Origin of the sequence: Stenotrophomonas sp. GD03819 (assembly GCF_029841665.1) — a bacterium.
Classification (GTDB): Bacteria; Pseudomonadota; Gammaproteobacteria; order Xanthomonadales; family Xanthomonadaceae; genus Stenotrophomonas; species Stenotrophomonas geniculata.
In genome coordinates, this window is sequence record NZ_JAOCEW010000019.1 from 55882 (window position 1) to 104943 (window position 49062).

Consider the following 49062-nt stretch of genomic DNA (forward strand, 5'->3'; position numbering starts at 1 on the left):
GGGCTGGCCAGGATCTGGTCGCTGGGCCGCAGCTTTTCCGCGTCGGCCTGCTGTTCCCAGGCCAGGATCCGAACCTCGCCCTGCCAGCGGCGGGGACCGGGGTTGTACAGCCACAGCTCGCTGTGTCCCCCTTCGGCTGGCAGCTGCAGGGTGGTCGGCACCAGGTCCAGCGCCGACGCGGGCAGCGCCAGCAGCAGTACCAGCAGGCTGAGCAGGGTACGCATCAGTAGATGACGGTCACGGCGGGCGCCGCGTCGTCGCTGTCGGCCGGCGGCGCGAGATCGCGGATCTGTTGCGGAAGCTCGGGCGCGTCGCTGCGCTTGTGCGGTGCCGCGCATCGGGTGTTGCCGGCATCACCGCTGCAGCCCTCGACCACGGTCAGCCGGATCTGCAGGGGTGTGCTGCCGGGATCGGCCCACGCGGGCGTACTGGCGACCAGCATCGCCCCGATCAGAAGTGCGCGAACCACCTGCCATCCACCGTGCTGTAGGACCCGTTGCGCGGTATCGGCAGGTTGCGCCGGAACTGTAGAGCCGAGCCCATGCTCGGCTTGCCGGATGCCAGAAAATGAAGCCGAGCATGGGCTCGGCTCTACAGGGGACTCAATAGGTGATCGTCACCTGCACCAGATCGTTGTAGGTACCGGCCGCGGGCTGGCCGGTGACCGGCGGCACCCGGCCATAGATGGTCAGCTGCTGCGCGCTGCCACTTCCGGTGCCGCCAACGGTATCGACGTTGAGGGTACTACCCCAGCGCAGGCTGCGCGCGGCATCGCGGTACAGCTCATAGGGGAGGTAGTAGGTGCCGCTGCCAATGGTGGTGGCCATGCGCCGGGTGGTGGAGGCGCCGGGGTTGTTCTGGCCGTTGTTGAGGCTGATCTGGTAGGCAGTGTTCTTCAGGCAGGTCAGCGTGAGCGTGGCGGTCCGGTCGATGTTGGCGGGAATGCTGCCGGTGACGTTGCCGAAGTCCATGCTGGTGGTGACGTAGCTGCCGCATTGCGGCAGCACGTTGGCAGTGGCGGTGAAGCTGAAAGCCCCACTCGCGCTGTTGGTGCCGGTCGCGCCGCCGTTGCAGGTGGCCGGCACGGTGGCGGTGCCGAGCAGGACTTCGTTCCAGGCCCAGGTAAGCACCACGTTGGCGCCGCTGAAGGTGCTGCTGTAGGCACCCGAAGCGAGGATCTGGTTGGCAGGGATCTGCGCGAACAGCTGCACGGACTGCGCACCGCTGCCGCCGGTCAGCAGCGGCACGCTGTAGCTCATGGTCAGTTCCTGCGCGGGTGGCGTGCCGCGCGGCACCAGGCCGGTGGCCTGGCTGTAGCTGGCGGTGTTGTACAACTGGAAGTTCATGGTGTCGCTGGTGGAGGTGGACATCGTGCGGAAGGTGGAGCTGCTGCCGCCGCCACTGCCGGCGCCGATACCCACGCAGACGCGGACGCCGGTGGTGGCCAGCAGGCTCAGTGCGGCGGTGGTGCAGGTCACCGTGATGTTCAGCGTTGCCGCCGCAGGGCCGGGAGCGTTGCTGTTGATGTTGCCGAATGGCAGGGTCGGGTTCGCGATTGCCGTGCAGACCGCTGTCGCCTGGGCCGGCAGTGCCGCGAGCAGGCCGGCGACCAGCAGCACGCCGAGCAGCAGCACCCTCACGGCGCGACCTCCGGAATGCACTGCAGCGGTGCCGGCTTCGGCCGGGCGCCAGACGCCACCACCTTGGGCGGGTCGGGTACCTTCACCCGGCACTGGCCGCGGCTGGTGGTGATGTACAGCACGCTGCCGGCAGCGATGTCTTCCAGGTACAGCAGGCCGTCATAGCCCACCGTGGCCTGGCGTCCATCGGGCAGCTGCACTTCGCTGCCCACTTCCAGTGGCTGCCCGTCCATGCAATGAAGCGTCAGGCTCAGAGAGGGACGGGAGCGCAACTGGAACGTCACGTGGGTACCGGCGCGCTGGCGCGGCGTCACCCAGTCCTCGATGCGGTCGGCACGCATGTCCTCGGGCAGGTCCAGGGTGTCGATCGAGACCCGGTTGCGCTGCCAGGACAGCAGCGGGCTGACCAGCAACAGGCCACGATCATCGGTGACGCCGATCAGGCGGTTCTCCAGACGCACCGGCACGCCACCGACGCCGTTGGTGCTGATCACCGCGAACGCGTCCGAGACCTCGCGGGTGGCGAACGCGTGCCCGCTCATCCAGACCAGGCTGCCACTGGCGCTGCCGTAGGCATAGTTGAGCCCGCCCTGGCGCGAGGCGCCGAACGAGTAGCGGCCGATGTCATTGAGGATGCCGACTTCGGCCAGGCCGCCGTTGCCGTCTTCGCCGTGGCGCACCTGCGCGCGCCAGCCGATGCCGCCTGCACTGCCATCGCCGGGCACCGGCTGGGTGACGTCGGCCACCCAGGTCTGGCTGTCGCCGTTGCGCTGGCTGGACAGGCTGGCCTGGCGGTTGTTGCCCAGGCTGGCGGTCACCGACAGATAGATGCTGCGGTCATCACTCTGGTCCAGGTTCTGGTTCACCGACAGGTAGGCCGACCAGCGCTGGCTCCAGGTGCGCGACCAGAACAGGCTGGCATAGCGGTTGTCTTCGCCATCGGGGTAGCGCAGGCGCAGGTAGCTGGCGCTGAGCGTGCCCAGCCGCAGCAGATCGAGCCCGACCGTGGCCTGTTCGCTGATGCTCGGCGGCAGGTTGCCCTGCAGCGCGCCGAGGTCACGGTAGTCGCCGTAGCTGCGCACGCTGCGCAGGTTGACGTTGAGACGGCGGTTGTTCCAGCTGTAACCCAGTGCCCACTGCCCGCCCTGCAGGCCGTGATGGTTGCTGTGCGCGTAGGCCGCGTTGAACACGCCGGCGCCGCCCAGCAGCCACCAGCCGCCGATGCCGGCCTGGGCCAGGCCACCTCCGCCTTCGGCATGCGCTTCACCGGTGAAGGTATCGCTGATGCCGCCGCGCCAGCTGGCACTGGCCACGGTGCGATCGTCGTAGGCGAAGGAGCGCTGGCCGAAGTCCTGGCGCAGGTGGCCGACGCCGACCGACCAGTCGGACAGTCCCTTGGCCAGCAGTTGCTGGGTGCCATAGAAACTGAAATCCAGTGTCTGCATGCGGCCGAATGCGTCGGTGACCACGACCTGCGCGTTGCCGGTGCCGCTGATGCCTGGCTGCGCGGCCAGCTGGAACGGGCCGACCGGGACCTGGCCGCTGTACTGGCGCAGGCCGTCGACATACAGCTCGACGGTGGAGGGCACCACGGCCTGGCCGAGGAAGCTGGGCGTGGGAGTGAGCACGCGATACGGCTGCAGGCCGTAGTTGCGGCCGATCTGCAGGCCGCCCAGGCGCACCGGGCGGGTCCAGTCGACGAAGCCGCTGTAGAAATCGCCGACCTCCAGCGTCATCGCCTTGTCGGGGAAATCCAGGCTCCAGCGCGTGTCCAGGCGCACGCTCTCACCGCGCCAGCGACGATCGCCGGGCTGCTGGTAGCGTCGGCTGACCGCGGTGTTTTCGAAGGTACCGTTGCCGACGCCGAACAGGCGCAGTTCCGAGCTCAGGCTGAGGTTGCCGAGCGTATCCACCCGGCTGCCATACACGTCATAGTTGAGCAGCAGTCCGGGTGAGGCACTGCCTGCAGGGGCGCGCGTCTGCGGGCGGCTGAGCACGGTAGTCGGAAGGGTCAGCTGGTCCAGCGGCACATCCAGCGCCAGGGTCTGCAGGCGTGCGTCATAGCGCACCACCGCGCCGCTGATCTGGTCCAGGTACACCGGTGCATCGCCGTTGGCGTTGAAGCCGAGCTGGCGCAGCACGTCGGGGCTGGCCTGCAGGCGGCCACGGTTCTCGATGAAAGGCATCAGGCCGCGTGGGGTGCTGTTGAGCGCCACGTCCAGGTACAGCGTCTGGTTGGCGGTCAATGGTGTGGGCGGTGGCAGGATCGCATCGGCGGAGATGCCTGATACATCGGCGGCGGTGGTGGCCGCTGCACCGGACACATCGGCGGCTTGGATCGCCGCAGGAGCCAGGGCAGCAAGCAGCGCACCCATCAGCGCCTCAGCGAGCCGATGGAGGCGACAGCTGCGTCTGTTCCGACTCGCCATTGAGCTTGGCCGTGATCTGGTCGTTGTCGCGGTCGATCGCCGTGCGCTCGATCGGCCAGCGCATCACCTGCCCGGGCAGCACGTATCCCAGCAGTCCGGGATGCACGATGCGCGGGCGCGTGGCACTACCCAGCGCGAGATCGGCGATCTGCGCATAGCTGTTGCCCGCGTTGGCCACCTCGACGCCGTTGCGGCCATCGGGCAACTGCACCAGGCGGGCCTGCAGCTGCGGCGCAAGCTTGCCGGCGGCGGGCTGCACGAACACCGGTATCGAATAGCGCAGCACGAACTGCATCCCTTCGGCACGGGTGGCCAGATCGGGCACCTCGTCGACGATCAATCGGTAATGCTGCTGTGCAGGCGGTGGCGTCCTGTCCGGACGCATCACCCGGACCAGCTGCTGCTGTCCGGCAGCCAGTTCCTGCATCGGCGGGGTGACCACCAGCCCATCGGTGGGCAACAGTTGTTCCTGCCCGTCCTGCTGCACCCAGCGGAACACCCGCACCTGCAGCTTCACCGGCGAGGTGCCGCTGTTGGTCAGCCAAAGCTCGCCGGCGCGCTGGCGCGCTTCCAGCTGCAGGCTGGTCGGGGCGACCTGCAGGCTGGTGGCTTCGACCGGGGCGGCGAGTACCTGGCTCAGGACGAGCAGCGCCACGCCGGTGGCGCGCCACGGGCGGGGTCGGGCCATGCGGGCGTGCTCCATCAATAGGTGATCGTGGCGGTAACCGTATCCAGGTAGTTGCCGGTCGCCGGGTTGTTCGTACTGAGGTTCAGGATCTGGCCGTAGACGATGTAGGGCACGGCCAGCCCGGTGCCGATGCCAGCCTGGGTGTTGGTACCGGAGGTGGCACCCCAGACCAGGGTGTGTGCGGCGTCCTGGTAGAGCTGGTAGCCGACGTAGTTGTTGGCGGTCACCGCGGCGTTGGTGTTCTTCATCCGGCGGGTGGTGACGTCATTGGCGGTGCTGGCGTTGGCACCTGCATTCAGTGAAATCGTGTACGGGGTCAGTGCCGAGCACTGGGCGGTGACCGTGCCTTGGCCCAGGGTGGGGGTCGCCGTGGTCGAGGCGGCGGTGCCGAAGTCGACGTTGGTGGCCGCCGCGGCGGTGATGGTGCAGGCCTTGGTGACCACCAGGGTGACATTGAAGGTGGTGGTGTCTGCGGCCAGGGCCGGGCTGGACAGCAGAACCCCGGTCAAAGCCCAGGCAAGCGGGGAACGAAGCGCGGATCGCATGGACAACCTCCCTGACCCGAAGGTCCGTTGAACAAGGCGAAGGCGGCACGTTCGGCACCGCTTCGGCGACGGTGACCCCAGCTTAGGTGGCGTAAGTGTCTGTATTCCGTGATAAATGAGGAGGCGAAAGGGTGGCGGGGGTCACGCTTTCACTTTCCTTGCCGGAACCGTGCATGGCCCGGATCGCCAGTTGGGTGGCGTTCGTTCAGATTGTGGCCGGATCGGCGATAATGGCGGCCATGAGCGTGAATCTGAAAACCCCGCAGGAAATCGAGATGATGCGAATCGCTGGCCGCCTGGCCAGCGAAGTGCTCGACATCGTCACCCCCCACGTCAAGCCCGGTGTCACCACCGAGGAACTGGACCGCATCTGCCACGACCACATCGTGAACGTGCAGGGCGCCATTCCGGCCAACGTCGGCTACCGCGGCTTCCCGAAGACCGTGTGCACCTCGGTCAACAACGTCATCTGCCATGGCATCCCCAGCGAAGGGAAGGTGCTCAAGGATGGCGACATCATCAACATCGACGTCACCGTCATCAAGGATGGCTGGCACGGCGACACCAGCCGCATGTACTTCGTCGGCACGCCGTCGGTGATGGCCCGCCGCCTGGTGGAAACCACCTACGAAGCCATGTGGCGCGGCATCCGCGCGGTACGCCCGGGTGCCACGCTGGGCGACATCGGCCATGCCATCCAGAGCTATGCCGAAGGCGAGCGTTTCAGCGTGGTGCGCGAGTACTGCGGCCACGGCATCGGCAAGGTCTACCACGATGAGCCGCAGGTGGTGCATTACGGCCGCCCGGGCCAGGGCCTGGTGCTGCAGCCGGGCATGACCTTCACCATCGAGCCGATGATCAACGAGGGCACCCGCTACAACAAGGTGCTGCCGGATGGCTGGACCGTGGTGACCAAGGACCGCAAGCTGTCGGCACAGTGGGAGCACATGATCGCGGTCACCGAGACCGGCGTGGACGTGCTGACCCTGTCGCCGGGCGAGTCGCAGGTCTCCTGAGGATGCTGCCGGCGAGTTCGCTGCTGGACACGCCGGCCGCGTCGCTCAACGACCCGGACTGGGCTGCTGCCGCGCGCCAGGCGCTGCAGCAGGCCGACGCGCGCCTGTACCGCCGCTTCGACCAGGGCGACAACATCGAGCGCCTGCTGGCGCTGCGCGCGCGTGCCGCCGACCATCTGATCCGCCTGGCGTGGCAGCGTTGCCTGGCGGCCGATAGCGGGCTGTCGTTGTTCGCGGTGGGGGGCTATGGCCGCGGTGAACTGTTCCCGCGATCGGACATCGACCTGCTGGTGTTCGGTGATCCGCCGGCACAGTTGGCGCATGAATCCGCACTGGCACGCCTGTTCGCACTGCTGTGGGACTGCGGGCTCGCAGTCAGCCATGCGGTGCGTTCGGCGCCGCAGTGCCGTGAGGCGGCGGCGGACCAGACCGTGCTGACTGCACTGATCGAGGCGCGCCCGATCCTGGCCGATGATGCGGCACGCCGCGCGCTGCGCGAGGCCATCGACGATCGGGAACTGTGGCCGGCACGCGCGTTTTTCCTGGCCAAGCTGGAAGAGCTGCGCAACCGCCACCAGCGTTTTGGCGACACCGCCGACAACCTGGAGCCGGACCTGAAGGATGGCCCCGGTGGCCTGCGCGATCTCAACACGCTGGGCTGGATGGCACTGCGTGCCTTCGGCGTGCGTGACCTGGAGGCGCTGGTCGGGCTCGGCCATCTGGGCGCCGACGAAGCGGCAGCACTGAAGCGCGAACGTGCGGTGCTGGCGCGGCTGCGTTTCGGCCTGCACCTGGTGGCGCGACGCCCCGAAGAGCGGTTGCGCTTCGATTACCAGAAGACCCTGGCTGCACGCCTGGGCTTTGAAGACGATGCCGAGAATCTCGGTGTCGAGAAGATGATGCAGGGCTTCTACCGCGCCGCGCTGGTGGTGCGCCGGATCAGCGACCGCCTGCTGCAGCGCTTCGAGGAGCAGTTCGACGGCGAGGCGCAGCCGGAGCCGTTGACCGTGGGCTTTTCCCTGCGCCGTGGCTACCTGGCGGCCAACGAAGCCGACTGGCCGCGCGGCGATATCGGCCAGGTGTTCGCACTGTTTGCCAGCTGGGCCAACAATCCGCAGGTGCGCGGCCTGCATTCGCTGACCGCGCGGGCGCTGGCTGAAGCGCTGCCGCTGTTGCCGGCCTACGACCAGGCCGACGCCGATGCGCGCGAGCAGTTCCTGGCGTTGCTGCGCGGCCAGCGCCCGGTCGATACGCTCTCGCGCATGGCACGGCTGGGCGTGCTTGGCCAGTGGATTCCCGCCTTCGCCCAGGTCAGTGGGCGCATGCAGTTCGACCTGTTCCATGTCTACACCGTCGACCAGCACACGCTGATGGTCCTGCGCAACATCGGCCTGTTCGCCAGCAGCCGTGCCGACGAGCGCTTCTCGATCGCGCATGAAGTGTGGCCACGCCTGCGCAAGCCGGAGCTGCTGCTGCTGGCCGGCCTGTTCCATGACATCGCCAAGGGCCGTGGCGGCGACCATTCGGAGCTGGGCGCGGTCGATGCGCGCGCGTTCTGCCAGGCGCATGCGCTGAGCATGTCCGACACCGAACTGGTGGCGTGGCTGGTCGAGCAGCACCTGCGCATGTCGGTGACCGCGCAGAAGCAGGACATCGCCGACCCGGAGGTGATCCATCGCTTCGCCACCCTGGTCGGCAGCCGCGACCGCCTGGACTACCTGTACCTGCTGACCTGCGCCGACATCGCCGGCACCAGCCCGAAGCTGTGGAATGCCTGGAAGGACCGCCTGCTGGCCGACCTGTACTTCGCCACCCGGCGCGCGCTGCGCGAGGGGCTGGAACACCCGGTGCCGGCAGCCGAGCGCGTGGCCGAGGCGCGTGACAGCGTGCGCGCGCTGGTGCGCGAGCGGGGTTACGACGATGCCACCATCGACCGCCAGTTCGCGGTGATGCCGGATGAGGGCTTCATCCGCCTGCGCCCGGAGCAGCTGGCCTGGCAGGCCGCCGCGCTGGTGCCGGTGAAGCAGGGCCAGGCGCTGGTGAAGGTACGCCGGATCAGCGTCGACGACCCCGCGCTGGAAGTATTCGTGCATTCGCCGGACCGCGACGGCCTGTTTGCCGCCATCGTGATGACGCTGGACCGCAAGGGCTACGGCATCCACCGCGCACGCGTGCTGGACGGCCCGGCCGATACCATCTTCGATACCTTCGAGGTGAACCCGGCCGATACCTTCGCCGATGGCAGCAGTGCCAATCTGGAAGCGGCGCTGCGCGACGCACTCAGTGGTGACCTGTCGCGCCTGCGGCCGTCACGCCGGGTGGTGCCACGGCAGCTGCGGCACTTCCGCTTTGCCCCGCGCATCGAATTCCGCGATGAGCCGGGTGCAACCCGTTTCGCCCTGGTCGCTCCCGACCGCCCCGGCCTGCTGGCCGATGTGGCGTTCGTGCTGCGCAACCAGGGCCTGCGCGTGCATGATGCGCGCATTGCCACGTTCGGCGAACGCGCCGAAGACACCTTCGTGATCAGTGACGAACACGACCTCCCCCTGACTGAACCTGCCCGGCAGCAGTTGCATGACGCGATGCTGGCCTGCCTGGACCCTGATCGAAACGCCGGAGACCCCGCCTGATGGCCACCAAGCCCGCCAAGAAGACCGCCGCGACCCCCAAGAGTGCAGCGGCCCGGAAACCTGCTGCCGCCGCACCGGCCGCGAAGAAGACCACTGCGCTGAAGAAGGCCGCTGCGGTGAAGGCCCCGGCGAAGAAAGCGGCTGCAGCGAAGAAGGCACCGGCCAGGAGCGCCGAAGCCGTCCGCGCCGAAACCATCGCCCGCAAGTCGCTGCGCAAGCCGTCGGCACCGGGTGTGGAAGAGCTGAAGTTTGGTATCGAGAGTGCCTTCGAGCGCCGTGCCACCTTGACCCTGCACGAGCTGGAAGGCTCGACCAAGCCGCTGGTCAACCGCGTGATCGACGGCCTGGAGAGCGGTGAGTTCCGCGTCGCCGAGCCGGATGGCCAGGGTGGCTGGAAGGTCAACGAGTGGCTGAAGAAGGCCGTGCTGCTGTATTTCCGCGTCAACGACATGGCGGTGGTCGATGCGCGCCCGGCGCCGTTCTGGGACAAGGTCGAATCGCGCTTCGCCGGTTATGACGAAGCGAAGTTCCGCCGCGGCGGCGTGCGCGTGGTGCCGGGCGCGATCGCCCGCCGCGGTACCTACTTCGGCAAGGACGTGGTGCTGATGCCGAGCTTCACCAACATCGGCGCCTACGTCGGCGAAGGCACCATGGTCGACACCTGGGCCACCGTCGGTTCGTGCGCGCAGATCGGCCAGCACTGCCACCTGTCCGGTGGCGCCGGCATCGGCGGCGTGCTGGAGCCGCTGCAGGCCAGCCCGACCATCATCGAGGACCACTGCTTCATCGGTGCCCGTTCGGAGGTGGTGGAAGGCGTGGTGGTCGGTCACCACAGCGTGATCGGCATGGGCGTGTTCCTCAGCCAGAGCACCCGCATCTACAACCGTGCCACCGGCGAAATCACCTACGGCTACATCCCGCCGTACAGCGTGGTGGTGTCCGGCTCGCTGCCGAGCAAGGACGGCACCCATTCGCTGTACTGCGCGGTGATCGTCAAGCAGGTTGATGCCAAGACCCGCAGCAAGACCAGCGTCAACGACCTGCTGCGCGGCCTGGCCGACTGAAGGTGGCTGCGCCGGAGGATCTGGCGCAGTCCGCGATCTACCGGCATCCGTCCGACACCCTGTTCGGGCGGATGCTGCCGCGCCTGCTGCACGCCCCGCGCTGGACCCGGCTGCGCCGCGCACTGTCGCGGCGCTGGCCGATGCCGGCGATGGTCAGCGATGTGCGCGATGTGGTCTACGTGAGCTGGTGGGTCGATGTGCGCCACGCACCATCGCCACCGCCGGGCCATCATTACGTGGTCCATGCCGGACGTACGCCTTACACCATCCTCAGCTACCGTCACGGCCACTTCGGGCCGGCGTTGGCCGGACCGCTGCGCTCCCTGATGCCGTCTCCAAGGCAGAGCAACTGGCGCTGGTACCTGCGTCGTGACGACGCTCCGGACGGGACACCGGTGGTGCTGTTCGACCGCAACGTGATGGACCAGCTGACCTTCGTCGCCGGCGCGCGTGCCTTCAGCGATGCCATGCAGCCGCATCTTTCCACCCGCTTCGAACATGCGGTGCGCACCGATGGCCGTGGGAATACCCGGATCGAAGGCGGGCAGGGCAGTGCGCCGGAGCTGTACCTGCAGTGGCAGGCTGCTGCGGGCTGGGAGGACGCGGCATGGACGGCGGCTTTCGGTGGCCATCAGGCCCTCCTGCGTTTCCTCACCTGCCAGGACGAGGCCATCGCCCGTACCTGCGACTGTCGCTGGGCCAGCACCCGTATCGCGTTGCCGGTCGAGATCGACCGCCTGCAGCCGCTGCAGCTTGAAGGCGAGCTGCAATGCCCGCGCCTGCAGGCGCTGGGTGTGAACCTGACCGAGGGGCTGGCCTTCCTGCTGCCACGGGTGCCGTTCCGGGTCGTGTCCGAGCGCCTGTTGTGAGATTCTGGCCCTCTGTTTTCCAGCATCACAGATGGCCATGAGCACCACTGTCTACGGTTTGAAGAACTGCGATACCTGCAAGAAGGCGACCAAGTGGCTGGACCGCTTCGGCGTGCCGTACACCTTCGTCGACTACCGCGACAACAAACCCAGTCCGGAAACCCTGCTGGCGTGGGCAGCGCAGCTGGGTGGCCTGGCGGCGATGGTGAACAAGTCGTCCACCACCTGGCGGCAGTTGCCGGATAACCGCAAGGCCGCCGATTCCGAGGCCGAATGGAAGCTGCTGCTGCGCGAGTACCCGCAGCTGATCAAGCGCCCGCTGGTGGTCACCGCCGACGGCACGGTCAGCCAGGGTTTCAGTGACAACGGCTTCAAGGCCCGCTTCGGCGTGGGTGACGCATGAGCGCGGTCCTCGACCTGACCTGCGAACTGATCGCACGACCCTCGGTGACGCCGGATGATGCTGGCTGCCAGGCACTGCTGGCGGCACGCCTGAAGCAGGCCGGGTTCCAGTGCGATCACCTGCGCCTGGGCGAGGTCGACAACCTGTGGGCGACCCACGGCCAGGGCGCGCCGGTACTGGTACTGCTGGGCCATACCGACGTGGTGCCGACGGGTCCGCGCGAGGCCTGGACCAGCGACCCGTTCACGCCGCAGATCCGCGATGGCGTGCTGTATGGCCGTGGCGCCGCCGACATGAAGGGCAGCGTGGCCGCGTTCGTGGTCGCCGCCGAGCAGTTCGTCGCCGCGCATCCCGATCACCCCGGTACGCTGGCGGTGCTGCTGACCAGCGACGAGGAGGGCGACGCCATCGATGGCGTGCGCCACGTCGCACGGTTGTTCGCCGAACGCGGCCAGCGCATCGACTGGTGCGTCACCGGTGAGCCGTCATCAACCGCGATCCTGGGCGACCTGCTGCGCGTGGGGCGTCGTGGCAGCCTGTCGGCCAAGCTGCGCGTGCAGGGCGTGCAGGGCCACGTGGCGTATCCGGAAAAGGCACGCAACCCGATTCACCAGGCGGCTCCGGCCCTGGCAGAACTGAGTGCACGGCGCTGGGACGAAGGCTACGAGAGCTTTCCGCCGACCAGCCTGCAGATCTCCAACATCCACGCCGGCACCGGTGCCAACAACGTGATTCCCGGCGAGCTCGAAGTGGATTTCAACATCCGCTACAACCCGCACTGGGATGCGCCGAAGCTGGAGGCGGAGATCACCGCACTGCTGGACCGGCATGGCCTGCAGTACAGGCTGAAGTGGCACCGCAGCGGTGAGCCGTTCTACACCCCGGAAGGCACGCTGCGCGCCACCGCCCGTGCAGTGCTGGCCGAGCACATCGGCCGTGCCCCGGAAGAAAGCACCGGCGGCGGCACGTCCGATGCTCGCTTCATCGCGCCGCTGGGTGCGCAGTGCATCGAAGTGGGGCCGGTGAACGCCAGCATCCATCAGGTGGACGAGAACGTGCGCGTGGACGAACTGGAAGCACTGCCCGGGCTGTACCAGCGGCTGGTGGAACGGCTGCTGGTGTGAGCCTGCGACGGTGGGTGCCGACCGTTGGTCGGCACGCCCCCCGCCGGAGCTACATCTCTGTAGAGCCGAGCCATGCTCGGCTGATGTCTACCGGCAGAAGCAGCCGAGCATGGCTCGGCTCCACTATTCCGAAAAGAGGAAGAACGGCGGCTCGACCGCTTTCTTCCAGTAACTCGGCGCCGCCATGTAGAAGCGCTGCGCCTCGGCCTTGGCAAACCAGCGCGCCGCCGCCTCGGTGTCCTTCTCCACCCCCGGCGCGCTGCGGCCCAGCAGCAGCCCGGCGAAGTACTGGCCGAACACATTGCCCTTCTCACCGGCGCGCTGGTACAGCTGCAGCGCACCTGCCGGATCGCGCGGCAGTCCCATGCCTTTCTCCAGCAGCGCGCCCAGGTCCACCTGCGCTTCGGCATCGCCACGTTCGGCGCAACGCTGGATCCGCGCAACCAGCGGATGCACGGTGTCGCCCTGTGCGGCTACCGCATCCGGCAGACGTGACGATGAATTCGGGTAGCGCTCGTAGATCATTCCGCGCAGGTCCCAGCGCAGCGCGTGTTGCGCGTCGCCACGCTGGCGATAGGCCTTGGCGAGCCCGTAGAACGCATAGGGATTGCCGTGGTTGGCGGCCGCCAGATAGGCGCGTTCGCCACGTCGCCAGGATGCGCGCAGCACCGGTGCCGGGTTGATGTGGGGGCTGTCGGCATGGCGCAGCGTGCCGGAGATCCAGATCCGGCCCAGTGCTTCTTCCGCCTTGGTGTTGTGGAAGGTCCAGGGGGTGACCGCTGCGGCACGCTCGTAGTAGGCGATGGCGCGCGGGTCGTTGAAGCGCTCGAAGGTTTGCGCGGTATCGAAGGCACCCTCGAAGCTGCCGTCGGTGCCGCGTTGTTCCAGGCTCTGCAGCTGAGCCGGCGGCAGGGGCGACGGTGGGGGCAGGGTCTGGCAGGCGGCCAGGGCCAGGCAGAGCAGGGCGGCCAGCGCCGCGTTGCGTCCAGTGCGGTGTTGCATTTCCATTACACGTTTCACGATAGGCCATTATGCGCCCCGGGGAGTGGTTGCCAACGCAACGGTTGCGCCGCGCCGGAAACCGGGGTAGGGTCGATGCCATGTCGATCCGCCTGGCCACCGCCGTCAATAACAACAACCGCAATAATCTGCGCGCGAATAATCGTGCGCGGCCGATGCGGGACTGCGCCCTGGGTAGATAGACAGCAACACACGCCCGGACACCAGAAAACCCGCATCAGCCGATGCGGGTTTTTTTGTGCCCGGGCGCCGCCCACCCGGGCCTGGATGGCCGGTCGAACACCTTCCCACCCGTGAAATTCCCCAACAGGAGCTCCCCCATGTGTTCGATCTTCGGAATCTTCGGCCTGCAGGCCGGTGACGATCTTCCGGCCCTGCGCCGCCATGCGCTGGAACTGTCGCAGCGCCAGCGCCACCGTGGCCCGGACTGGAGCGGCGTGTACCTCGACGAAGGCGCGCTGCTGGTCCACGAGCGGTTGGCCATCGTCGACCCGGCCGGTGGTTCGCAGCCGCTGCTGTCGGCCGATGGCCAGCTGGCGCTGGCGGTCAACGGCGAAATCTACAACCACCAGCAACTGAAGGCCGCACTGACTACCGCCTACGACTTCCAGACCGGTTCGGACTGTGAAGTGATCAACGCGCTGTACCGCCAGGGCGGATCGCCGGCGCAGTGGCTGGAGCAGCTCAACGGCATCTTCGCCTTCGCCCTGTGGGATCGTGCTGCCGGACGCGTGCTGGTGGCGCGGGATCCGGTTGGCGTGGTGTCGTTGTACTGGGGCCACGATGCCCAGGGGCGCCTGCGCGTGGCCTCGGAAATGAAGGCGCTGGTCGATACCTGTGCCGACGTCGCGCAGTTCCCGCCGGGCCACTATTTCGACAGTGCCCGTGGTGAGCTGGTGCGCTACTACCAGCAACCGTGGCGCGACTATGCCGACGTGCAGGGCCGCCAGGCCGATCTGGCCGAACTGCGCCAGGCGTTCGAGCATGCGGTGGAACGCCAGCTGATGAGCGATGTGCCGTATGGCGTGCTGCTGTCCGGTGGCCTGGATTCGTCGCTGGTGGCGGCAGTTGCCGCACGCTACGCGCGTCGCCGCATCGAGGATGGTGGGCAGACCGAAGCCTGGTGGCCGCGGCTGCATTCGTTCGCGATCGGTTTGAAGGGCTCGCCTGATCTGGCCGCCGCCGCGATCGCCGCCGAGGCACTCGGCACCGTGCACCACGGCTTCGAATACACCTTCGAGGAAGGCCTGGATGCACTGCCGGAAGTGATCCGCCACATCGAAACCTACGACGTCACCACCATCCGTGCATCGACGCCGATGTTCCTGCTGGCGCGACGGATCAAGGCGATGGGAGTGAAGATGGTGCTGTCCGGCGAGGGCAGCGACGAGATCTTCGGTGGCTACCTATACTTCCACAAGGCGCCGGACGCGCGTGAGTTCCACGATGAGCTGGTACGCAAGCTCGACGCCCTGCACAACTACGATTGCCTGCGTGCCAACAAGTCGATGATGGCCTGGGGCGTGGAGCCGCGCGTGCCGTTCCTGGATCGTGAGTTCCTCGACGTGGCGATGCGCTTCGATGCCGCGCACAAGATGGTCGGTGCCGGCTTTGGCGGCCGCCGCATCGAGAAGGCAGTGCTGCGCGAGGCGTTCGATGGCTACCTGCCGGACAGCATCCTGTGGCGCCAGAAGGAGCAGTTCAGCGATGGCGTCGGCTACGGCTGGATCGACGGGCTGAAGGCGCATGCCGAAGCGCAGGTGAGCGACCGTGTGCTGGCGGCCGCCGACAAGCGCTTCCCGCACAACCCGCCGCAGACCAAGGAGGCGTACTACTACCGCCACCTGTTCGAGCAGTTCTTCCCGAGCCGCGCGGCCGCCGAGACTGTGCCGGGCGGCAAATCGATTGCCTGCTCGTCGCCGGCGGCCATTGCCTGGGACGCCAGCTTTGCGGCGGCGGCCGACCCTTCCGGCCGCGCGATCGCCGGCGTGCACGAACAAGCCCTGGCGTAATGCTTCCGCCGGGCACGGCGCGGCGCTACCGAGCGATGGTAGCGCCGGGCCACGCCCGGCGAGCACAAGGAGGACTTAATCTCCTCCGTCCCCTTTTTGCGACGTATCATCGGCGCCCTGCACATTGGGGAATGTTCATGGACGTACCGCGCGGCAGCCAACGGCCGCCGATGAAGTGGGGATGGCGCTATCTGGCGTGGGCCGCGCTGCCCTTGCTTGCCGGTGTACTGCTGGCACGCTTCGCTGGCCCTGCTGCACCCGCTGCGGTTGCCCGCGCTACGGCTGTGGCCGAGGGCGGCTGGGCGCAGCATCTGGCCTCGCCGCTGGGCCTGTTCCTGCTGCAGTTGCTGGTGCTGTTGCTGGTGGCAAAGGGGGCGGGCGCACTGCTGAAGCGGCTGGGCCAGCCGGCGGTGATCGGCGAGATGGCGGCCGGCCTGATGATGGGCCCACTGGTGCTCGGCAGCCTGTTGCCGCAGCTGCATGGTGCCTTGTTCCCGGCCAGTTCGCTGGGGCCGCTGGGCATGCTCAGCCAGCTGGGCGTGCTGATGTTCCTGTTGGTGGCCGGTGCCGAGCTGGATCTGGCTGCGCTGCGCGGGCGACGGCGTTTTGCGTTCACGGTCAGCCACGCCGGCATCGCGGTGCCGTTCGTGCTCGGCATCGCGCTGGCGATCTGGCTGTACCCGCAGCACGGCCCCGAAGGTGTGGGCTTCACCGCGTTCGCGCTGTTCGTCGGCATCTCGATGAGCATCACCGCCTTCCCGGTGCTGCTGCGCATCCTCGCCGACCGTGGCATCACCCAGACATCGCTGGGCCAGACCGCCATCGCCTGCGCGGCATTGGGCGATGCCACCGCGTGGTGCCTGCTGGCGCTTATCGTTGCCGCGGCCCAGGCCAGTGGCTGGCTGCCGGCCAGCCTCAACCTGCTGTGCGTGGTTGCGTTCGTGGCGTTGATGCTGGGGCTGGTGAGGCCGTGGTTCGCTCGCCAGCAGATTGCGCCGGGCGGTGAGGGGCGCTGGCTGCTCGGCATCCTGCTGCTGTCGCTGGCCAGTGCCCTGGTCACCGAGATGCTCGGCATCCATGCGCTGTTCGGTGCCTTCGCTGCGGGCGTGGCGGTGTCGTCCAACGTGCAGCTGCGCGAGCTGCTGATGGCCCGCGTCGAACCGTTCGCAGTGACGCTGCTGCTGCCGCTGTTCTTCGCCATGACCGGCCTGCGCATGCGCGCCGATGCGCTGCAGGCCAGCGACATCGTGCTGTGCGCGGTGGTGATCGCGGTAGCCACGGCCGGCAAGCTGCTGGGCACCTTCAGTGCCGCACGCAGTGCGGGCATGCCCACGCGCGAGGCGTGGCGGTTGGGCGCGCTGATGAACACCCGGGGCCTGATGGAGCTGATCGTGCTCAACCTGGGCTACGAGCTGGGCCTGCTCGGCGACCGCCTGTTTGCAGTGCTGGTGATCATGGCGCTGGTGACCACGGCGATGACCGGGCCGCTGCTGAACCTGATCGAGCGGCGCAGGGGCTGACCCGGTAGCGCCGCGCCGACATTCTGTGGAGCCGAGCCCATGCTCGGCTCCGCGCCAGAAGCAGCCGAGCATGGGCTTGGCTCTACAGCGTGCAGCGCACCCTTGGGCATGTGGGTGCCGCCGTCAGCGCGCTGGCACCAGCGTCATCGTGTGCTGCGCCTTGCCGGGCAGGAACGGCGTCGGCCGCCCATGCACCCAGTCTTCGTGGCCGGCGCCCCAGTACGGCGACAGCGGGTGCCCGCTCTGGCCGCCGGGCATGTGCACGATGCCGTCGGCCTCGTGGCCGGGCGAGACCACCATGCGCTCGGAGGCGCCGAAGTTCGGCGTCTGCACCCGCGGCATATCACGGTCGCCGGGCAGCTGGTCGGCGGGCATGCACAGCCAGCGCTTGGCAACCTCGGGCAACGCCCGTGCGATCGGGTGGCAGAGCGCCGCGGTGTTGCGTTCGCCCCAGGTGCGCTTGGCCAGCGGGCCCTGCTTGGCCAGCTCGCTCTCGGTGCGGCGTGCGGCATCAAGCAGCAGCGTGTCCCAGCTGTCGTAGGCCGGTGGCAACAGGTTGGCGGGGCGTTGCTGCAGCATCGGCCAGGCCACACCTTCCAGCTGCGCCAGGCGCGGATCCAGATAGTCATCGCCCAGCTGCGCGTTGGCCGGGGCCAGCAGTGCATCGGACAAGGTATCCATCACCTGCGTGCGGAACGCGCGCACCACCCGGTAGCTGACCGAGCTGGCCGAGGCCCGGCCGCCCCACTGGTGGCTGACGGACTTCAACCGCTTCAGCGCAGGATCGCCACTGCCTTCGATGACGTCATGCAGCAGTGCCCACCAGCGCTGCAGGAACACGGCGCGGTCGTCGAGCTGGATCGCCAGCAGGTCGTGTTCGTCGAAGCGCTCCTGGATCGCCAGCAGGTCGCGGATCTGCCGCGCGCGCGCGCCAAGGTCATAGCCAGCGTTGCCGACGGTAGCCAGCGCCTCGCCGTCGAGGACGCGACCGTTGGCGGTCCACAGGCGATGGTTGGGGGGATCGATCAATGCCGGTGAGGCATCGCTGCGGATTGGCCATGGCGCGCAGTCCTGGTTGCTGGCGGCGGTGAAGCCGGCCGGTGCACAGCCCGGACCACGATCCGGTCGGGCGCCGATCAGCCGCCAGGCGATGCGTCCGCTGCGGTCGCCGACCACCAGGTTCTGCGCGGGGATGCCGGCGTGGTCGGCGAACTGCAGGGCACCGTCCAGGTCACCGGCACGGGCCAGGTCACCGAAGTCCAGGCGCACCGCGCCGGGCAGGTGGGCGACCCAGCGCAGCGCATCGCCACTGCCATCGGCATGGGTATGCAGGATCGGGCCCCAGGCGGTTTCGCGCACCGGGAACAGCACGTCGGCCTGGCCAGCCACGGCGATGCGTTCTTCATGCACGGTCACGGCGGCGTTGGCCGGTTCAGTGCGGTAATCGGCGGTATCGATGTAACTGTTGGTGAAGCCCCAGGCCACGTGCCCGTTGCTGCCGACGATCACCGCCGGCAGGCCGGGCAGCGAGAAGCCGGTGACGTCGACCTGGCCGCCCGCGGCCTGCGGGTCGGGATAGCGCAGGCGCACACGGAACCACAGGCCGGGCGCGCGCAGGCCCAGGTGCATGTCGTCGGCGACGATCGCGCGACCGTCGGCGGTGAGTGCACCGGCCACCGCGAAGTTGTTGCTGCCGATGACATCGGCCTCTTCCTGCCCGGTGCCTGGCGTCCCCTTCAACGTGCGCAGATCCAGCTGGCTGGCATCGGGGAGCGTGGCGTTGCCGGTCGGTTCGCCGAACAGCGGTGCATCCCATTCGGTGCCGTCGTGGGCGATCAGCGCGTACAGCGCGGGCGGCACCACTGCGCGGATGCGGCTGAGCGCAAGCTCGGTCTGGTTGTTCGGATCCTGCAGGTCGGCGTACATGGCCAGACCGGTCAGCACGCTGTCGCTGGCCTGCCACGGTTGCGGTGACTGCCGCAGCAGCAGATACGCCCACGGCCGCACGGAAAGGCCGGCCAGCCCTTCGTTGACACCGTCGACGTAGGCACGCACGGCCGCGCCGTTGTCGCCCAGCGCGGCCTGCAGGTTCGCCTCGGTGCGTGCACGCAGGCGATGCACGCGCATGCGTTTGTCGGCGTCGATGGCCTTCGGTCCGAACAGCGCCGACAGCTCACCGGCGGCGCTGCGGCGCATCAGGTCCATCTCGAAGTAACGTTCCTGCGCATGCACGCGGCCCAATGCGCGCATCGCGTCGGCCTGGCTGCCCGCAGTGATGGTGACCACGCCCAGCGCATCGCGCTCGATGGTGACCGGCTTGGCCAGCCCCGGCAGCGCATGCTCGCCGTCCAGATCGGCCAGGCTGCCGCGCAGCAGCAGCCACAGGACCAGTGCGGTGACCAGCACGATGGCGATCAACACGCCCAGCACCCAACGCCATGTACGTCGCATCGCACGTCCTTTCCGAACTCGTGGGCCGATTGTAGCCGCAGGCGCAACTGCGACTGATTCCGATTAGATCACCGTATTTTGAAATGCGGCACCCTATGTCACATCGATTCACAGGAGCCCCCCATGAAAGGCAACCCGGACGTCATCGCCTGCCTGAAGGAACTGCTGCGCGGCGAGCTTGCAGCCCGCGACCAGTACTTCATCCATTCCCGCCGCTACGAGGACCAGGGCCTGTTCGCGCTGTACGAACGCCTGAACCACGAGATGGAAGAGGAAACCCAGCACGCCGATGCGCTGCTGCGCCGGATCCTGTTCCTCGGCGGCGACCCGGACATGCGCCCGCATGCCACCGAGCCGGGCAAGACCGTGGAAGAGATGCTGCAGAAGGATCTCGACACTGAATACGCGGTTCGGAACAATCTCGCCGCCGGCATGAAGCTGTGCGAAGAGAACGGCGACTACGTGAGCCGCGACATCCTGCTGGCGCAGCTGAAGGACACTGAGGAAGACCACGCCTGGTGGCTGGAGCAGCAGCTGGGCCTGATCAAGCGCATCGGCCTGGAGCTGTACCAGTTGAGCAAGATCGACGGCAACGGCGCCCCGGCGCACTGAGCCGGCGTCGCTCTCTGTAGAGCCGAGCCATGCTCGGCTGCTGTTGGATCCGAGTCGAGCATGGCTCGACCCTACAAAGTTCTGTCGCCCGCCAGCACCGGAGCACCGCCAGCCAGCTTTCGCCAGCCAGCTGCTCCACCGCCCGCCAGCCGACAACGAAAAAGCCGGGGAATGCCCCGGCTTTTTCGTGTCTGACGTCAGGCAAGGCGTGTCAACCGAGGTTGACACCCACCAGGCGGGCGCCTTACTCCACCGACAACCCTTCCACCTTCTGCCAGCCGCGCGGCAGCAGGTGGCCGCGGGTGGCGCGGGCGCCGAGGTAGGCATCCAGCTCGTTGAACTTCAGGCCCATGGTGCGCTGGCCGCTGCGCACCTGCAGGGTCTGCCCCGGGCTGATCGCCACGATGGCGACCACGCGTTCGGTGGCGAGCTTGGCCTTCGGGATCTCGATGATCTTGTTGCCCTTGCCCTTGTCCAGTTCCGGAAGGTCGTTGGCGGCGATCGCCAGCAGGTTGCCGGAGCTGGTCACTGCCACGATGCGATCGGTGGCGACATTGGCGACCACCGACGGGGTCAGCACCGACGAACCTGCGGACAGGTTCAGCATCGCCTTGCCGGCCTTGTTGCGACCGATCAGGTTCTCGAAGCGGGTGACGAAGCCATAGCCATGACTGGAGGCCAGCACGAAGCGGGTGTCCGGCTCGGCACTGGCCAGGGTCACGAAGCTGGTACCCGCTGCCGGCGAGAAGCGGCCAGTCAGCGGTTCGCCATTGCCACGTGCGGAGGGCAGGGTGTGCACCGGCGTCGAGTAGGCGCGGCCTTCGCTGTCGAGGAACGCGACCTGCTGCGTGCTGCGCGCACGCACCGCGCCCTGCAGCCCGTCGCCGTCGCGGTAGGAGAGGGCGGACGCATCGACGTCGTGGCCCTTGGCGGCACGGATCCAGCCCTTCTCCGACAGCACCACGGTCATCGGCTCGCTCGGCACCAGCTCGGTCTCGTCGATGGCCTGTGCGGCCTGGCGCTGCACCAGCGGCGAACGGCGTGCGTCGCCGAACTTCTTGGCGTCGGCGGTCAGTTCATCGCGGATCAGCTTCTTCAGCTTGGCCTTGCTGTCGAGGATGCCGAGGATCTTCTCGCGCTCCTTGGCCAGTTCATCCTGCTCGCCGCGGATTTTCATTTCCTCCAGGCGGGCCAGCTGCTTCAACTTGGTTTCCAGGATGTACTCGGCCTGTTCCTCGGACAGGCCGAAGCGCGCGATCAGCGCCGCCTTCGGCTCGTCTTCGGTACGGATGATGTGGATCACCTCGTCCAGGTTGAGGAAGGCGACCAGCAGGCCTTCCAGCAGGTGCAGGCGGCGCTCGACCTTCTGCAGGCGGTGCTGCAGGCGGCGGGTGACGGTGTTGCTGCGGAAGGTCAGCCATTCGCTGAGCAGCATCTTCAGGTTCTTCACCTGCGGACGGCCGTCCAGCCCGATCACGTTGAGGTTGACGCGGTAGCTGCGCTCCAGGTCCGTGGTGGCGAACAGGTGGCCCATCAGCTGCTCGGCGTCGACGCGGTTGGAACGCGGCACCAGCACCACGCGCACCGGGTTGGCGTGGTCGGATTCATCGCGGATGTCTTCCAGCCACGGCAGCTTCTTGGCGCGCATCTGGGCGGCGATCTGCTCGATCACCTTCGACGGCGACACCTGGAACGGCAGCGCGGTGACCACGATGTTGTGCGCTTCCTTGGTGAAGGTCGCACGTGCGCGCACGCTGCCGTTGCCGGTCTCGTAGATGTTGCGCAGGTCATTTGCCGCGGTGATGATCTCGGCGCTGGACGGATAGTCCGGGCCCTGCACGTGCTCGCACAGGTCGCGCACGCTGGCATCGGGGTTGTCCAGCAGGTGCAGCAGCGCGCTGACGATCTCGTTGAGATTGTGCGGCGGCACGTCGGTGGCCATGCCCACGGCGATGCCGGTGGTGCCGTTCAGCAGCAGGTGCGGCAGCCGCGCCGGCATCCAGGTCGGTTCCTGCAGGGTGCCGTCGAAGTTCGGTGCCCAGTCGGTGGTGCCCTGGCCCAGTTCGCCCAGCAGCACTTCGGCGATCGGGGTCAGCTTGGATTCGGTGTAACGCATCGCCGCAAACGACTTCGGGTCGTCGCTGGAGCCGAAGTTGCCCTGGCCCTCGATCAGTGGGTAGCGGTACGAGAACGGCTGGGCCATCAGCACCAGCGCTTCGTAGCACGCGATGTCGCCGTGCGGGTGGTACTTACCGATGACGTCACCGACGGTGCGCGCAGACTTCTTCGGCTTGGACGCGGCGTTCAGGCCCAGCTCGCTCATCGAATAGATGATGCGGCGCTGCACCGGCTTCAGGCCGTCGCCGATGAACGGGAGGGCGCGGTCCAGGACCACGTACATCGAGTAGTCGAGGTAGGCGCGTTCGGCGTACTCGCGCAGCGGCAGTTGTTCGAATCCGTGGAACACGGGGCGGGCAAGTTCGGTCATGCGGCGTTGTTACCTGTTGTCAGGAGGCGGCGACGGCGTCGCCGCTCGCAATCCTGTGATTATCCGGATGCGGCGGGGGATGCCAAGCCGCGTGCAGGGTCCAGCCCGGTTTCCAGGCCGTGGCCGGCCCGTGCCAGGTAGCGCCCCGGCGGCAGCCCGAAGTGGCGGCGGAACACGGTGACGAAGGCGCTGGCGCTGCTGAAGCCCAGCGCGTGGGCGATGTCGGCCACGCTGCGGCCGTCGGTCAGCTGGCGCAGGGCCTCGGACAAGCGGGCCTGCTGCCGCCACTGGGCGAAGCTGAGCGTGGTCTCGTCGCGGAAGTGACGGGTCAGGCTGCGCGGCGACAGGCCGGCCCAATGCGCCCATTCGGCAAGGCTGCGCTCGTCGGAGGGGTCGGCCAGCAGCTGCGAGGCGATCTTCAGCAGGCGCCGGTCGTGCGGCATCGGTAGATGCATGCGCTGGCGCGGCGCGGTGCGGATCTCGTCCAGCAACACCTCGATGATGTGCTGGCGCTCGGGCGTGGTGTCATAGCCCAGCGGCCATTCGCAGATGCGGTCGGCCAGCGCCTGCGCCAGCTTGGACAGGCCCAGCACGCAGGGATCGGCAGGCAGGGTGGCGCAGGCCGGCGCGGCCAGTGCCATGCCCCAGCCGCGCAGCGGGCCGTCGAGGGTGACCGTATGCGGCTCCAGCGGCGGCATCCAGCCGGCCGAGCCCGGCGCCAGTGACCATGTCCCGTGCGAGGTCCGGGTGGTCAACAGGCCGCGCTCCACGCAGATCAGCTGCGCGCGCTGGTGATGATGCCAATCCACTTCTCGGACCAATCCCTGCGGGCTGTCGAAGCGGAAGGCGACAGCCGGTGGCCCGTCATTGCGCTCGAACCAGTCCAGTGCGTCATCCCTGAGCAGGCGCTTGGAAGGGGGAATTTCTGCCTTGTTCATCATATCCGCTGGCTGAAATGTGTCATCCATTGGCTGAATTGTACTACCGGGCCACCTGACCAGATCATTAAGGTAGGCGCCTTCATTGATCCAGCCCACTGCTGCAACACAGCATTCGATGCCAGATCGAATATTTCCATTGAGAAATATTTTTTTTGGAAGAGAATGCTCCCCCATGATCTGTCCTGCAACCACTCCCCCCAGCTTCGGCCTGCTGCTGCGCCAGGTGCGCGACGGCCTGGTCCGTCAACTCGACGCATCCATGGCTGAAGAAGACCTGGGTATCGGTTTCACCCACTACATCGGGTTGAAGGTGCTTTCCAACATGGCCCCGTGCACGGCCAACGAGCTGGCCCAGGCCATCGACCAGGTGCCCAGTGCGGTGACCCGCCTGTTGGACAAGCTGGAGGCGCTGGGCTGCGTCCGCCGCGAGCCGCATGCGCAGGATCGGCGGGCGCTGCAGATCGTACTGACCGATGAAGGCCGCGCGCTGTGGGCGCGGCTGAAGCTGCGTGGCGACGCGGTGATGGATTACGCCCTGCGTGATCTTTCCGCCGACGAGCGCACGCTGCTGCTGTCCCTCCTTACCCGAATCCGCGATTCCCTGACGACCCCATGAACCCGATCCCGCATTCCACTCTCCGCCGGTCCGGGCGCGCGCTGCTGGTGTCAGCGCTGGCCCTGGCCCTGGCCGCCTGCGCCAGCAGTCGTGGCCTCAACCCGCAGGGCCACGTGCTTGACGTGGACAGCCTGCACAGCGAACGCACCTTGGCCGACACCGACCTGAGCGCCACCGGCTTCCCGGCGCAGGACTGGTGGAAGGCGCTGGGCGATGCGCAGCTGGACGCGCTGGTCGCCGAGGGCCTGGCCGGCCACCCGAGCCTGGACGCCGCCGACGCGCGTCTGCGCCAGGCCCAGGCCCAGGTCGGCACCGCACGTGCCGACGAACTGCCGAGCCTGTCGGTGTCCGGTGGCTACACCGGCCTGCGCCTGCCCGAGTCGATGGTCGGCAGCGAGATGGGCGGCCGCTACGGCGGCAGCAGCCAGGTCGCCTTCGACTTCAGCTACGGCGTGGACCTGTGGGGCGGCAAGCGCGCTGCCTGGGAAGCCGCCGTGGACGGTGCGCATGCCGCCACCGTCGAGGCGCAGGCCGCACGCCTGAGCCTGTCCACCGGCATCACCCAGGCTTATGCCGATCTCGCCTATGCGTGGCAGCTCAATGATGTGGCCGAAGAAGAACTGGCCCGCTCGCAGAAATCGCTGGAGCTGACCCGCCAGCGCCGCAGCGCCGGCATCGACAGCGACCTGCAGGTGCGCCAGGCCGAGGCCCGGGTACCGGCCGCGCAGCAGCAGGTGCAGGCCGCACAGCAGCGCATCGACGCGGCCCGCACCGCACTGGCCGCGCTGGTTGGCAAGGGCCCGGACCGTGGCCTGTCGATCCAGCGCCCGCAGCCGCTGAACCCGGTGGCGCTGCAGCTGCCGGGCGTGCTGCCCAGCGAACTGCTCGGCCGTCGCCCCGACATCGTCGCCGCGCGCTGGCGCGTGGAAGCGGCCGACAAGCAGATCAAGGTGGCAAAGACCAAGTTCTACCCGAGCTTCAACCTGACCGCGCTGGCCGGCGTGGTCGCCCCGAACGTGGGTGACCTGCTGAAGAGCAGTTCCACCTTCGCCTACATCGGCCCGGCGCTGAGCCTGCCGATCTTCGAAGGCGGCAAGCTGCGCGCCAACCTGGCCAACACCGATGCGCAGTACGACCTGGCGGTGGCCAACTACAACCAGACCGTGCTCGATGCGCTGCGCGACGTGGCCGACCAGGTCAACGCGGTGCGCTCGCTGGCGCAGCAGGCGCATTCGCAGCAGCAGGCCGTGGACACCGCACGCTCGGCCTTCGACCTGGCCCAGCAGCGCTACCGCGCCGGCATCGGCAGCTACCTGGACGTGCTGACCGCGCAGTCCACGCTGTTGCAGTCGCAGCAGCAGCTGGCCGGCCTGCAGTCGCAGCAGGTGCAGACCTCGGTGCGCCTGAGCAAGGCGCTGGGCGGTGGTTTCCAGCCCGCTGACGCCGACCGCGCACCGATCGCCTCCCATTCCGATTCCTCGCATTCCTGAAGACTTCCGCCATGAGCCAGACCCAAGACACCGCGGCCCCGGCCGCCTCCAACCGCCGCGGCAACCTGCTGCGCGGCCTGTTCGTGATCGTCGTGCTGCTGCTTGCCGCACTGGCGCTGTGGTACTTCATGTTCGGCCGTTGGTTCGAAGAGACCGACGACGCCTACGTGCAGGGCAACCAGGTACAGATCACCCCGCTGGTGGCCGGTACCGTGGTCGCCATCAACGCCGATGACGGCATGCGCGTGGAGCGCGGCCAGCTGCTGGTGCAGCTGGACCCGTCCGACACGTCGGTGGCGCTGCAGCAGGCCGAAGCCAACCTGGCCAAGACCGTGCGCCAGACCCGTGGCCTGTACCGCAGCGTGGAAGGTGCGCAGGCGGACCTGAACGCGCGCCAGGTGACCCTGAAGCGCGTGCGCGAAGATTTCGCTCGCCGCAAGGATCTGGCCGCCACCGGCGCCATTTCCAATGAAGAACTGGCCCATGCCCGTGACGAGCTGGCCGCTGCCGAAGCCGCCGTGGCCGGTTCGCGCGAGACCGTCGAGCGCAACCGCGCGCTGGTCGACGACACCGTGATCGCCACCCAGCCAGACGTGCAGGCGGCCGCCGCGCAGCTGCGCCAGGCCTTCCTCAACAACGCCCGCGCCGGCATCGTCGCGCCGGTCACCGGCTACGTTGCCCGTCGTTCGGTGCAGGTCGGCCAGCGCGTGCAGCCGGGCAACGCGCTGATGGCGGTAGTGCCGACCGAGCAGATGTGGGTCGAGGCCAACTTCAAGGAAACCCAGCTGCGCCACATGCGCCTGGGCCAGGAAGTGGAGCTGAAGTCGGACCTGTACGCCGGTGACGTGAAGTACAAGGGTCGCGTCCAGAGCCTGGGCCTGGGCACCGGCTCGGCGTTCTCGCTGCTGCCGGCGCAGAACGCCAGCGGCAACTGGATCAAGATCGTGCAGCGCGTGCCGGTCCGCATCGCCATCGATGCCAAGCAGCTGGCCGAACACCCGCTGCGCATCGGCCTGTCGATGAAGGCTGAAGTGAGCCTGCGCGACCAGAAGGGCGAAGTGCTGCCGAGCACTGCGGCCAAGGGCACGGTGTTCGACACCGACGTGTATGCCAAGCAGCTGCATGATGCCGACGAGGTGATCCATACGATCATCCAGGGCAACCTGCCGCAGCAGCAGGCGAAGGTGGGCTGAGGTCGCCATGTCCGCACAAGCTCCAGCCGCGCCCGGCGCTCCGGGTGCACCGGCGGCGCCGGGTGCGGCCTCCGGGTTCCTGCCGCCCAGCGTCGCCCTGTGTACCGTCGGCCTGGCGATGGCCTCGTTCATGCAGGTGCTCGATACCACCATCGCCAACGTCTCGCTGCCGACCATCGCCGGCAATCTCGGTGCCAGTTCGCAGCAGGCGACCTGGGTCATCACCTCGTTTGCGGTCAGCACGGCCATCGCGCTGCCGCTGACCGGCTGGCTCAGCCGCCGTTTCGGCGAACGCAAGCTGTTCGTCTGGGCCACGCTGGCCTTTGTCATCACCTCGCTGCTGTGCGGCCTGGCGCAGAGCATGGGCATGCTGGTGGTGTCGCGTGCGCTGCAGGGCTTCGTGGCCGGCCCGATGTATCCGATCACGCAGTCGCTGCTGGTCTCGATCTACCCGCGTGAGAAACGTGGGCAGGCATTGGCGCTGCTGGCGATGATCACGGTGGTTGCGCCGATCTGCGGCCCCATCCTCGGTGGCTGGATCACCGACAACTACAGCTGGGAATGGATCTTCCTGATCAATGTGCCGCTGGGCATCTTTGCCGCGCTGGTGGTGGGCAACCAGTTGAAGGGGCGCCCGGAGCACATCGAGAAGCCAAAGATGGACTATGTCGGCCTGGTCACCCTGGTGATCGGTGTCGGTGCGCTGCAGCTGGTGCTCGACCTGGGCAATGACGAGGACTGGTTCTCGTCGATGAAGATCGTGGTGCTGGCGTGTGTGGCTGTGGTCACGCTGACGGTGTTCCTGATCTGGGAACTGACCGACAAGGATCCGATCGTCGACCTGAAGCTGTTCCGGCATCGCAACTTCCGCGCCGGTACGCTGGCGATGGTGGTGGCGTACGCGGCGTTCTTCAGCGTGGCCCTGCTGATTCCGCAGTGGCTGCAGCGTGACATGGGCTACACCGCGATCTGGGCGGGCCTGGCGACGGCGCCGATCGGCATCCTGCCGGTGATCATGACCCCGTTCGTGGGCAAGTACGCATCGCGCTTCGACATGCGCATGCTGGCCACGGTCGCGTTCATCGTGTTGTCGATGACCAGTTTCCTGCGTTCGAACTTCAACCTGCAGGTGGACTACACCCACGTGGCCGGCGTGCAGTTGATCATGGGCATCGGCGTCGCGCTGTTCTTCATGCCGGTGCTGCAGATCCTGCTGTCGGACCTGGATGGGCGCGAGATCGCGGCGGGCTCCGGCCTGGCCACCTTCCTGCGTACGCTGGGCGGCAGTTTCGCGGCGTCGCTGACGACGTGGCTGTGGGCGCGGCGCACCCAGGTGCACCATGCTGACCTGACCGAGCACATCTCGGTCTATCAGCCGGGCATGCAGGACCAGGTGACGGCGATGGGGCAGGGCGACCTGCAACATGGTGCCGCGGTACTGAACAACATGATCAACCACCAGGCATCGCAGATGGGCTTCAACGACATCTTCTTCCTGCTGGGCTGGATCTTCCTGGCGATCATCGCGTTCCTGTGGCTGGCCAAACCGCCGTTCGGCGCAGGCGCAGGTGCGGCCGCCGGCGGCGGGCACTGAAAACTCCCTGGAAACACGTGCTGTATTTTGACCCCGCCGCAAGGCGGGGTTTTTGTTTGTGCAACGTGGGTCGCACGGGCCCTGCCGTTGGGGGAGTGCAGCGGCGCAGGTTCAGCGCGTGCGATAGACGCGCTTGAACACCACCCGATCACGGAACAATCGGGAAATGGCCCACATTCCCGCCACAAGTACGGCGCCGCACGTGATCCAGCCGGCAGTGGCCTGCAATCGGCTGCCGACCAGTGCGCCGCAGATGATGGCGGCGACAAAGACGAACATTACGGCCTCCTTCGATGCGCCGTAGTGGACCTCGGCCTGGCATCCCACGCATACGCGTACGCCGTGGTTCGAGCCGGTGTGGCAGTGAGGGCAGATGATGCTGCGCTGCATTGGGGCGTCCTTTGGGGAAAGGGGGGGGGGCGCTGGTCAGGTCGTGGCGATAGACCTGCAACCGGCTCCCGTAAATCTGCCTTCCACCGAAAAGGAATCGGGTAGATCTCCGACTAGGAAAATTACGAATTGAACGCGCAATGTGAAATGCGACCCAGAAGAAAGCCGTTCAGGGTTTGGTGACGACGCGCCGGGAGGAGGTATGCACCAGCGGGTGACGCCTGGGTGGTGCGAGATACGACAGTTCGAGCGGTAGATGCGATGCCACGCTCGCCAAACCCCGGAAACGAAAAAACCCGCTTTCGCGGGTTTGATCATCTTGAGTCGTGGTGCCCAGGAGAGGACTCGAACCTCCACGGTTTTACCCGCTAGTACCTGAAACTAGTGCGTCTACCAATTCCGCCACCTGGGCGACTCAGGAGACGAATTGTGCGGTACGGCAGAGGATGTGTCAACAACATTTCACAGCTTTTTCTGCGGCTGCACACCCAGGTGAAGCAGCAGGCTGCGCATTGCCGATGACAACTGCGCCCACTCGGCAAAACAGGCGCACAGGCGGCGCTGTGCCCACGCATCGGCGAGCGGTACGGCGACGGTATGCGTGCTGCGCCGATGCTGGCGGGCGATGGTCTGCGGCACGATGCCGATACCAATGTCGTGGCCGACCATGATGCACACCCCTTCGAAGGTCTTCATGCGGATGCGCACGTCCAGGCGCCGCCCGATGTCGCGTGCCTGGTCCTCGATGTAGGTCTGCAGTGCATTGCCATCGGCCAGGGCGACGAAAGTCTCGCCGGCAACATCGGCGAAGGCCAGGCTGCGCCGCGATGCGAGGCGATGGTCTGCGGGCAGCAGCATCACCAGTGGATCTTCGGCCACCACATGCTGCTGCAGGCCGGCAGCGTCGACCGCATCGCTGATGATGCCGGCCTCGGCCTGGCCAGCGCTGATCGCACGCACGACTTCGGGGCTGGTGCGCTCCAGCAGTTCCACATGCAGGCGTGGGCGTTCGGCCAGCCACGGTGCCAGCCGCGAGGGCAGGTAGTTGGTCAGCGCAGCGGTATTGGCATACAGATGCAGGGTACCGCGCGCGCCATGCGCGAATGCCTGCAGTTCGCCGCGCAGCTGCGCCTGCTGCTGCAGGATCAGGCGTGCATGGTGGGCGAGGGCGGCGCCGGCTTCAGTCAGGCTGACGCCACGCGGATGGCGGTTCAGCAGCACGGTGCCGGCATCGGCTTCGATCGTGCGCAGGCGTTCGCTGGCCGAGGCCAGGGCCAGGTTCGCCTGCGCCGCGCCGGCCGTGATGCTGCCCGCCTCGGCAATCGCCAGGAACAGGCGCAGGTCGGCGATATCCATCCGCATGTCATGCCCTCATCGCAACGCCCGAGCCTTCGGATCAGCCGAAGGGTGGGCCGGGAAGGCCGCATTGTGCGCCGGGCGACGGCCCGATCCAATGAAGGCATGAATGAATCGATGTACTTCTACGCGCTGCTGGTGGTGGTGTTCGTGCTGGCTGGCGTGGTCAAGGGCGTGACCGGCATGGGGTTGCCGACGGTGGCGATGGGGCTGCTCGGTGGCGCGTTGTCGCCGGTGGCGGCGGCATCGATGCTGTTCATCCCCACCTTTGTCACCAACGCGTGGCAGCTGTTGTCCGGCCCGTCGCTGGGCCCCATCGTGCGGCGCCTGTGGCCGATGATGCTGGCGGTGGTGGCGGTGACACTGGGTTCGGCGGCGCTGCTGGTGCGGGTCGATCGCACCTGGTCGCGCGTTGCGCTGGGAGTGGCGCTGGTGGTCTATGCCGTCTATGCCCTGCTTGCACCGGTGTTTCGCGTGCCGCAGCGGCGCGAGCGTTGGCTGGGGCCGCTGGTGGGGGCATTGTCGGGCGTGGTGACCGGCGCCACCGGCGTGTTCGTGATGCCGGCGGTACCGTATCTGCAGTCGCTGGGATTGCAGCGCGAGGAGCTGGTGCAGGCGTTGGGGCTGGCCTTCACTGTGTCGACGATTTCGCTGACCACCGGCCTGGTGCTGCATGGCGCATTCGGCATCCAGCAGCTGGGGCTGAGTGCGTTGGCGGTGCTGCCGGCATTGCTGGGCATGTGGCTGGGGCAGGTGATCCGGCAGCGCATCAGTGCACGGGTGTTCCGGGCCTGCTTCCTGGGTTTCCTGCTGCTGCTCGGGCTGGAGCTGGTGCTGCGGCCGTTGTTGTGATGCCGGCCGTCGATCGCGGCGATGCCGAATCACGGGCATGAAAAAACCCGCTTTCGCGGGTTTTTCTCATTCTCGACGTGGTGCCCAGGAGAGGACTCGAACCTCCACGGTTTTACCCGCTAGTACCTGAAACTAGTGCGTCTACCAATTCCGCCACCTGGGCGTCGAGGAGCGAAATTATGGGGTGTTGTGACGGGGGTGTCAACACCCTTGTGAAGATCATTGCGATTACCGGTCGGAGTTCCTTCCTGGAGGAATCAGGGGCGAGCCTCAGGGCCGGATTACAGGCAAAAAAAATCCCCGCCGAAGCGAGGAGTTTTTTCGTTGGTGCCCAGGAGAGGACTCGAACCTCCACGGTTTTACCCGCTAGTACCTGAAACTAGTGCGTCTACCAATTCCGCCACCTGGGCGTTCCAGAGGCGCAATTGTGAAGATGAATCCGCAGGCTGTCAACGACTTCCTGAATATTTTTCACGCAAGGCGTTCAAGACGGCCACTGACCCGTTCTGCACGCCGTCAACGGCTACCATGTAGGGCGATGACTACCAAAAAACCAAGCAAGGGCGGGAGCACCTCCCGCAGCCAGGGCCCGAAGAAGGGCGCCAAGGCGGGCACGGCCCGCACCACCAAGCCGGGCAAGCCGTTGCCGGGCTGGTTCCCCGAATTGAATGAAGGCGGCGCACCACCGCGTGGCCGCAAGGTCCGCAATACCGACGCGCCAGGCCCGGCCCCGGGCCGCAAGCTGCCGCCGACCGGCAAGGTGATCGACGATCCCTATGCCGCGCGTGAAGCGGAGAAATACGAACAGCCCATCGCCAGCCGCGAGGCCATCCTGGCCCTGCTGGAGCGTTGCGACGGGCCGCAGACCGCCGAAGAACTGGGCGCGCGCCTGGGCCTGACCGCACCTGACCGGGCCGAGGCGCTGTCGCGCCGGCTTGGTGCCATGGTCCGTGATGGCCAGTTGGTGCAGAACCGTCGTGGTGGTTTCGCCCCGATCCAGACCCTGAACCTGGTCACCGGCGTGGTGATCGCCAACCCGGAAGGATTTGGCTTCCTGCGCCCGGTCGAGGGTGGCGACGACCTGTTCCTGCCACCGTATGAAATGCGCAAGGTGATGCACGGTGACAAGGTGCTGGCCCGTGTGACCGGCATCGACCATCGTGGCCGCCGCGAAGGCAGCATCGCCCGCGTGCTTGAGCGCGGCATGACCCGCCTGATCGGTCGCTTCAGCATCGAGATGGGCATCAACTACGTGGTGCCCGACGACAAGCGCGTGCAGCGCAACGTACAGGTGCCGCCGGATCAGACCGGTGGCGCGCGCGACGGCCAGCTGGTGGTCTGCGAGCTGACCCAGGCGCCGGACAGCCGCCGTCCGCCGATCGGCCGCATCATCGCCGTGCTCGGCGACAAGCTGACCGCATCGCTGGTGGTGGAGACCGCCATCCACGGCCACGAGCTGCCGTTCGAGTTCCCGCAGGAGGTGCTGGACGAAGCCGCCTCGGTGCCGATGGTGGTTGAACCGGCGATGATCGGCGACCGTGTCGATCTGCGCAGCACGCCGCTGGTCACCATCGACGGTGAAGATGCCAAGGACTTCGACGACGCGGTGTACTGCGAGCCGAATGCCGACGGTTTCCGCCTGGTGGTGGCGATTGCCGATGTTTCGAACTACGTCCGCCCCGGCACGCCGCTGGACGAGGAAGCGCAGAAGCGTGCGACTTCGGTCTACTTCCCCGGCTTCGTGGTGCCGATGCTGCCGGAGACGCTCTCCAACGGCATCTGTTCGTTGATGCCGAAGGTCGACCGCATGTGCTTCGTCTGCGACATGCAGATCGACCGCGACGGCCTGGTCACGCATTCGCGCTTCTACGAGGCGGTGATGAACTCGCACGCGCGCCTGACCTACACCCAGGTGTGGAAGGCGGTGGGCGAGGACGATGCTGATACCAAAGCCTGGATGGGTGACCTGCTGCCGCAGGTGCAGCGCCTGCACCAGCTGTACAAGGTGCTGTCCAAGGCGCGCGCCAAGCGCGGTGCCATCGAGTTCGAAAGCAGTGAAGTGCGCTTCGTGCTGGACAACCGCGGTGAAGTGACCCAGGCCGGCATGCTGGTGCGCAACGACGCGCACAAGCTGATCGAGGAATGCATGATCGCGGCCAACGTCGAGGCGGCGAAGTACCTGCTGTCGCGCCACGTGCCGGCCCCGTACCGCATCCACGAGAAGCCGCCGGAAACCAAGTACGCCGACCTGCTTGAGTTCCTCAAGGAGTTCAAGCTGAGCCTGCCGCCGTGGTCCAAGGTGCGCCCGGGCGATTACACCAAGCTGCTGAAGAAGATCCGCGACCGCCCCGATGCCACGCTGCTGGAATCGGTGCTGCTGCGCAGCCAGAGCCTGGCGATCTACAGCCCGGAGAACCACGGCCACTTCGGCCTGGCGCTGGAGGCGTACGCGCACTTCACCTCGCCGATCCGTCGCTATCCCGACCTGCTGGTGCACCGCGCGATCAAGCACGCGCTGTCCGGCAAGCCGTTGGACAAGTTCACCTACAACGCGCGCGAAATGGCTGCCCTGGCGCTGCAGTGCTCCGAGCGTGAGCGCCGTGCCGATGAAGCCGAGCGTGAGGTCGACGAGCGTTACCGCGCGGCGTGGATGGAAAAGCACGTGGGTGGCCAGTTCGATGGCGTGATCAGCGGCGTGACCAGCTTCGGCCTGTTCGTCGAGCTGGATGAGTCGAAAGTGCAGGGCCTGGTCCACGTGACCCAGCTGCCGCAGGACTATTACAAGTTCGACGCCACCCGCAAGACGCTGACCGGCGAGCGCCGTGGCGCCAGCTACCGGCTGGGTGACCGCGTGCGGATCCTGGTGCTGAAGGCCAGCATGGAAGAGCGCAAGATCGACTTCCGCCTGGTCGAACACAAGGGCGAGGACGAAGGCGATGGCCTGCCGTCGCTGCCGGAGCGTGGAAAGCCGGCCAAGCGGACGAAGAAGCAGTATTGAAAGGTGTGCCGGCCAACGGTCGGCACCTGCCTCACCCGGTAGGTGCCAGCCGTTGGTTGGCACATCCCTCACCCGGTAGGTGCCAACCTTGGTTGGCACGACGTTACGGAGGACCGCAGATGCAGGGCCAACCCGAGTACAGCGGCGGCTGCCAGTGCGGCGCGATCCGCTTCCAGGCGCGTGGCGCGCTCACCGACAGCTCGATCTGCCATTGCCGGATGTGCCAGAAGGCCTTCGGTGCCTACTACGCGCCGCTGGTGTCGGTGCGCGGCGTGCAGTTCAGCTGGACCCGCGGCCAGCCGCGCTATTTCCAGTCGTCCAACGTGGTGCGGCGGGGCTTCTGCGCCGACTGCGGTACGCCGCTGACCTACGAGGCGCCGGACGGCGTGGCGGTGGCGGCCGGTGCCTTTGACGAACCCGAGCGCCTGCCGCCGACGATCCAGTACGGGGTCGAGCGCAAGCTGCCGTTCGTCGATACGTTGGCCAGCCTGCCGGCCCGTCGTACCGAGGAAGACATCGCCGCGCTGGATTTCCTGGCCACGATCGTGTCCCACCAGCATCCCGACCACGACACCCCACACTGGCCGCCGCGCAGCCGGTAACGCACCTGTAGAGCCGAGCCCACGCTCGGCTGCGGGTCGCCGCAGCCTGAACCCAAGGCCGCCGGGTGCAGGCTCGGCTCTACAGGCGGGCCCGCCGCAGCGCCCGGCCCGCCGATGCTCTACCATAGCCACCCCCTTTCCGGTCCCCGCCCGCATGAGCAAGAACAGCCAGTGGATTGTCGGCGTCAACGCCGTCGCCTCCTCCATCGAGAACGACGCCGAGAACGTCCGCGAAGTGCTGGTCGAGGCCGGTGCGAAGAACCCGCGCCTGACCGAGATCGAGGAAAACGCCCGCCGCAAGGGCATCGACGTGCGCAAGGTGAACAGCCAGGCGCTGGATGGCGTGGGTGGTCCGGTGCGCCACCAGGGCGTGGCCGCGCGCTATGCCGCCGCTCGTACCTACAGCGAGAACGAGCTGGAAGGCCTGGTCACTGCAGCCGAAGGCAAGGCCCTGCTGCTGGTGCTGGACGAGGTGCAGGACCCGCACAACCTCGGCGCCTGCCTGCGCTCGGCCGCTGCGGCCGGCGCGACTGCAGTAATCATCCCCAAGGACAAGTCGGCCACGGTGAACGCGACCGTGCGCAAGACCTCGGCCGGTGCCGCCGATCTGATCCCGGTAGTGGCGGTGACCAACCTGTCGCGCTGCCTGAAGGACCTGCAGAAGCAGGGCGTGTGGATCTATGGTCTGGCCGGCGAAGCCACCGCTTCGCTGTACCAGCTGGACCTGAAGGGCAACATCGCCCTGGTGCTGGGTGGCGAGGCCGATGGCCTGCGCCGCCTGACCCGCGAGAACTGCGATGGCCTGGTCAAGATTCCGATGCCGGGCGAGATCGAGAGCCTGAACGTCTCCGTCGCCGCCGGCGTCAGCCTGTTCGAGGCCGTGCGCCAGCGCGGTTGATCTGTAGAGCCGAGCCCACGCTCGGCTATCGCATACCCGATCAAGAAGGCAGCCGAGCATGGGCTCGGCTCTACAGAAGTAGCGTGTCGACCAAGGTCGACACCTGCCGGTAGTCGCCAACCTTGGTTGGCGCTGTTGCCGCCTCAGCCCGCGCTGCCGCCCAGCGCCTTGAACAGGGTCACGTCGTTGTTCAGCTGGCTCTGGCGCACGCGCGCCAACGACAGCTCGGCATCACGCCGGGTCTGCTGCGCTTCCAGCCAGGTGCGCAGGTCGGTGGCACCCACGCGGTAGCGCACTTCCTGCGCGCGCTCCACTTCCACCGCTTCGTCATACGAAGCCTGCGAGGCCGCCACCTGGCGCGCCAGCTGCTCGCGTGCCGACAGTGCGTTGTCCACTTCCGAGAGCGCGGTGTACAGCGTCTTGCGGAAATTGGTCGCGGCGATCTGGTAGCCGGTGCCGGCGATGTCGGTATCCAGCTGCGCGCGCTGCAGATTGAGGAACGGCAATGACAGGCCCGCACCCAGGGTGGCCACCGGGTTGCGCAGCACATCACCCAGCGAGGTCGCACTGGAACCGAGGCTGCCGGTCAGGCTCAGCGCCGGGTAGTACTGGGTGGCGGTCACCTTGATGGTCTTCAGGCTGTTGCGCAGGCGCAGTTCGGCTGCGCGCAGGTCGGGACGGCGGCCGAGCAGGTCGGTCGGCAGGCCTTCGTTGATCCCGGGGCTGCGTGCGGCCAGCAGGTCCTGCGGCTCGTCCTGCTGTGGCCACGGCGTGCCGTCCAGCAGCACGGTCAGCGCATTGCGCACTTCCACCCGCTGCTGTTCCAGCGCGCTCTGCGAGGAGCGCTGCGACTGCAGGTTCTGCAGTGCCTGGCGTACTTCCAGGCGCGATACCGCACCGGCGTCGAAGCGGGCCTGGACCAGTTCGCGGGTACGTTCCAGCCGCTCCAGGTTGGCCTGGCCGGTGGCGATCGACTGGTTGAGATAGGCCAGGTTCCAGTACTGGGTGATGGTGTCGCCGATCACCAGCAGCGCGGTGTTCTGCCGGTCTTCCTCGCTGGCCTCGGCTTCCCAGCGGGCGATGTCGCGCTGGGTGCGCAGGCGGCCCCACAGATCGACCTCCCAGCCCAGCGAAACGCCGGTGGAATAGCTGCGACGCCAGTCATCAGCCTGGTTGGTGGCGCGGCTGGCGCTGCCACTGACCCCGGAGGACGAAGGCTGCGGCCACAGCGCGTTGCTGGCCAGGCCAGCCTGCAGGCGCGAGCGCTGCACGGCCAGGCCGGCGGCGGCCAGATCGCTGTTGGCGGCCAGCGCCTGCGCCACCAGGCGGTCCAGTCGTTCATCGCCGAAGCCGGTCCACCAGGTGTCCTGGCGGATGTCGCGGCCGGGTGTATCCAGGCTGCTGCGCGGGTCGTCGGCGGGTGCATTGAGGGTGGCGTCGCCACGCCCGTAGCTGGCCGCCACGTCGGGGGCCTGCACCGGGTAGCGGCCCACCGATGCACAGCCTGAGAAGGCGAGCAGAACAGCGCCCACCACCAGCAGGCGCGAGGGAGCAGGTAAGGGCAGTCGGGTCATCATCTTCATTCGCGGGCCAGGGCCTCCACCGGGTCGAGCTGCGCGGCATTGCGCGCGGGCAGGAAGCCGAACGCCACGCCGATCAGGGTCGAGCAGGCGAAGGCGGCGACAATCGAGGCGGTGGAGAACAGCACCTGGAAGTCGCTGGCGAAGCGGCCGATCATCGAGCCCAGCAGCAGGGCCAGGCCGATGCCGAGCACGCCGCCGAGCAGGCACACCAGCACCGCTTCGATCAGGAACTGTTGGCGGATATCACTCTGCCGCGCACCCACGGCCATGCGCACGCCGATCTCACGCGTACGCTCGGTGACCGACACCAGCATGATGTTCATCACGCCGATGCCACCGACCAGCAGCGCGATGGCGGCGATCGCGCCGATCAGCAGCGTCATCGTGCGCGTGGTCTGTTCGATGGTCTGGCGGATCTCGGCGCTGTTGCTGAGGAAGAAATCCTCGGTGCCATGGCGCATCGTCAGCAAGCGGGTGATCGCTTCCTGCGCCGCATCCATCGGCGTGTCGTCGTCCACGCGCACGGTGATGCTGGAGACGTGGCTCTGGCCGAGCATGCGCGACATCACCGTGGTGTACGGCACCCACACGCTGAGGCTGGTGCTGCCGCCGAAACCGAAACTCTGGCGCTTGGCCACGCCGACCACGCGTGCTGGCACGTTGCCGAGCAGGATCACCTGGCCGACCGGGTCGACATCAGGGAAGAACTGGGTCTGGGTGTTCTCGTCGATCACCGCCACCTGGCCGAGGCCCTTCACTGCATCACTGTCGAAGAAGCTGCCACTGAGCAGGGTCACGCCCTTGACCCGGAAGAACTGTTCACCGACGCCGCTGACCTGGGCAGTGGACGACTGGTTGCGGTAACGCGCGGTGACCGAGGTCGACACGCTGGGCGTGGCGCTGTCCACGTAGCTCTGCTTTGCCAGTGCATCGGCATCGCTGGCCTTGAGCGTCTGTACCCGCGCCGAGCGCATGTCGCCGAAACCACGGCCGGGATAGACGTCGATGGTGTTGGTGCCGAGCGCGCTGATGTTCTGCAGGATCTGCTGCTGCGAGCCATTGCCCAGCGCCACCACCGAGACCACCGAGGCGATGCCGATGATGATGCCGAGCATGGTCAGGAAGGTGCGCAGCCGATGCGCGTTCATCGCCAGCAGTGCCATGCGGAACGCTTCGGTGAAGCGGTCGCGGGCCGCCCGCCAGCTGTTGCCGCGGGCGACGCCGGTGCTGGCCTCGCGCTGCGCACGGTAGGTCGGTGCGTTCGGGTTGGCGCGGTCGGCGATGATCTCGCCGTCGCGGATCTCGATGATGCGCTGTGCGTGTTCGGCCACGCTCATGTCGTGGGTGACGATGATGATGGTATGGCCTTCGGCGTGCAGCTCGCCGAGGATCGCCATCACTTCCTCGCCGGATTTCGTGTCGAGCGCGCCGGTGGGTTCGTCGGCCAGGATCACCTCGCCGCCGTTCATCAGGGCACGTGCGATCGACACGCGCTGCTGTTGGCCACCGGACAGCTGCCCCGGCTTGTGGTGCATGCGGTCGCTCAGGCCCAGCCGTTGCAGCAGCTGCTCGGCCCGTGCGTTGCGCACTGCGCCGGGGCTGCCGGCATACACCGCCGGCACTTCCACGTTGCCGCGCGCGTCCAGGTCGCCCAGCAGGTGATAGCGCTGGAAGATGAAACCGAAATGTTCGCGGCGCAGTTCGGCCAGCTCGTCCGGTTCCATCTTCCCGGTTTCGCGGCCGGCCACCTGGTAGCTGCCACGGGTGGGGCGATCGAGGCAGCCGAGGATGTTCATCAGCGTCGACTTGCCCGAGCCGGACTGGCCGACGATGGCCACCATCTCACCGGCGTGGATGTCGAGATTGACGTCGCGCAGCACGGCGATCACATCATCGCCGGCCGGGAATTCGCGTCGCAGGTCGCGCAGGCGCAGCAGCGGCGCCGTCGTGCTCATCGGCGCCCCATGCCCGGGCCGCCGACCCGCATCTGCATGCCGCCGCGGTTGCCGCCGCCGGCGCTGGCACCGGCCGCACCGGCTTCGCCCACCACCACGCGCTCGCCTTCCTTCAGCCCGGACAGGATCTCGGCCGAGGCGCCGTTATTGATGCCCACGCTGACCTTGCGCGGCTGCGGCTGGCCCTTGTCGTCCAGTACCCGCACCATGCGCTCGTCGCCACGGCGCTTCGGTCCCAGAGCTACCGCCGGCACCATCAGTACGCCCTTGGCCTGCTTGAGCAGCACCGAGACCTGCGCGGTCATGTCGATGCGCAGCGTGCCGTCCGGGTTCTCCACGTCGAACAGCGCGTTGTAATAGACCGCGCTGCTGGAGCTGGAACTGGAGGAGCTGCTGGAGCTGGACGAATTCTCGTTGGCGATCGAGGCCGGCGCCGGATTGATCTGGCGCAGGGTGGCGTGGTACTTGCGGTCAGGATCGCCCAGCGTGGTGAAGTACACCGGCATGCCGGCCTTGATCTTGACCACGTCGGCCTCGGAGATTTCGGCGTTGACGGTGACCACGTCCAGCCGCGCCAGCATGACGATGGTCGGTGCGGTCTGGTTGGCGTTCACGGTGCGGCCTTCCTCGGCCACCACCGCCACCACGGTGCCGTCCATCGGCGCGGTGATGCGGGTGTAGGCCAGGTTGGCGCGGGCGGTGCCCAGCTCGGTTTCGCGGCCCTTGATCTGTGCCTCGTAGGACTGCAGCTGGGCGCGGGCGGTCTTCAGCTGTGCCTCGGCGGCATCGTATTCCTGGCGCGAGGTGGCTTCGGCGGCCAGCATCTGCTGCTGGCGCGCGAACTCCAGTTCGGCCTGGCGCAGGGTGGCCTGCTGCACGGCGCGCTGGGCGGTGACCTGGTCCAGCGAGGCCTGCGCGTTGAGCACCTGGTTCTGCTGGGTGGTGGCGTCGATCTCGGCGATCAGGTCGCCTTCCTTCACCGTGTCGCCCAGCTGCACCTTCAGCGACTTGATCTGGCCCGAGGCCTGGGCACCCACGCTGACCAGCTTGTAGGCGTCGATCACACCGGTGGCCTCCACCGTCTGCTCGATGTCGCCGCGGCTGACCGGGGTGGTCGCCACCGCCGGGGCGGCGGGCTTGCGCAGCAGCCACCAGGCGGCTGCGGCGACGGCAAGGGCAAGCAGGGCGATCAGTATCAGGCGACCCCGGCGGGTCGCGGGCAGCAGGCGGAACGTCACGTCGTGGCTTCACTCTCGGGGCCGCGGCGGCGGCGTTGGTGGGCATTGTGAAGACCGGGCGATGGGCGGCTCAATCCTCGGGGTATGTCTCTATGTAACACTGTCGGTGAATACGCGTAACCACAGGTATCCCGCCCACGGGTGGATACACTGGTACGCATTGCCCCGGATGCGGTTCAGCTGCCGACACGGGATGATCGCGACATGGAGACTGAAAACACGATGCACCGACTGCTGATCGTCGACGACGACAACGACATCCGCACCCTGCTGGCCGAACAGCTCGGCCGTGCCGGCTACCAGGTGAGCACGGCTGCCGACGGCACCGCCATGCGCCAGTTGCTGGACCGCGAGCACGTGGACCTGATCGTGCTCGACCTCAACCTGCCGCGTGAGGATGGCCTGACCCTGTGCCGCGACCTGCGCGCACGCTCGAACACGCCGGTGATCATGCTGACCGCACGCGCCGAGCCGATCGATCGCGTGCTGGGCCTGGAAATGGGCGCCGACGACTATCTTGCCAAGCCGTTCGAACCGCGCGAGCTGCTGGCGCGCATCCGCAACGTGCTGCGCCGGACCGAGGCGCTGCCAGCCAACCTGGAGCCGCTGGCGGTGCGCCGTGCGCGCTTCTCGCGGTGGGTGTTCGATCTGGAGCATCGCCACCTGGTGGACCCGGACGATCGCGTGGTGGTGCTGTCCGGCGCCGAGTTCCGCCTGCTGCGGGTGTTCATCGCCCATGCCAACAAGGTGCTGTCGCGCGAGCAGCTGGTCGCGCTCAGCAGTGGCCGCAACTACGAGGCACAGGATCGCGCGATCGACCTGCAGGTCAGCCGCCTGCGCAACAAGCTGGGCGACGATGGTGGCCCGGACGGGCTGATCAAGACCGTACGCAACGAAGGCTATGTACTGGCCTCCTCGGTGAACCTGGAATAAGCCGCGATGAAGCGCCTGCGCCATTTCCTGTCCTCGATGGTCGGGCGGTTGTTCGTGATCCTGCTGCTGGGCATGAGCGTGGCCGCGATCGGCGCGACCATGCTGGCCACCTCCAAGCGCCAGCAGGAGTTCGAGCGGCAGAACCTGAACCGCATCGCTGACCGCCTGCAGGGCTACGTCAACCTGCTCGACGGCAATCCCGAACTGCGTGAGCGCCTGCTCGAAATCGGTGGGCCGAGCGTCCGCGCGCTGCAACCCGGCGCGCGCCTGGGGCGGGCCGACACGGCGTTGATGGAAGTGCTGGATGACCGGCCGGGGCCGGTCGCTCGCGCGCATGTGCACTTCGCTTCGTTCCGCTCCTGCATTCCCAAGCTGCAGGACCTGTTGCCGCCGCCGCCGCCTGGGCACCGCAAGCACCCGCGCGAGCGTGATCCGGCATTCATCCCGCCCAAGTGCCGTGCGGTCGACGTGACCCTCAACGACGGCACGTTGCTGAAGCTGGCGCTGGATTCGCCGGCGGTGGCGCACAACGGCATCCTCGCCGTTGATCCGTGGTTCCTGACGCTGCTGGTGCTGGCGATCGCGGTGCTGGCCTACATCGTCGCGCGCATCGCCAGCGCGCCGTTGCAGGAGCTGGCGGCCGCCGCCGAAGACCTGGGCGACGACCTGCAGCGCGATCCCCTGCCGCTGCGCGGGCCGCGCGAGGTGCAGCGTGCTGCCGAAGCCTTCAATGCCATGCAGCATCGCCTGCAGCGGCACCTGGCTGAGCGCACGCAGATGCTGGCGGCGATCACCCATGACCTGCAGACCCCGCTGACCCGCCTGCGCTTGCGCCTGGAGAACGTCAGCGACGAGGTACTGCGCGAGCGCCTGATCGGCGATCTGGCTGCGATGCAGGCGTTGGTGCGCGAAGGCCTGGAGCTGGCGCGCAGCGCTGAGAGCGCCGAGCAGCGTGCCGCACTGGACCTGGATTCGCTGCTGGAGAGCATCGTTGAAGACACCGCCGAGGGCGGCGGTGATGTCGTCTTCGAAGGGGGCAGCGGTGCGGTGTTGATGTTGCGTCCGCTGGCCATGCACCGCCTGTTTTCCAACCTGGTGGACAACGCGGTGATGTACGCCTACCGGGTGCGGGTACGGGTCGAGCGCAGTGGCGGCGCGATCACCGTGGTGGTGGCCGACGACGGCCCCGGCCTGGCCGAAGATCAACTGGAAGCCGTGTTCGACCCGTTCGTGCGGGTGGAGACCTCGCGTTCGCGCGAAACCGGCGGCGCCGGTCTGGGCTTGACCATCGCCCGCGCTCTGGCCGAGAAGGATGGCGCGAGGCTGTGGCTGCGCAACCGCGCCGAAGGCGGGCTGGAGGCGGTAGTGCAGTGGCCGGCCAGTGCACAGGTAACGCCGCCGGGGCGCGCGGGCTGAGTCTTCGCGGCTGGCGATGGTGACGCCGTGGGCCGGGTTTGGCCTATCATCTGCGCATCTTCCCAGTTTCCCCCCGATGAGCCAGCCCGTTCCCGCCGGCATGCCGTTCAGCGCTGCCTGGCCGTTCCCGCATGCTGCCAGGCCCGGCAGCCCTACCTGGCCGCCGCCGCTGCACTGATGGCCGGACAGGGGGACATCGGGCGCTGGGCGGAGCGCTGCGGATCAGGTATCGGTCGATGGCTGCGACAGGGCCTGCTGTGGCTGCTGCTGGCCCTTGCACTGCCGGTGGCTGCGCAGGAGGGGGCACCGCCGCTGCGCGATTACGCCATCGATGTATGGACGTCGCGCAACGGCCTGCCACACAACTCGCTGCGCGACATCGCGCAGACCCCCGAAGGCCACCTGTGGTTCGCCACCTGGGAAGGCCTGGTGCGATACAACGGCCTCGATTTCACCGTGTTCGACCGCAGCACCCGCCCGGGCCTGCGCGACAACGGCATCGGTGCGCTGTTCGTCGACCGTCAGGGCGGGCTGTGGATCAGTGATTCGCGCGGCAACGTCAGCCACCGCGGTAACGATGGCCAGTGGCGGGTCTGGGAGCACCAGGCCGATACCCCGCAGGTACTGATCCAGTCCATGCAGATGGACAGCCAGGGCCGCCTGTGGCTGCTCTATGAAGGCAAGGGCATCGGCTATCTGACGCCGGACACCGGCATCGTCTACCAGGCGCCGGCCGCCGACCTGCCGATGGCGATGAGCTTCACCAAGCTGGTGGTCGATGCGCAGGACCGGGTCTGGGCCGGTACGTTGGACGGGCTGGTGCTGCGCGACAACGACGGCGTGCTCAAGCGGGCGCCCGCGGCGTGGGGGCTGGGCGCCGGCAGTGGCCTGTCGTGGCCGTACCGCGCTCCGGACGGCGCGCTGTGGATCGTCGCCGGCGAGCGCCTGTACCGCGTGGAAGATGATCAGCTGGTGCTGATGCACCGCCTGCCGGGCCAGCTGCACCTGACCTCGATGCTGCAGGATCGCCATGGAGACCTGTGGCTGGGCACCGAGAACCAGGGCCTGCTACGGATCTCCTCGCATGGACTGGAGCGGCTGCCGGCGGGCCTGAACCTGCCGGGTGGACGCGTGGTCAGCCTGCGCGAGGATGCCGAGGGCAGCATCTGGGTCGGTGCCAACGGCGGCCTGTACCGCCTGCGCGAAACGCTGTTCAGCAGCTACACCGAGCGCGATGGCCTCAGTGGTGATTATGTGCGCACCGTATTCGAGGACCGCGACCGCCAGCTGTGGGTCGGCAGTGCCAGCGGCCTCGATCTGCAGACCGCCGATGGCCGCTTCCGTGCGATGCCGCTGCACAACCGCGGCGGCAAGGCACCTTCGGTGCTCAGCCTGGCGCAGGGCCCGGACGGTGACCTGTGGGTCGGAACGTTCGGCGATGGCGTCTACCGTCTTGGTCGTGACGGCCGGCTGCGGCACAACTATGCCGCCGCCGATGGCATGCCGGGTGGCAACATCCGCGCGATCAGCGTGGACCCGCAGGGTGTGGTCTGGGCCGGCACGCAGAAGGGCGTGGTCCGCATCGACGGTGACCGTGTGCAGGTATCGAACGTCCCGGGCATGCCCGGCGGCCTGATCACCGCACTTGAGCACGATCATCAGGGCAACCTGTGGATCGGCACCATCGAGGGAATCCGCGTGCTGCGCGGCGACCACGTGCAGTCGATCGACCTGGCGCCGCTGGGCGGTGGCCGCAGCGTGTTCGGCTTCCATCAGTTGGGCGACGCGATGTGGATCAGCAGCGACCGCGGCCTGTACCGCTGGCGGAACGGCACGCTGGCGCGGGTGGGGCTGGAGCAGGGCATGCCGGTGGATGCGGTGTTCCAGCTGGTGCCGGATCGCCTTGGCAATGTGTGGATCAGCAGCAACCGCGGTGTACTGCGCACCGACATGGCCACCCTCAACGCCGTGGCCGATGGCCGCGCACCCCGGGTGATGGTGGAGCGCTACAACGAGATCGACGGCATGGCCAATGCGCAGGCCAACGGCAGCTCCGGGCCCTCGGCGATCCTGCGCCAGGACGGCACGTTCTGGGTGGTCACCGCCGGAGGCCTGAGCACCGTTGACCCGCAACGCCTGCAGCGCTTCCGCGAGCGCCTTTCACCGCCGGCAGCGATTGAAAGCGTGCAGGTGGATGGCGCACCGGTGCATTGGGAAGGCCCGGACCGCAACTACATTCCCGGCGGCCGTCGCTTGACGGTGAGCTATGTCGGCCTGAGCTACCTGATGTCGGACCGGATCCGCTACCGCACGCGGCTGGATGGCCTGGATGCGGGGTGGGTCGAACGCGGCCCGCAGCGCAGCGTGGAGTTCGTCGGCCTGCCGCCGGGCGATTACACCCTGCACGTGGCCGCGGCCCATCCGAGTGGCAGCTGGGGCCAGCAGGAAGCGGTATGGAGCTTCACCGTGGAGCCGTTCTGGTGGCAGCGACGCAGCGTGCAGGGGTTGGGTGGACTGTTGCTGCTGGCCGGGCTGGTGGCGCTGTACCGCCTGCTGCTGCAGCAGCTGAAGGCCAGCAACCTGCGCCTGGCGCGGCGGGTGGACGAGGCCACCTTCGACCTGCAGGCGAAGACCGTGCACCTGCAGGCACTGAACCAGGAAAAGACCGAACTGGCCGAGCGCCTGGCACGCCAGGCCGAGGCCTTCGAACGGCAGGCCCGCGAAGATGCGCTGACCGGCCTGGCCAACCGCCGTGCCTTCGATGAAACGCTGGCCCGCGACTTTGCGCGTTCGCAGCGCAGTGGTCATCCGCTGTGCCTGGTGGTGCTGGATATCGACCACTTCAAGGACGTCAACGACCGCCACAGCCACAGCATCGGCGATGCCGTGCTGGTGCAGGTGGCGCGGCTGATCGCCGCCGCCAGCCGCGACTCGGACCTGCCCGCGCGGACTGGTGGCGAAGAGTTCGCGCTGCTGCTCAACGACACCCGCCTGGAGGAAGCCGCACAGCTGTGCGCACGCCTGCGCGGCCTGTTCCATGACCACCCCGACTGGGCCGGTGTGGACGGCCTGCGCGTGACCTTCAGCGCGGGGCTGGTGGAGCTGGACGCCGACGACCGCACCCCGGCGCTGCTGTACCAGCGCGCAGACCGCGCGCTGTACCGCGCCAAGAGCGACGGCCGCGACCGCACGAGCATCGGTTGATCGCATCCACGCATGGCGTGGATCTACTGGAGTGCCGCACCAACCGGCGGTGCCGACCAATGGTCGGCACCCACCAAAGGAGTACCCACCACAGAGGTCGTCGGCAGCCCCAACGAGCGCAGCGATCCGCTGTTGCTCCTGCTTTTCTGATCTTTCCGTGGCACTCAGCAACGTGTCCGTGGCCGGACGGGTGGGCTGCGCAGGGGCGTGAGCCGCATGGGCCTGAGGCATGCCTCGGGCGGGTTGGGCCGGATGCCCAACCCCGGTCTTGCCGTGTGCGCAGGACAGCGCACACGAGCAAGCGGCGACCGAGCTTACATGGACGTACTTGCAGCGTCCCCTGCGCAGTCCACCCGTCCGGGCCAACTGATGATTCGCTTCACGCCACGAGGGGCTCCGCCGTTGGCCGCTTCACCGCGGCCAAGCGTTGGCGATGGTGCAGAACAACCGCGCGGTCTGCTCGGTGTCATACACCGCGCTGTGCGCCTCATTGGCATCCCACCCCAGCCCGGCGGCCGTGGCCGCACGTGCCAGCACGGTCTGCCCGTAGGCGATGCCGGCCAGGGTCACTGTGTCGAACACGCTGAACGGATGGAACGGATTGCGCTTGTGACCGGTCCGGGCCACCGCCGCATTGACGAAACCGAGATCGAAATGGGCGTTGTGGCCGACCAGGATCGCGCGCTGGCAGCCGTATTTCTTCATCGCCGCACGCACCGGGGTGAAGATGTGGTCCAGCGCGGCCTTCTCTTCCTTGGCCAGCCGGAACGGGTGGTCGAGGATGATGCCGGTCACTTCCAGCGACTTCGGGTCGATCTCCAGGCCTTCGGCCGGCACCACGTGGGCGCTGGCGGTCTGGCCGGGGTAGAGCAGGCCGTTCTCGTCCATCTCGATCGGCACGGCGGCGATTTCCAGCAGGGCGTTGCGCTGGCTGTCGAAGCCGCCGGTTTCCACATCCACCACCACCGGCAGGAAGCCGCGGAAGCGTTGTGACATCGCGCGCTGCGCCTGGGGTACTGCGGAATCGGGAGCGGCGGCAGGTGCGGGGGAGGGGGCAGTCATGCGTGAATTCTAGCAGAGCGACCCTGAGCGCCCGGTCAGCCTTCTGTGCATGGGTTCCCTGCGTGGTCGTGTGTCGACCAAGGTCGACACCTACCGGGCACCGCACGCTCAGGTTTCCTGTAGGTGCCAACCTTGGTTGGCACGGTGCGCGCCGCCCAGGGCCGGCATCTACCGGACTGCGGGCTGTGCCGTCGTGCCCGATGGCCGCCACCGCGCCAACCACGCATCCACACTCAGCCTGCCGGCGCCGGTGAAGATCAGTGGCAGCAGCATCGCCATGAACAGCACCGGCAGCTTGAAGTTGCCGAAGCCCTGGTCAGTGATCGCATAGCCCATGGCGAGGTCGGCCAGCGAGTTCCACTCCATCGGCCAATGCACTGCATAGGTCGCTACAACGGTCAGCAACAGCAGGCTGGCCGCGGCAAACCGGGTGCCGAAGCCAACCAGCAGGCAGGCCGCGCCGATCAGTTCGAACCACGTGGCGAGCTGCCAGTTCAGGGTGGCCGGCAGCTGGTCGAACGGGAACGGGAAGGCATCCTGCAGGTCGGCGAACCAGTTCTGGCCGTGCAGTTTTTCGCGGCCGGATTCGAAGTATTCCCAGGCCATCAGCAGGCGCAGGCCGAGCGGGGCCAGCCAGGGGGCGAGACGGTCCAGCTGGCCGCGCACGGTGGCCAGGGTCGGGAGGTTCATCGGCGGTTCTCCGGGGAAAGGGGGCGTCAGCCGGGGACTGCGAGCGGGCCGATCACGCCGGCCTGCAGGAACTGCTGCAGCAGCGCGGCACCGGGTCCGGCCAGCGCGTCCTCGGCCAGGCCGTGCGCGGCGGCCAGGTGCCGCAGGTAGCCATGGCCATCGAGGCCGGGGTGTTCGCCGATGCTGGACAGCAGGTACACCGCCAGCGGGCTAAGTACGGCAAAGCGCACCTCGCCATCGGCCTCGCGACGGACCAGCAGGCCGGTCGGTTCGGCTGGCGGTTGTGACGGTGCGTCCTCGGCACCGAGCCGGTGCACGGGCCACTGATACAGCAGTGGCCATGCCAGCGGCGAGCGCTGCAGCGGAACCCGTAGTGGGTCGATGTCACCCGGCACCGGCAGCGGCTCGGCAGGAAGCTGGTACAGCGCGGTTTCCATCCACTCGTAATGAGCAAGTTCGGCCAACGCCGGATGCGGCAGCTGTGGCTGCGCCTGCAGCCACTGCACGAACTCGGCGGCCAGTTCGGTGAACAGCGGTGTCTGGCAGCGATGGGTGGCGAAGTAGTGGCGCACCAGCACGCTCCAGGCCGGTTCGCCAAGCAGGCGCACGCAGACCGGGAAGCCATTGCTCAACAGGCCGAGGAGGTTGTTGAACAGCAGGTGCTGGTACACCGCCACCCGGCGTGGATCCAGGCCGGCCGGCGCAGGTACCGCCTGCGGGTCGCGCAGGTGGGCGGTGAACGCGTGTTGCTGAGAGCGCAGGGTGTCGGCGGAATCAGCCATGTGCAGCCCCGGCGTGCGCGGCCTGCAGGCGGCGGATGGTCTGCAGTTCGCCCTGCAATTCCGCATAGGGCGGGAAATTGAAATCGCGTTCGAGCAGGGTGGGGCGCGGGCCGATGCGTGCGTAGGTGCGTGCCAGCAGCTCCCAGACCGGATCGATCACTGCGCTGCCATGGGTATCGATCTTCAGGTCGGGTGCCTCGTCCAGGTGCCCGGCCACGTGCAGGCAGACGATGCGCTGTGCAGGCAGGCCGGCGATGAAGGCATCGGCATCGTAGCCATGGTTGCAGGCGTTGACGTAGACGTTGTTGACGTCCAGCAGCAGGTCGCAGTCGGCTTCGGCGAGCACCGCATTGGTGAACGCCAGCTCGTCCATCGCCGGCTCCGGTGCCAGGTAGTAGGACACGTTTTCCACCGCGATGCGGCGACCCAGCAGGTCCTGCACGCGGGCGATGCGCGCGGCGGTGTGGCGCACCGCTTCGTCGGTGAACGGAATCGGCAGCAGGTCGTACAGGTGGCCGTCGTCGCTGCAGTAGCTCAGATGTTCGCTGTACAGCGGCACGCGGTGCATTTCCAGGAATTGGCCGACCTGTTCCAGCAGCTGCGTATCCAACGGCGCACTGCCGCCCAGTGACAACGACAGACCGTGGCAGCTCAACGGATGGCGCTGCGCCAGCTCGGCCAGCGCATCCCCAGCGGGACCACCGACATGGATCCAGTTCTCCGGCGCGCATTCGAGAAAATCGAAATCGCCCGCCGGT

The 49062-nt window shown here is 67.6% G+C and carries 39 protein-coding genes and 3 tRNA genes (1 of these 42 only partly in view); 20 read left to right on the forward strand and 22 right to left on the reverse strand.

Going from position 1 to position 49062, the window contains the following annotated elements:
* From N5D45_RS12940 to N5D45_RS12965, 6 genes are all read right to left on the reverse strand, one after another.
* Positions 1 to 224, reverse strand: partial view of a molecular chaperone gene (locus tag N5D45_RS12940; RefSeq protein ID WP_228355177.1) — the 5' end (the start) only. The gene continues 475 nt to the left of window position 1, outside the view; only the first 224 of its 699 coding nucleotides appear in the window; it begins with the start codon at positions 222 to 224; its stop codon lies beyond the left edge, outside the window.
* A complete protein-coding gene (locus N5D45_RS12945) occupies positions 224 to 442 on the reverse strand; it encodes a hypothetical protein (protein WP_010486315.1) in 219 nt (72 codons plus the stop codon). The genes N5D45_RS12940 and N5D45_RS12945 overlap by 1 nt, the downstream gene beginning before the upstream one ends.
* A 160-nt stretch (positions 443 to 602) precedes the next feature.
* Complete coding sequence (locus tag N5D45_RS12950; RefSeq protein WP_197657094.1) at positions 603 to 1640, reverse strand: spore coat U domain-containing protein; 1038 nt, start codon at positions 1638 to 1640, stop codon at positions 603 to 605.
* The gene (locus tag N5D45_RS12955; protein WP_197657095.1) at positions 1637 to 4015 is read right to left on the reverse strand and encodes a fimbria/pilus outer membrane usher protein; all 2379 of its coding nucleotides are present in this window, start codon (positions 4013 to 4015) and stop codon (positions 1637 to 1639) included. The genes N5D45_RS12950 and N5D45_RS12955 overlap by 4 nt, the downstream gene beginning before the upstream one ends.
* 7 nt (positions 4016 to 4022) lie before the next feature.
* Positions 4023 to 4772, reverse strand: a complete 750-nt coding sequence (locus tag N5D45_RS12960; protein WP_197657096.1) for a molecular chaperone — start codon at positions 4770 to 4772, stop codon at positions 4023 to 4025.
* Positions 4772 to 5302 (reverse strand): spore coat U domain-containing protein, encoded by a 531-nt coding sequence (locus tag N5D45_RS12965; RefSeq protein WP_010486309.1) that lies wholly within the window; start codon positions 5300 to 5302, stop codon positions 4772 to 4774. Before N5D45_RS12965 ends, N5D45_RS12960 begins: the two co-directional genes overlap by 1 nt.
* A gap of 173 nt (positions 5303 to 5475) precedes the next feature.
* Here N5D45_RS12965 and map point away from each other — a divergent pair, with 173 nt between their 5' ends.
* From map to dapE, 6 genes are read left to right on the forward strand one after another with little or no spacing between them, the layout of a single operon-like run.
* The gene (gene map / locus N5D45_RS12970) at positions 5476 to 6318 is read left to right on the forward strand and encodes a type I methionyl aminopeptidase (RefSeq protein WP_019336946.1); all 843 of its coding nucleotides are present in this window, start codon (positions 5476 to 5478) and stop codon (positions 6316 to 6318) included.
* A 2-nt stretch (positions 6319 to 6320) separates the two neighbouring features.
* The gene (locus N5D45_RS12975; RefSeq protein WP_057502383.1) at positions 6321 to 8948 is read left to right on the forward strand and encodes a [protein-PII] uridylyltransferase; all 2628 of its coding nucleotides are present in this window, start codon (positions 6321 to 6323) and stop codon (positions 8946 to 8948) included.
* Positions 8948 to 10012 carry a 2,3,4,5-tetrahydropyridine-2,6-dicarboxylate N-succinyltransferase gene (dapD, locus tag N5D45_RS12980; RefSeq protein WP_134958350.1) on the forward strand — a complete coding sequence of 355 codons (1065 nt, stop codon included), beginning with the start codon at positions 8948 to 8950 and terminating at the stop codon, positions 10010 to 10012. The genes N5D45_RS12975 and dapD overlap by 1 nt, the downstream gene beginning before the upstream one ends.
* A gap of 2 nt (positions 10013 to 10014) precedes the next feature.
* Entirely contained in the window at positions 10015 to 10881 is an 867-nt protein-coding gene (locus tag N5D45_RS12985; protein WP_197657097.1) for a hypothetical protein, read from the forward strand.
* A 31-nt stretch (positions 10882 to 10912) separates the two neighbouring features.
* Positions 10913 to 11284: an arsenate reductase gene (locus tag N5D45_RS12990; RefSeq protein ID WP_012510522.1), complete on the forward strand. Its 372-nt coding sequence runs from the start codon at positions 10913 to 10915 to the stop codon at positions 11282 to 11284.
* A complete protein-coding gene (dapE, locus tag N5D45_RS12995) occupies positions 11281 to 12408 on the forward strand; it encodes a succinyl-diaminopimelate desuccinylase (RefSeq protein ID WP_228355178.1) in 1128 nt (375 codons plus the stop codon). Before N5D45_RS12990 ends, dapE begins: the two co-directional genes overlap by 4 nt.
* A 123-nt stretch (positions 12409 to 12531) precedes the next feature.
* Here dapE and N5D45_RS13000 read toward each other — a convergent pair whose 3' ends face one another.
* Positions 12532 to 13410, reverse strand: coding sequence for a sel1 repeat family protein (locus N5D45_RS13000; protein WP_228355355.1), 879 nt, complete (start codon positions 13408 to 13410; stop codon positions 12532 to 12534).
* Positions 13411 to 13748: 338 nt separating this feature from the next.
* Between N5D45_RS13000 and asnB the strand changes: the two genes are divergently transcribed.
* Positions 13749 to 15440 carry an asparagine synthase B gene (asnB, locus tag N5D45_RS13005; protein WP_228355179.1) on the forward strand — a complete coding sequence of 564 codons (1692 nt, stop codon included), beginning with the start codon at positions 13749 to 13751 and terminating at the stop codon, positions 15438 to 15440.
* A gap of 131 nt (positions 15441 to 15571) precedes the next feature.
* Positions 15572 to 16960 carry a cation:proton antiporter gene (locus N5D45_RS13010; protein WP_228355180.1) on the forward strand — a complete coding sequence of 463 codons (1389 nt, stop codon included), beginning with the start codon at positions 15572 to 15574 and terminating at the stop codon, positions 16958 to 16960.
* Between the two features lie 123 nt (positions 16961 to 17083).
* Here N5D45_RS13010 and N5D45_RS13015 read toward each other — a convergent pair whose 3' ends face one another.
* On the reverse strand, positions 17084 to 19411 hold the full coding sequence (locus N5D45_RS13015) for a penicillin acylase family protein (protein WP_134958354.1): 2328 nt from the start codon (positions 19409 to 19411) through the stop codon (positions 17084 to 17086).
* 123 nt (positions 19412 to 19534) lie between these two features.
* Here N5D45_RS13015 and bfr point away from each other — a divergent pair, with 123 nt between their 5' ends.
* Positions 19535 to 20023, forward strand: coding sequence for a bacterioferritin (bfr, locus tag N5D45_RS13020; RefSeq protein WP_010486279.1), 489 nt, complete (start codon positions 19535 to 19537; stop codon positions 20021 to 20023).
* A gap of 244 nt (positions 20024 to 20267) precedes the next feature.
* Here the strand turns inward: bfr and parC are convergent, their stop codons facing one another.
* Both parC and N5D45_RS13030 read right to left on the reverse strand, forming a co-directional pair.
* Entirely contained in the window at positions 20268 to 22511 is a 2244-nt protein-coding gene (gene parC / locus N5D45_RS13025) for a DNA topoisomerase IV subunit A (RefSeq protein ID WP_279939061.1), read from the reverse strand.
* A gap of 59 nt (positions 22512 to 22570) precedes the next feature.
* The gene (locus tag N5D45_RS13030; RefSeq protein ID WP_010486276.1) at positions 22571 to 23452 is read right to left on the reverse strand and encodes a helix-turn-helix transcriptional regulator; all 882 of its coding nucleotides are present in this window, start codon (positions 23450 to 23452) and stop codon (positions 22571 to 22573) included.
* Positions 23453 to 23624: 172 nt separating this feature from the next.
* Here N5D45_RS13030 and emrR point away from each other — a divergent pair, with 172 nt between their 5' ends.
* From emrR to emrB, 4 genes are read left to right on the forward strand one after another with little or no spacing between them, the layout of a single operon-like run.
* Positions 23625 to 24068 carry a multidrug efflux system transcriptional regulator EmrR gene (gene emrR / locus N5D45_RS13035; RefSeq protein ID WP_005415875.1) on the forward strand — a complete coding sequence of 148 codons (444 nt, stop codon included), beginning with the start codon at positions 23625 to 23627 and terminating at the stop codon, positions 24066 to 24068.
* Positions 24065 to 25558 carry a multidrug efflux transporter outer membrane subunit EmrC gene (gene emrC / locus N5D45_RS13040; RefSeq protein WP_053442751.1) on the forward strand — a complete coding sequence of 498 codons (1494 nt, stop codon included), beginning with the start codon at positions 24065 to 24067 and terminating at the stop codon, positions 25556 to 25558. Before emrR ends, emrC begins: the two co-directional genes overlap by 4 nt.
* An 11-nt stretch (positions 25559 to 25569) precedes the next feature.
* Entirely contained in the window at positions 25570 to 26751 is a 1182-nt protein-coding gene (emrA, locus tag N5D45_RS13045) for a multidrug efflux MFS transporter periplasmic adaptor subunit EmrA (protein ID WP_010486273.1), read from the forward strand.
* A 7-nt stretch (positions 26752 to 26758) separates the two neighbouring features.
* Positions 26759 to 28345, forward strand: coding sequence for a multidrug efflux MFS transporter permease subunit EmrB (gene emrB, locus N5D45_RS13050; protein ID WP_019336959.1), 1587 nt, complete (start codon positions 26759 to 26761; stop codon positions 28343 to 28345).
* Positions 28346 to 28456: 111 nt separating this feature from the next.
* On the opposite strand, the gene N5D45_RS13055 is transcribed toward emrB, so the two are convergent.
* From N5D45_RS13055 to N5D45_RS13065, 3 genes are all read right to left on the reverse strand, one after another.
* Positions 28457 to 28735: a hypothetical protein gene (locus N5D45_RS13055; protein ID WP_019659096.1), complete on the reverse strand. Its 279-nt coding sequence runs from the start codon at positions 28733 to 28735 to the stop codon at positions 28457 to 28459.
* 327 nt (positions 28736 to 29062) lie between these two features.
* Positions 29063 to 29147: transfer RNA gene (locus N5D45_RS13060), tRNA-Leu, on the reverse strand.
* 50 nt (positions 29148 to 29197) lie between these two features.
* On the reverse strand, positions 29198 to 30097 hold the full coding sequence (locus N5D45_RS13065; RefSeq protein ID WP_049411524.1) for a LysR family transcriptional regulator: 900 nt from the start codon (positions 30095 to 30097) through the stop codon (positions 29198 to 29200).
* Positions 30098 to 30196: 99 nt separating this feature from the next.
* Here N5D45_RS13065 and N5D45_RS13070 point away from each other — a divergent pair, with 99 nt between their 5' ends.
* Complete coding sequence (locus N5D45_RS13070; protein WP_010486252.1) at positions 30197 to 30943, forward strand: sulfite exporter TauE/SafE family protein; 747 nt, start codon at positions 30197 to 30199, stop codon at positions 30941 to 30943.
* 78 nt (positions 30944 to 31021) lie between these two features.
* On the opposite strand, the gene N5D45_RS13075 is transcribed toward N5D45_RS13070, so the two are convergent.
* Together N5D45_RS13075 and N5D45_RS13080 are read right to left on the reverse strand one after the other, a co-directional pair.
* A tRNA-Leu gene (locus N5D45_RS13075) sits at positions 31022 to 31106 on the reverse strand.
* Positions 31107 to 31268: 162 nt separating this feature from the next.
* Positions 31269 to 31353, reverse strand: a tRNA-Leu gene (locus N5D45_RS13080).
* A gap of 128 nt (positions 31354 to 31481) precedes the next feature.
* Between N5D45_RS13080 and rnr the strand changes: the two genes are divergently transcribed.
* From rnr to rlmB, 3 genes are all read left to right on the forward strand, one after another.
* Entirely contained in the window at positions 31482 to 33941 is a 2460-nt protein-coding gene (gene rnr / locus N5D45_RS13085) for a ribonuclease R (protein WP_164192306.1), read from the forward strand.
* Positions 33942 to 34060: 119 nt separating this feature from the next.
* Positions 34061 to 34543, forward strand: a complete 483-nt coding sequence (locus N5D45_RS13090; RefSeq protein ID WP_010486247.1) for a GFA family protein — start codon at positions 34061 to 34063, stop codon at positions 34541 to 34543.
* Between the two features lie 154 nt (positions 34544 to 34697).
* Entirely contained in the window at positions 34698 to 35441 is a 744-nt protein-coding gene (gene rlmB / locus N5D45_RS13095; RefSeq protein WP_010486245.1) for a 23S rRNA (guanosine(2251)-2'-O)-methyltransferase RlmB, read from the forward strand.
* Positions 35442 to 35584: 143 nt separating this feature from the next.
* Here the strand turns inward: rlmB and N5D45_RS13100 are convergent, their stop codons facing one another.
* Genes N5D45_RS13100 through N5D45_RS13110 form a run of 3 tightly spaced genes read right to left on the reverse strand, consistent with a single transcriptional unit; the run spans position 35585 to position 40217 of the window.
* Positions 35585 to 37024, reverse strand: coding sequence for a TolC family protein (locus tag N5D45_RS13100; RefSeq protein ID WP_164192303.1), 1440 nt, complete (start codon positions 37022 to 37024; stop codon positions 35585 to 35587).
* Positions 37021 to 38979, reverse strand: a complete 1959-nt coding sequence (locus tag N5D45_RS13105) for a MacB family efflux pump subunit (protein WP_010486241.1) — start codon at positions 38977 to 38979, stop codon at positions 37021 to 37023. Before N5D45_RS13105 ends, N5D45_RS13100 begins: the two co-directional genes overlap by 4 nt.
* Positions 38976 to 40217: an efflux RND transporter periplasmic adaptor subunit gene (locus N5D45_RS13110; protein ID WP_164192301.1), complete on the reverse strand. Its 1242-nt coding sequence runs from the start codon at positions 40215 to 40217 to the stop codon at positions 38976 to 38978. Before N5D45_RS13110 ends, N5D45_RS13105 begins: the two co-directional genes overlap by 4 nt.
* A 204-nt stretch (positions 40218 to 40421) precedes the next feature.
* Here N5D45_RS13110 and N5D45_RS13115 point away from each other — a divergent pair, with 204 nt between their 5' ends.
* From N5D45_RS13115 to N5D45_RS13125, 3 genes are all read left to right on the forward strand, one after another.
* Positions 40422 to 41150, forward strand: coding sequence for a response regulator (locus N5D45_RS13115; protein ID WP_005408779.1), 729 nt, complete (start codon positions 40422 to 40424; stop codon positions 41148 to 41150).
* Between the two features lie 6 nt (positions 41151 to 41156).
* Entirely contained in the window at positions 41157 to 42566 is a 1410-nt protein-coding gene (locus N5D45_RS13120; RefSeq protein ID WP_010486233.1) for an ATP-binding protein, read from the forward strand.
* Positions 42567 to 42743: 177 nt separating this feature from the next.
* Entirely contained in the window at positions 42744 to 45770 is a 3027-nt protein-coding gene (locus N5D45_RS13125) for a ligand-binding sensor domain-containing diguanylate cyclase (protein WP_228355182.1), read from the forward strand.
* A 411-nt stretch (positions 45771 to 46181) separates the two neighbouring features.
* Here N5D45_RS13125 and rnt read toward each other — a convergent pair whose 3' ends face one another.
* The 4 genes from rnt to N5D45_RS13145 form a co-directional block, all read right to left on the reverse strand.
* Positions 46182 to 46766 carry a ribonuclease T gene (rnt, locus tag N5D45_RS13130; protein WP_005408782.1) on the reverse strand — a complete coding sequence of 195 codons (585 nt, stop codon included), beginning with the start codon at positions 46764 to 46766 and terminating at the stop codon, positions 46182 to 46184.
* 234 nt (positions 46767 to 47000) lie between these two features.
* A complete protein-coding gene (locus tag N5D45_RS13135; protein WP_057504337.1) occupies positions 47001 to 47522 on the reverse strand; it encodes a DoxX family protein in 522 nt (173 codons plus the stop codon).
* 26 nt (positions 47523 to 47548) lie between these two features.
* A complete protein-coding gene (locus N5D45_RS13140) occupies positions 47549 to 48304 on the reverse strand; it encodes a putative DNA-binding domain-containing protein (protein ID WP_057504338.1) in 756 nt (251 codons plus the stop codon).
* A partial coding sequence (locus tag N5D45_RS13145; protein ID WP_279939066.1) for a DUF692 domain-containing protein occupies positions 48297 to 49062 on the reverse strand: 766 nt, incomplete at its 5' end. The genes N5D45_RS13145 and N5D45_RS13140, both read right to left, overlap by 8 nt.

Bases quoted from the DNA above. Each gene is read 5' to 3' on its own strand.
- dapE (WP_228355178.1), top strand. From the start codon at position 11,281: ATGAGCGCGGTCCTCGACCTGACCTGCGAACTGATCGCACGACCCTCG.
- emrR (WP_005415875.1), top strand. From the start codon at position 23,625: ATGATCTGTCCTGCAACCACTCCCCCCAGCTTCGGCCTGCTGCTGCGC.
- emrC (WP_053442751.1), top strand. From the start codon at position 24,065: ATGAACCCGATCCCGCATTCCACTCTCCGCCGGTCCGGGCGCGCGCTG.
- N5D45_RS13105 (WP_010486241.1), bottom strand. From the start codon at position 38,979: ATGAGCACGACGGCGCCGCTGCTGCGCCTGCGCGACCTGCGACGCGAA.
- parC (WP_279939061.1), bottom strand. From the start codon at position 22,511: ATGACCGAACTTGCCCGCCCCGTGTTCCACGGATTCGAACAACTGCCG.
- N5D45_RS13125 (WP_228355182.1), top strand. From the start codon at position 42,744: ATGGCCGGACAGGGGGACATCGGGCGCTGGGCGGAGCGCTGCGGATCA.
- N5D45_RS13010 (WP_228355180.1), top strand. From the start codon at position 15,572: ATGTTCATGGACGTACCGCGCGGCAGCCAACGGCCGCCGATGAAGTGG.
- N5D45_RS13070 (WP_010486252.1), top strand. From the start codon at position 30,197: ATGAATGAATCGATGTACTTCTACGCGCTGCTGGTGGTGGTGTTCGTG.
- emrA (WP_010486273.1), top strand. From the start codon at position 25,570: ATGAGCCAGACCCAAGACACCGCGGCCCCGGCCGCCTCCAACCGCCGC.
- N5D45_RS13065 (WP_049411524.1), bottom strand. From the start codon at position 30,097: ATGCGGATGGATATCGCCGACCTGCGCCTGTTCCTGGCGATTGCCGAG.
- dapD (WP_134958350.1), top strand. From the start codon at position 8,948: ATGGCCACCAAGCCCGCCAAGAAGACCGCCGCGACCCCCAAGAGTGCA.
- rnt (WP_005408782.1), bottom strand. From the start codon at position 46,766: ATGTCACAACGCTTCCGCGGCTTCCTGCCGGTGGTGGTGGATGTGGAA.
- rlmB (WP_010486245.1), top strand. From the start codon at position 34,698: ATGAGCAAGAACAGCCAGTGGATTGTCGGCGTCAACGCCGTCGCCTCC.
- N5D45_RS12960 (WP_197657096.1), bottom strand. From the start codon at position 4,772: ATGGAGCACGCCCGCATGGCCCGACCCCGCCCGTGGCGCGCCACCGGC.
- N5D45_RS13030 (WP_010486276.1), bottom strand. From the start codon at position 23,452: ATGATGAACAAGGCAGAAATTCCCCCTTCCAAGCGCCTGCTCAGGGAT.
- N5D45_RS13000 (WP_228355355.1), bottom strand. From the start codon at position 13,410: ATGCAACACCGCACTGGACGCAACGCGGCGCTGGCCGCCCTGCTCTGC.
- bfr (WP_010486279.1), top strand. From the start codon at position 19,535: ATGAAAGGCAACCCGGACGTCATCGCCTGCCTGAAGGAACTGCTGCGC.
- N5D45_RS13115 (WP_005408779.1), top strand. From the start codon at position 40,422: ATGGAGACTGAAAACACGATGCACCGACTGCTGATCGTCGACGACGAC.
- map (WP_019336946.1), top strand. From the start codon at position 5,476: ATGGCCCGGATCGCCAGTTGGGTGGCGTTCGTTCAGATTGTGGCCGGA.
- N5D45_RS13135 (WP_057504337.1), bottom strand. From the start codon at position 47,522: ATGAACCTCCCGACCCTGGCCACCGTGCGCGGCCAGCTGGACCGTCTC.
- N5D45_RS12955 (WP_197657095.1), bottom strand. From the start codon at position 4,015: ATGGGTGCGCTGCTTGCTGCCCTGGCTCCTGCGGCGATCCAAGCCGCC.
- N5D45_RS13055 (WP_019659096.1), bottom strand. From the start codon at position 28,735: ATGCAGCGCAGCATCATCTGCCCTCACTGCCACACCGGCTCGAACCAC.
- asnB (WP_228355179.1), top strand. From the start codon at position 13,749: ATGTGTTCGATCTTCGGAATCTTCGGCCTGCAGGCCGGTGACGATCTT.
- N5D45_RS13015 (WP_134958354.1), bottom strand. From the start codon at position 19,411: ATGCGACGTACATGGCGTTGGGTGCTGGGCGTGTTGATCGCCATCGTG.
- N5D45_RS13100 (WP_164192303.1), bottom strand. From the start codon at position 37,024: ATGAAGATGATGACCCGACTGCCCTTACCTGCTCCCTCGCGCCTGCTG.
- N5D45_RS12965 (WP_010486309.1), bottom strand. From the start codon at position 5,302: ATGCGATCCGCGCTTCGTTCCCCGCTTGCCTGGGCTTTGACCGGGGTT.
- N5D45_RS13120 (WP_010486233.1), top strand. From the start codon at position 41,157: ATGAAGCGCCTGCGCCATTTCCTGTCCTCGATGGTCGGGCGGTTGTTC.
- N5D45_RS12990 (WP_012510522.1), top strand. From the start codon at position 10,913: ATGGCCATGAGCACCACTGTCTACGGTTTGAAGAACTGCGATACCTGC.
- N5D45_RS12945 (WP_010486315.1), bottom strand. From the start codon at position 442: ATGCTGGTCGCCAGTACGCCCGCGTGGGCCGATCCCGGCAGCACACCC.
- emrB (WP_019336959.1), top strand. From the start codon at position 26,759: ATGTCCGCACAAGCTCCAGCCGCGCCCGGCGCTCCGGGTGCACCGGCG.
- rnr (WP_164192306.1), top strand. From the start codon at position 31,482: ATGACTACCAAAAAACCAAGCAAGGGCGGGAGCACCTCCCGCAGCCAG.
- N5D45_RS12975 (WP_057502383.1), top strand. From the start codon at position 6,321: ATGCTGCCGGCGAGTTCGCTGCTGGACACGCCGGCCGCGTCGCTCAAC.
- N5D45_RS13090 (WP_010486247.1), top strand. From the start codon at position 34,061: ATGCAGGGCCAACCCGAGTACAGCGGCGGCTGCCAGTGCGGCGCGATC.
- N5D45_RS13140 (WP_057504338.1), bottom strand. From the start codon at position 48,304: ATGGCTGATTCCGCCGACACCCTGCGCTCTCAGCAACACGCGTTCACC.